At 72.4% G+C, this 40668-nt stretch carries 38 protein-coding genes (1 of these 38 running past the window's edge); 13 read left to right on the top strand and 25 right to left on the bottom strand.

Annotated elements, in window-relative coordinates:
• The coding region (locus tag Afe05nite_RS25875) for a cellulose binding domain-containing protein (RefSeq protein WP_203819793.1) at window positions 1–579 on the top strand (579 nt) is incomplete at its 5' end.
• 67 nt (window positions 580–646) lie between these two features.
• Here the strand turns inward: Afe05nite_RS25875 and Afe05nite_RS25870 are convergent.
• The 15 genes from Afe05nite_RS25870 to Afe05nite_RS25800 all read right to left on the bottom strand — a co-directional run bounded on the left by Afe05nite_RS25870 (window position 647) and on the right by Afe05nite_RS25800 (window position 13496).
• Window positions 647–940 carry a DUF1330 domain-containing protein gene (locus Afe05nite_RS25870; RefSeq protein WP_203819792.1) on the bottom strand — a complete coding sequence of 98 codons (294 nt, stop codon included), beginning with the start codon at window positions 938–940 and terminating at the stop codon, window positions 647–649.
• Between the two features lie 106 nt (window positions 941–1046).
• The gene (locus tag Afe05nite_RS25865; RefSeq protein ID WP_203819791.1) at window positions 1047–1874 is read right to left on the bottom strand and encodes an LLM class flavin-dependent oxidoreductase; all 828 of its coding nucleotides are present in this window, start codon (window positions 1872–1874) and stop codon (window positions 1047–1049) included.
• Between the two features lie 156 nt (window positions 1875–2030).
• Window positions 2031–3593 carry a methyl-accepting chemotaxis protein gene (locus Afe05nite_RS25860; protein ID WP_203819790.1) on the bottom strand — a complete coding sequence of 521 codons (1563 nt, stop codon included), beginning with the start codon at window positions 3591–3593 and terminating at the stop codon, window positions 2031–2033.
• A 182-nt stretch (window positions 3594–3775) separates the two neighbouring features.
• Window positions 3776–4201 (bottom strand): winged helix-turn-helix transcriptional regulator, encoded by a 426-nt coding sequence (locus tag Afe05nite_RS25855; RefSeq protein WP_239118189.1) that lies wholly within the window; start codon window positions 4199–4201, stop codon window positions 3776–3778.
• Between the two features lie 30 nt (window positions 4202–4231).
• Window positions 4232–4405, bottom strand: a complete 174-nt coding sequence (locus tag Afe05nite_RS25850) for an SDR family oxidoreductase (RefSeq protein WP_203819789.1) — start codon at window positions 4403–4405, stop codon at window positions 4232–4234.
• 266 nt (window positions 4406–4671) lie between these two features.
• Window positions 4672–5739 (bottom strand): M20/M25/M40 family metallo-hydrolase, encoded by a 1068-nt coding sequence (locus Afe05nite_RS25845; RefSeq protein WP_203819788.1) that lies wholly within the window; start codon window positions 5737–5739, stop codon window positions 4672–4674.
• Window positions 5736–6617, bottom strand: coding sequence for a [LysW]-aminoadipate kinase (locus Afe05nite_RS25840; RefSeq protein ID WP_203819787.1), 882 nt, complete (start codon window positions 6615–6617; stop codon window positions 5736–5738). The genes Afe05nite_RS25845 and Afe05nite_RS25840 overlap by 4 nt, the downstream gene beginning before the upstream one ends.
• A 63-nt stretch (window positions 6618–6680) precedes the next feature.
• Complete coding sequence (gene argC, locus Afe05nite_RS25835; RefSeq protein WP_203819786.1) at window positions 6681–7706, bottom strand: N-acetyl-gamma-glutamyl-phosphate reductase; 1026 nt, start codon at window positions 7704–7706, stop codon at window positions 6681–6683.
• The gene (locus tag Afe05nite_RS25830; protein WP_239118191.1) at window positions 7703–8572 is read right to left on the bottom strand and encodes a RimK family alpha-L-glutamate ligase; all 870 of its coding nucleotides are present in this window, start codon (window positions 8570–8572) and stop codon (window positions 7703–7705) included. The genes argC and Afe05nite_RS25830 overlap by 4 nt, the downstream gene beginning before the upstream one ends.
• A 2-nt stretch (window positions 8573–8574) precedes the next feature.
• Window positions 8575–8742, bottom strand: a complete 168-nt coding sequence (lysW, locus tag Afe05nite_RS25825) for a lysine biosynthesis protein LysW (RefSeq protein ID WP_239118188.1) — start codon at window positions 8740–8742, stop codon at window positions 8575–8577.
• Complete coding sequence (locus tag Afe05nite_RS25820) at window positions 8739–9692, bottom strand: transketolase family protein (protein ID WP_203819784.1); 954 nt, start codon at window positions 9690–9692, stop codon at window positions 8739–8741. Before Afe05nite_RS25820 ends, lysW begins: the two co-directional genes overlap by 4 nt.
• Window positions 9685–10539 (bottom strand): transketolase, encoded by an 855-nt coding sequence (locus Afe05nite_RS25815; RefSeq protein ID WP_203819783.1) that lies wholly within the window; start codon window positions 10537–10539, stop codon window positions 9685–9687. Before Afe05nite_RS25815 ends, Afe05nite_RS25820 begins: the two co-directional genes overlap by 8 nt.
• On the bottom strand, window positions 10536–11828 hold the full coding sequence (locus Afe05nite_RS25810) for a DegT/DnrJ/EryC1/StrS family aminotransferase (protein WP_203819782.1): 1293 nt from the start codon (window positions 11826–11828) through the stop codon (window positions 10536–10538). Before Afe05nite_RS25810 ends, Afe05nite_RS25815 begins: the two co-directional genes overlap by 4 nt.
• Window positions 11829–11841: 13 nt before the next feature.
• On the bottom strand, window positions 11842–12918 hold the full coding sequence (locus Afe05nite_RS25805) for a BtrH N-terminal domain-containing protein (protein WP_203819781.1): 1077 nt from the start codon (window positions 12916–12918) through the stop codon (window positions 11842–11844).
• On the bottom strand, window positions 12915–13496 hold the full coding sequence (locus tag Afe05nite_RS25800) for a beta-sandwich domain-containing protein (RefSeq protein ID WP_498371345.1): 582 nt from the start codon (window positions 13494–13496) through the stop codon (window positions 12915–12917). Before Afe05nite_RS25800 ends, Afe05nite_RS25805 begins: the two co-directional genes overlap by 4 nt.
• A gap of 212 nt (window positions 13497–13708) precedes the next feature.
• Here Afe05nite_RS25800 and Afe05nite_RS25795 point away from each other — a divergent pair, with 212 nt between their 5' ends.
• Window positions 13709–14437 carry a sulfotransferase-like domain-containing protein gene (locus tag Afe05nite_RS25795; protein ID WP_203819779.1) on the top strand — a complete coding sequence of 243 codons (729 nt, stop codon included), beginning with the start codon at window positions 13709–13711 and terminating at the stop codon, window positions 14435–14437.
• Window positions 14438–14470: 33 nt separating this feature from the next.
• On the opposite strand, the gene Afe05nite_RS25790 is transcribed toward Afe05nite_RS25795, so the two are convergent.
• Window positions 14471–15739 carry an MFS transporter gene (locus Afe05nite_RS25790; protein ID WP_203819778.1) on the bottom strand — a complete coding sequence of 423 codons (1269 nt, stop codon included), beginning with the start codon at window positions 15737–15739 and terminating at the stop codon, window positions 14471–14473.
• Between the two features lie 215 nt (window positions 15740–15954).
• Here Afe05nite_RS25790 and Afe05nite_RS25785 point away from each other — a divergent pair, with 215 nt between their 5' ends.
• From Afe05nite_RS25785 to Afe05nite_RS25760, 6 genes are read left to right on the top strand one after another with little or no spacing between them, the layout of a single operon-like run.
• Complete coding sequence (locus Afe05nite_RS25785; protein WP_203819777.1) at window positions 15955–20010, top strand: non-ribosomal peptide synthetase; 4056 nt, start codon at window positions 15955–15957, stop codon at window positions 20008–20010.
• 53 nt (window positions 20011–20063) lie between these two features.
• On the top strand, window positions 20064–23375 hold the full coding sequence (locus Afe05nite_RS25780) for a non-ribosomal peptide synthetase (protein WP_203819776.1): 3312 nt from the start codon (window positions 20064–20066) through the stop codon (window positions 23373–23375).
• Window positions 23376–23385: 10 nt separating this feature from the next.
• The gene (locus Afe05nite_RS25775; RefSeq protein ID WP_203819775.1) at window positions 23386–24540 is read left to right on the top strand and encodes an acyl-CoA dehydrogenase family protein; all 1155 of its coding nucleotides are present in this window, start codon (window positions 23386–23388) and stop codon (window positions 24538–24540) included.
• Window positions 24537–25631 (top strand): acyl-CoA dehydrogenase family protein, encoded by a 1095-nt coding sequence (locus Afe05nite_RS25770; RefSeq protein WP_203819774.1) that lies wholly within the window; start codon window positions 24537–24539, stop codon window positions 25629–25631. The genes Afe05nite_RS25775 and Afe05nite_RS25770 overlap by 4 nt, the downstream gene beginning before the upstream one ends.
• 7 nt (window positions 25632–25638) lie before the next feature.
• Window positions 25639–26550 carry a sulfate adenylyltransferase subunit CysD gene (cysD, locus tag Afe05nite_RS25765; RefSeq protein WP_203819773.1) on the top strand — a complete coding sequence of 304 codons (912 nt, stop codon included), beginning with the start codon at window positions 25639–25641 and terminating at the stop codon, window positions 26548–26550.
• The gene (locus Afe05nite_RS25760) at window positions 26550–27794 is read left to right on the top strand and encodes a sulfate adenylyltransferase subunit 1 (protein WP_203819772.1); all 1245 of its coding nucleotides are present in this window, start codon (window positions 26550–26552) and stop codon (window positions 27792–27794) included. The genes cysD and Afe05nite_RS25760 overlap by 1 nt, the downstream gene beginning before the upstream one ends.
• A 75-nt stretch (window positions 27795–27869) precedes the next feature.
• Here Afe05nite_RS25760 and Afe05nite_RS25755 read toward each other — a convergent pair whose 3' ends face one another.
• Window positions 27870–28181, bottom strand: coding sequence for a phosphopantetheine-binding protein (locus Afe05nite_RS25755; RefSeq protein ID WP_203819771.1), 312 nt, complete (start codon window positions 28179–28181; stop codon window positions 27870–27872).
• A gap of 281 nt (window positions 28182–28462) precedes the next feature.
• On the opposite strand from Afe05nite_RS25755, the gene Afe05nite_RS25750 reads away from it, so the two are divergent.
• Window positions 28463–29131, top strand: coding sequence for a response regulator (locus tag Afe05nite_RS25750; RefSeq protein ID WP_203819770.1), 669 nt, complete (start codon window positions 28463–28465; stop codon window positions 29129–29131).
• A gap of 89 nt (window positions 29132–29220) precedes the next feature.
• A complete protein-coding gene (locus Afe05nite_RS25745; protein ID WP_203819769.1) occupies window positions 29221–31344 on the top strand; it encodes an amino acid adenylation domain-containing protein in 2124 nt (707 codons plus the stop codon).
• Window positions 31345–31374: 30 nt separating this feature from the next.
• Here the strand turns inward: Afe05nite_RS25745 and Afe05nite_RS25740 are convergent, their stop codons facing one another.
• A complete protein-coding gene (locus Afe05nite_RS25740) occupies window positions 31375–31749 on the bottom strand; it encodes an ArsR/SmtB family transcription factor (protein ID WP_203819768.1) in 375 nt (124 codons plus the stop codon).
• Between the two features lie 277 nt (window positions 31750–32026).
• Here Afe05nite_RS25740 and Afe05nite_RS25735 point away from each other — a divergent pair, with 277 nt between their 5' ends.
• Window positions 32027–33715, top strand: coding sequence for a SulP family inorganic anion transporter (locus Afe05nite_RS25735; protein ID WP_438868865.1), 1689 nt, complete (start codon window positions 32027–32029; stop codon window positions 33713–33715).
• An 8-nt stretch (window positions 33716–33723) separates the two neighbouring features.
• Here Afe05nite_RS25735 and Afe05nite_RS25730 read toward each other — a convergent pair whose 3' ends face one another.
• Window positions 33724–34422: an alpha/beta hydrolase gene (locus Afe05nite_RS25730; protein WP_203819767.1), complete on the bottom strand. Its 699-nt coding sequence runs from the start codon at window positions 34420–34422 to the stop codon at window positions 33724–33726.
• 68 nt (window positions 34423–34490) lie between these two features.
• On the opposite strand from Afe05nite_RS25730, the gene Afe05nite_RS25725 reads away from it, so the two are divergent.
• Window positions 34491–35075, top strand: a complete 585-nt coding sequence (locus Afe05nite_RS25725; protein ID WP_239118186.1) for a TetR/AcrR family transcriptional regulator — start codon at window positions 34491–34493, stop codon at window positions 35073–35075.
• 8 nt (window positions 35076–35083) lie between these two features.
• Here the strand turns inward: Afe05nite_RS25725 and Afe05nite_RS25720 are convergent, their stop codons facing one another.
• On the bottom strand, window positions 35084–36103 hold the full coding sequence (locus Afe05nite_RS25720) for a helix-turn-helix transcriptional regulator (RefSeq protein ID WP_203819805.1): 1020 nt from the start codon (window positions 36101–36103) through the stop codon (window positions 35084–35086).
• Between the two features lie 62 nt (window positions 36104–36165).
• Between Afe05nite_RS25720 and Afe05nite_RS25715 the strand changes: the two genes are divergently transcribed.
• Window positions 36166–36636, top strand: a complete 471-nt coding sequence (locus Afe05nite_RS25715; RefSeq protein ID WP_203819765.1) for a VOC family protein — start codon at window positions 36166–36168, stop codon at window positions 36634–36636.
• A 127-nt stretch (window positions 36637–36763) separates the two neighbouring features.
• On the opposite strand, the gene Afe05nite_RS25710 is transcribed toward Afe05nite_RS25715, so the two are convergent.
• The 5 genes from Afe05nite_RS25710 to Afe05nite_RS25690 all read right to left on the bottom strand — a co-directional run.
• Window positions 36764–37399 (bottom strand): class F sortase, encoded by a 636-nt coding sequence (locus tag Afe05nite_RS25710; protein WP_203819764.1) that lies wholly within the window; start codon window positions 37397–37399, stop codon window positions 36764–36766.
• Complete coding sequence (locus tag Afe05nite_RS25705; RefSeq protein WP_203819763.1) at window positions 37396–38199, bottom strand: GVDTG sorting domain-containing protein; 804 nt, start codon at window positions 38197–38199, stop codon at window positions 37396–37398. Before Afe05nite_RS25705 ends, Afe05nite_RS25710 begins: the two co-directional genes overlap by 4 nt.
• A 25-nt stretch (window positions 38200–38224) precedes the next feature.
• Complete coding sequence (locus tag Afe05nite_RS25700; RefSeq protein ID WP_203819762.1) at window positions 38225–39751, bottom strand: protein kinase domain-containing protein; 1527 nt, start codon at window positions 39749–39751, stop codon at window positions 38225–38227.
• An 88-nt stretch (window positions 39752–39839) separates the two neighbouring features.
• Window positions 39840–40580: an anti-sigma factor gene (locus Afe05nite_RS25695; RefSeq protein ID WP_203819761.1), complete on the bottom strand. Its 741-nt coding sequence runs from the start codon at window positions 40578–40580 to the stop codon at window positions 39840–39842.
• Window positions 40577–40668, bottom strand: the 3' end of a protein-coding gene (locus Afe05nite_RS25690; RefSeq protein WP_203819760.1) for a sigma-70 family RNA polymerase sigma factor. Its footprint extends 523 nt past the window's final position; 92 of the gene's 615 nt are visible here — the last part of the coding sequence; its start codon lies off the right edge, out of view — the gene reads right to left on this strand; it ends in the stop codon at window positions 40577–40579. The genes Afe05nite_RS25695 and Afe05nite_RS25690 overlap by 4 nt, the downstream gene beginning before the upstream one ends.

The following is a 40668-nucleotide window of genomic DNA, read 5'->3' as shown; positions in this document are numbered from 1 at the left end:
TCCGGCAGCACCCGGACCATCTCCACCACGGCCGCCGCCGCCGGTCTCAGCGGCAACGCGTTCACCCTGCTCGACGCCTGGACCGGAGCGAACAGCACCACCACCGGCGCGATCTCGGCCTCGGTGCCGGCCCACGGCACCGTCGTCTACCGGGTCTCCCGCTCCGGCGCCACCTCCAGTCCGAGTCCCACCCCGACGGTGAGCCTGAGCCTGAGTCCGAGCCCGACGTGGAGACCGACCTCACCGCCGACCGGCTCGGCGGCCTGCCAGGTCAGCTATCGGATCACCGGGCAGTGGACCGGTGGCTTCCAGGCCGACGTGAGCATCCGCAACACCGGAACCACGCCGATCGACGGCTGGAACCTGCGCTGGAACTTCACCGACGGTCAGCAGATCTCGCAGGCCTGGAACGCCACCGTCACCCAGACCGGCGATCAGGTGACCGCCACCAACGCGGCCTGGAACGCCGCCGTCGCCCCGGGTGCCACGGTCAGCCTCGGCTTCCTGGGCACGGCAACCGGGGCCAACACCAGCCCGGCCTCCTTCACCCTCGGCCAGACCGCCTGCACCACGGCCTGACCCGGGCTCACCCCGACGACGCCGGGCGCCGTGCAAGCGGCGTCCGGCGTCCGGCCTCGCGGCCCGGTCAGTCGGTGCCCTCGACGATGCGGAAGTCGCGGTCGACGCCGTCGGCGAGGGCGGCCAGCGCCTTCTGATAGGCCGCGCTCTCGTGCGCCGCGACGGCCTGCTCGAAGCTGTCGAACTCGACCAGGACGACGCGTTCGGCGATGCCGGCGTCGTGCGCCACGACCCGACCGCCACGCACGAAGGTCCGGCCGCCCGCGGCCTGGACCGCCGAGCGGGCCAGTTCGTTGTAGGCGGCCAGTTTCGCCGGGTCGGAAATGGTGCGGTAGACGCTGACCCAGTAGCCCTTGGGCATGGAACCTCCAGTTGTCAGTCAGGGAGTCATCGGCCGAGCAGACGTAGCGCAAGGCCTCGGTTTCCCCTCTTCGGTGTTCGTTGTCCGATGCCGTTCATGCGGCCGGTCAGGTGCGGCCGAGGACCCGGGCCAGGTGGTCCACCTGGGTGGGGTCGTCGGCGTAGCAGTAGAGGATCAGTTCGTCGGCGCCGAAGGCTCGGTAGGCGGCGACGGTGTCGACCAGTTCGGCCGGATCGGCGATCGGAACGCCCCAGTCGTCGCGGCCGTAATAGGCGGCGATGCTCGAGCGGGCCGGCCCGAAGGCGGTGCCGAGGGCGACGTTGATCTGGCAGACCAGCCGGGGCCGTCCGCTGCGTCCGGCGGCGGTCCACTCGTGCTGGACGGTGCTCACCAGCTTGTCGGCCCAGGGAAGCGGCGCGGCGCAGAGGAAACCGGCACCGTGGCGGGCGATCCGGCGCAGGGCGGCGGGGGCGAACGCGCCGATCAGGATCGGCGGCCCGGCCGGGGTGGCGGGCCGCGGGCCGACCACCGCGTCCTGGTACGGCTCGCCGCGCCAGATCCGGCGCAACTCGGTGAGCTGGGTTTCCAGGAGACGGCCCCGGGCGGTGACGGGCGTACCGGCGGCGGCGTGGTCGTCCTCGCGCCCGCCGACGCCGATGCCGAGGGTGAATCGGCCGCCGGACATGATGTCGAGGGTGGCCACCTGTTTGGCCAGCAGGGCGGTGGAGCGCAGCGGGCCGAGCAGCACCTCGGTCTGCAGCCGGATCCGGGACGTCGCTCCGGCCAGCACGGACAGCGCCACGAGCGGTTCCGGGTTGTGATAGGCGAGCCGGTCGAGCAGGGCCAGGGTGTCGAAGCCGGCCGACTCGCCGCGCCGCGCCCAGTCGGTGAGCAGGTGGGGGTCGGTGATGGGGAGGCCGAGGCCGATTCGCATGGAATTTCTCCTTGAAGAGGGCAGCGTGCAACAGCTGTCGCCCTCTCCTCCCACACGGGGGGTGGGTCCCTGGCCCTTCCTGCGACGCACTTCTTGAGCCGGGAGACGGAGTTCCGGTGAAGGAGATTACCGCTTCCCGCGACCGCGGGGGAGGTGTCAATACCGGAAGGTCTTGACCAGTACGTCGACCCGGGTGGCGAGGTCGCTGAGTTTGGCGGCGGACTCCTCGGTCACGCCCGCCCCTCGAGAGGTGGCACCGGCGGCCACGGCGACCTCACCGATGGTGCGGGCGATCTCGCCGGAGCCGTCGGCGATCTGGCCGACGTTGCGACCGATCTCCGAGGCGGTGGCCGACTGCTCCTCGACCGCGGCGGCGATGGTGGTCTGCAGTTCGTTGATCTGGTGGACGACCGACGCGATCCGGCCGATCGAGTCGGCGACGTCGCTCGTCGTGCTCTGGATCGCGGCGGTCTTGCGGGAGATGTCCTCGGTGGCCTTGGCGGTCTCCTGCGCGAGGTCCTTGACCTCCCCGGCGACCACGGCGAAGCCCTTGCCGGCCTCGCCGGCTCGGGCCGACTCGATGGTCGCGTTGAGCGCGAGCAGGTTCGTCTGTTCGGCGATCGCGTTGATCACCTTGAGGATGTCGCCGATCTCGGCACTCGCCTGCCCGAGCCGTTCCACCGCCTGGGAGGTCTCCTCGGCGGTCCGGACCGCGCCGGTGGCCACCCCGGCCGCGGTGGACGCGCTCTGCGCGATCTCGGTGATCGACGCCGTCATCTCCTCGGTCGCCGCGGACATCGTGGTCACGTTCGCCGCGACCTGCCGGGCGGTGGTCGAGACCGTGCCGGCCTGGGCGGTGGTCTCCTCGGCCGCCTGCCCCAGGTCGGCCGCCACCGCGGTCAGCTCGTCGGACGCACCGGCGAGCGCGGAGGAGGTGTCGCCGACGGTGGCGACGGCGCCGCGCATCGCGGTCAGGGCGGTGGCCAGGGCCGTCGCCATCTGGCCGATCTCGTCGTGGGTGGCCACGTCGACCTCCGTGGTCAGATCGCGGTCGGCGACCCGCGCGAGCGCGGCCACCATCCGGTGCAGCGGCCGAGTGATCGACCGGGCGACCAGCACGGAGATCGTGACCAGGATCGACAGGCCGAGCAGGAGGGCCAGGCCGATGATCATCTTCAGCTCGGTCATCGCGTGGTTCGAGGCGGTGAGTGCGGCGTCGACGTGCCGCTGGGCGAGCGCCCGGGTCGCGGTGATCTTCTCCTGCATCGCCTGGGCCCGGTCGCCTTCGGCTCGCAGCAGGACTCCCGCCTGAGGGCCGGCCGGGTCGGTGGCCAGGATGACAGGCAGCTGAGCGTCGACGCCGGTCAGGTAGGCGTCGTAGCCGGTGTGCAGGTCGTCGAGGCTCGTGCGGACCTCGGCGGGCACCGGCACGGACCGCAGCGCCGTCCAGTCGGCGGCGGCGGTCAGTCGGATCGCGGCGAGTTTGTCGGTGGCGGCCTTGCGGGCGGCGCCATTGGTGGCCAGCAGCGCGTCCCGTTCGGCGATCTGGATGTTGCTCTGCTGCATGTCCAGGTCGATCAGGATCGCGTTGGCCTGGTTGAGCAGGACCCGCTGCTGGCTGGACGAGCGGACGGTGCCGAGTCCGGCGAAGGTCGCGATGCCGATGGCCACCGAGACAAGCATCCCGGTGGCGCCCAGGATCGTGAGCTTGTGTCCCACGGTAAACCGCAGTAATGGGCCCATCGGGTCTCCGTTCGCGCTGCCGAGGTGCCCTTGACCTGGGATTCCGGCTGGCCTGACCGATCGACCCGAGCGTAGATCATCCGCGGTGCGCGGCAGCCCGTTCGCCGAAGTCGGCAGTTGTCGCTCGCCGCCGGACGGCCGAGGTGAGAATCGAAGCCCTACCCACGATCGGGCGCTGCGTCCGGCGCGAGATGGCGCCGGCCCCAGTCACCCAGCGGCTTCAGCGCCTGGTACAGGTCGATGCCCCGCGGGGTGAGCGAATACTCGACGCGCAAGCCGGTGCGGTCGTCGTACGCCTCGCGCCGGACGACCCGGTCCTGCTCCAGCTCGCGCAGCTGACGGGCCAGCACCTTCTCGCTGACCCCCGGCACCTGCCGTTTCAGTGCGCCGAACCGTTGTGGATCGTCGCGCAGGGCCCAGCGGATGAGCACCTTCCACTTGCCGCTGATGACCTCCATCGAAGCGTCGAGGCCACCGAACGGGGGTCTCGCGCGGACGCTCATGCCGTACCCCTCGTTGTCGCCGGACCGGGGCCGGCCCCGGATGGCGGTCCGCGAACTCGGCCACCACCGTGCCACGGCCACCGTCGGAGGTGAGTGTCCACCCCGCCGTGGTCACTGCGGGCGGGTGAGCCGCTGACCGAGACCACCGTCGACGTTGAGCTCCGCGCCGGTGGTGAAGGTGGCGTCGAAGGCGAGGAAGAGCACCGCGCGCGCGACCTCCTCGGCCGAACCGTGCCGGCGCATCGGGGTGATCGTGTCGCCGACCTTCTCGAACATGGCGAGCATCTCGGGGGATTCTTCCCGTCACGGCCGGTGACCACGACCTCGCCACCGCCGTCGACCAGGGCCTTCGCGGTGGCCAGACCGATGCCGATGGTGCCACCGGTGATCACCGCCTTCCCTTACAGGTCCGTACTTACCTGACGGGCTCTCCTCGAGGCGCTGCCGGTCTGGCCGCTCGCGGAGGAGGCCTGCGAGTGACGACTCCGGGAGCCCGCCGGAGCCCCGGTGCGCCGCGGACGAGGTCATCCGCGGCGCGCTGCCGGTGGGGATCAGGCCACGGCCGGTTCCACGGCGGCCGGGAGGGCGGACAGTTCGCCGAGGGCGACCCGGTAGACCTCGACCGCGTTCAGGAACTCCTCGATCACGATGTGCTCGTTCTCCGAATGGTCCAGCGAGCTGTCGCCGGGGCCGTACGTGGCCATCGGGATGCTCCAGACCTCGGCCAGGGTGTTCATGTCGGAGGTGGCCGTCTTCAGCTTGGGCTGCGGTGTCCCGCCGGCCCGCCGGATGCCGGCGGTGAGCGCGCGCACCACCGGGTCGTTGCGGACGGTGCGCACCGCCCCGACGGTGTTGAGCACCTCGATGATCCCGTCGCCCGCCACCTCACGCAGGCGCCGGACCAGCGCGTCGGAGTCGAAGCCCGGCGGGGTGCGGTAGCTCAGTTCGAGCCGGGCGTCGACGGTGTCGCCGACCAGCTCGCAGAGGGTCACGCCGGGCACGTTGAAGGCGGCGTGGCTGGTCTCCGGGCCGGCCGCGGCCACGGCCGCCGTCCAGAACGCGGCGGCGGCCTCGACCGCCTTCTCGACCGGGTTGCTCGGGTGGGTGGCCGGCCGGTGCACCCGGTACGCGATGTCGAGCTTGCCCTTGTAGCCCAGCACGATGCCGTTCCAGCCGCTGGGCTCGCCCACCACCAGCGCGTCCGGCGGTTCCCAGGACCGGCGTACGTGCATGGCGCCCATCGAGCCCGGCGTCTCCTCCTCGACCACCCCCGCGACGACGAGCGTGCCGGGGAAGTCGGGGCCGGCGTTCACCGCCGCGGCGATCATCGCGGCCAGCGGGCCCTTGGCGTCGACCGCGCCCCGGCCGTACAGCCGGCTCTCGGTCCGCCGGGCGGTGATCGGGTCGTCCACCGTGTCCATGTGCCCGATCAGCGCGATCGTCGGGCCTTGCCCGGTGCCGATCTCGCCTATCGCGTTGCCCGCCTCGTCGATCCGCGAACTCATGCCGAGCCGGGCCATCGTGCCGGCCAGGAAGTCGGCGAGGTCCTGTTCCCGGCCGGACGGTGACGGGATCTCGATCATGCGGTGCAGCAGGTCCACCGCGTCGTGGCTGTTCATGCCGCGCGCCGGGCCGCGCGCCGTTCCGCCCGCCGTTCCGAGCGAGCGATCTTGACCTGGGTGCCGGAGCCGTCGAGCGCCTCACGGACCGGCTTGCTGCCGCGGCCGTTCGCCACGATCACCCGCCGGACCCCGCCGGTGAGCGCCTCGCGGGCGGCCACCAGCTTCAGCGCCATCCCGCCCCGGGCCCAGCGCGGCGGCGGACCCTCCGGCTCCACCTCCACCTCGGACAGCACACTGGACGGGTCGTCCGGCACCGCCTGCACGCCGTCCGCGCCGGTGAGCAGGACGAGTTCGTCGGCACCGACGGCGGCGGCCACCGCGGCGGCGGCCCGGTCGGCGTCGACGTTGAGCGCCTCGCCGTCCAGGGTCATCGCGGGCGGCGAGATCACCGGGACGATGCCCTGGGCCATCGCCAGGTGCAGAATGCCGGTCTCGACGTGCTCGATGGTGCCGGCCAGGTTGTCCCGCACCAGCACGGTGCGGCCGTCCACGACGGCGCGCTGGGCCTTCTTGCGCCGGGCCTGGATCAGGTGCCCGTCCATGCCGGTCATGCCCATGGCGCGGATGCCGCGCCGGGCCAGGGCCCGGATCAGCTTCGGCTTCACCGAGCCGGCCAGGGCCAGGGTCACCACCTCCATGGTCTTCTCATCGGTACGCCGGGAGGTGACGCCGTCCGGGGCGACGTGCTTGGTCTGCGGCACCCCCATCTGGTCGGCGAGCCGCTCGATCTCCGCGGAGCCGCCGTGCACGATCACCACGCGCCGGCCCTCCTCGACGAGCTGCGCCACGTCGTCGCAGATGCCTTCGGCGTCGACCGCCGCGTTGCCACCGATCTTGACGACGGTGACCGGCTCCTTCTCTTCGCTGGCATGCATAGCGGTTGTCCTCTTTCGATGGGGGTGAGACGGGGAAGCGGACCGGCACGGGGGTGGCCGGGATCAGACCGGATGCAGGCCGGGGAATTCCAGGCCGAGTCGTTCCGGCCAGCCCATCCGGATGTTCAGCGACTGCACGGCGTTGCCGGCCCCGCCCTTGACCAGGTTGTCCAGGGCGGCCACGGCGAGGACCTGGCGGGCCTCGGGCCGGACCGCGAAACCGACGTCGCAGTAGTTCGAGCCGCTGAGCACCTTCGGCTCGGGCAGCCGGTACATCCCGCGGCGTTGCGCCACCACCCGGACGAACGGCTCGTCGGCGTAGTGCCGCCGGTACGCCCGCCGGACAGCGGTCTCGTCGACGCCGTCGCGCAGGGTCGCCCGGCACAGCACCTGGACCCCGCGCACCGCCTCGACACCGGTCGCGGTCATCGTCGGGCGTACCCCGCAGGACTGCGCGATCTCCGCCTCGTGCCGGTGACCGGCCGGGGCGAACACCCGCATCGCGCCGCTGCGTTCGGCGTGCGTGTTGGCCGGCCCGGCGGTGGCACCCGAGCCGCTCGACCCGGTCCGCGCGTCGACCGTCACGTCCGGTTCGATGAGCTGTTCGGCGGCGAGCGGGCGCAACGCCAGGATCGCGGCGGTCGCCATGCAGCCCGGCACCGCGATCCGGTCCGCCCCGCGCAGGGCTTCGCGGGCCAGTTCCGGTGCGCCCGGCACGAAGTCGCCGAGCAGTTCCGGGGCGGTGTGCGGGAGGCCGTAGTAGGCCTCGTACACCGCCGGGTCGGTCAGGCGGAAGTCGCCGGACAGGTCGATGAGGGTCTTGGCGTGCCCGGCCAGCCGGGGGAGCAGCTCCATGGTGGCTCCGTGCCCGGCGGCGAGCAGCAGCACGTCGTACTGTTCGAGTTCCTCCTCGGCGCAGAACGTCAGGTCGGTGAGCCCGCGCAGGTTGGGATGCGTACTGTCGATCCGTTTGCCGCCGAGCCGGCTGGAGACCGCCGCGGCCAGTTCCACCTCGGGGTGGCCCAGCAGCAACCGCAGCAGTTCGCCGCCGATGTAGCCGGCCCCGCCGAGCACCGCCGCCCGGATCATGCCGGCACCTCCGTCGTCATCTCGCCGGCCCGGGCCAGGGTCAGGTCGGCTATCGCGCCGGGCACGTCGCAGCCTTCACCGAGCGCCCGCTGCAGGCCGGTGAACTCGACGCCGCTGTTGACCTCGAGGACCAGCAGCCGGCCGTCGACGTCCTCGACCACGTCCACCCCGGCGATGTCCGCGCCGACCGCCCGGGCCGCGCTCAGCGCCACGTCGGCGAGGTCGCCGTGCAGGTCGCACATCGTCGTGGTGGCACCCCGGGCGACGTTGGTGCGCCAGGTGTCGGCGTTGCGGTACACCGCGCCGACCGCCCGGTCGCCGACGACCACGACCCGGATGTCGCGGCCCGGCTTCTCCACGTACGCCTGGAGGTAGATCAGGTGGGCCTGCGGCGCCGGCAGCGCCGCACAGTGCTCGAGGACCGCCTCGGCCGCGTCCGGGTCCCGGATCAGCGAGACCCGCTTGCCCCACGAGGAGCTCAGCGGCTTGAGTACGACCGGGTAACCCATCGCGGCGATCTCGTCGAGCGCCGCCTCCGGGGTGAGCGCCAGCGCCGCCTTGGGGGTCGGCACGCCGGCCCGTTGCAGGGCCAGCGAGGTCTGCCACTTGTCGCCGCAGATCTCACCGGCGCGGGCCGAGTTGAGGGTGCTGATCCCGGCCGCCTCGAGGCTGACCGCCGCGTAGCGGGCGCGGGTGCCGGAGATCTCCCGGTTGAGGATCACCTGCCACGGCGGCGAGGCGTCGCCGAGGCCGAACCGCAGGGTACGGGAGTCGATCACGTCGACCTCCGCCCCGCGGTGCGCGAACGCATCGAGGAGACGTTTCTCCTCGGTGCGCACGCGCGACGCGAGCAGACCGATGCGCATGCTCACTCGCCCCAGTCCTCTTCGGCCTCGGGCGCGATGACCAGCAGCGGCGGCTCGATCGAGACGACTTCGAGCTCACTGCGGCAGTCGGGGCACTCCACGACTTCGCTGAGCCGGGTGCTGTCGGGCAGGTCGAGCTTGCGCTCGCATTCGGGACAGGCGGCGATCACGGCTGGGTCCTCTTTCCGGTGCTGGTGTGTCGCAGGACGGTTTGCACCACGGCGTCGGCGGTGATGCCGTAGTGGTCGAGCAGGTCCTCCTGGGAACCGACGTGGCCGGCGAAGGTGTCCGGCATGCCGATCCGGGCGATCCGGACCGGTGCGTGCTCGCTGAGCGTCTCGGTGACCGCGGCGCCGAGACCGCCGGAGCGCCAGTGCTCCTCGACGGTGACGACCAGGCGGGTGCCGGCCGCGGCGTCGATCAGGCCGGCCTCGTCGAACGGTTTGATCGTGTGCATGTTCAGCACGCCCGCCTCGATGCCCTGCCCGGCCAGCGCGGTGGCGGCGTCCAGGGCGGCCAGGACCGGGTACGGGCCGGTCGCGACCAGCAGCACCTCGCCGCCGGCCCGCAGGCGCTGGGCCGTACCGATCACCGGTGGCTCGACGCCGGCCGGCAGGGCCGGGGTGGCCTTGCGTCCCAGCCGGGCGTAGAGCGGGCCGGGCAGCTCGATCGCCGCGTCCACCAGCGCCTCGGTGGCGGCCGCGTCGGCCGGCACCACCACTGTCATGTTGGGCAGGGCCCGCATCACGGCGAGATCCTCGAGGCACTGGTGGGTGGGGCCGAGATGGCCGGCGGAGAGGCCGCCGTGGGTGGCCATGATCCGCACCGGCATCGCGTTGTAGGCGATATCGATCTTGATGGCCTCGACCGCCCGGGAGGTCGCGAACGCCGCCATCGTGTTGACGAACGGCGTCCAGCCGCTGGCCGCCAGACCGGCCGCCATCCCCATCAGGTTGTGCTCGGCGATACCGATGTTGACGTACCGCGCCGCCGCCGTGCCGAAGTCGACGCCGGTGAACAGCCCGGTGTCGGTGTCCAGGCAGATCAGCCGGTCGTGCTCGGGCAGCAGACCGGCGAGCCGGTTCCGGTACGCCTGGCGGGCCGGCAGGGTGTCAGCCATGGTGGGCCTCCCCGGGGGCGGCCCGGCGCAGCGCGATCCGGGCGCGGGCCTGCTGGCGCTCGCTGAAGTTGACGTAGTGGCTCTTCGGGTTGCCGGCCACGAACGGGACCCCGGCGCCCTTGGTGGTGCGGGCGATCAGCACGCTCGGCCGGCCCGGCATCCAGGGCGCACCGGCGAGCGCGTCGCGGACCGCCTCGATGTTCTGCCCGTCCACCTCGCGGACGGCCCAGCCGAAGCTGCGCCAGCGGTCGCCGAGCGGCTCCAGCGGGCAGATGTCCTCGGTGGACCCGGTGAGCTGCAGGCCGTTGCGGTCGACGACGGCGATCAGGTTGTCCAGGCCGAGCCCGGCGGCGCCCATCGCCGCCTCCCACACCGAGCCCTCCTGCAGCTCGCCGTCGCCCAGAGCGACGAAGACCCGGCGCCGGCTGCCGGACAGCTTGGCGGCCAGCGCGAACCCGATGGCCAGGGCCGGGCCGTGGCCCAGCGAGCCGGTCGGCATCTCGACGCCCGGGATCGAGCGGACCGGGTGGGCCATGAACCGGCTGCCGGTGGTGCCGTAACCGGCCAGCTCGGCCGGGTCGACGAACCCCCGCTCGGCGAGCGTGCTGTACAGCCCGATCGCGGCGTGGCCCTTGCTCAGCAGGAAGATGTCGCGGTGCGGGTCGTCGGGGTGGGCGGGGTCGATCCGCAGGACGTCGAAGTAGAGCGCGGTGAGCACCTCGACGAGGGAGAGCGAGCCGCCGAGGTGGCCGCCCTCCGGGTTCGAGCAGACGTCGACGATGCGTTCCCGGATGTTCAGCGCGTGCGCCCGCAGCAGGTCGGTGCGGTTCTCGGTGAGGACGGTCATCGCTCGGCCCTCGCCAGCGTGGTGAGCATGTCGCGGTTGCTCCAGACCTTCTCGAAGGCGTCGGCGTAGCGCTGGAGCAGGTCGCCGGTGTCCGGGTTGAGATGCCGCTTCTGCAGGGTCAGCGAGTCCTCGATGACCGCCTCGGCGACCGGGTGCCCGGCGTCGGGCGGGGTCTCGCCGTCGAGCGCGGCCCACGGGTAGCCGTTGCCGAAACCGGTCCGCTCCTGGAAGACCTTCTGCCGCGGCAGCGTCATCAGCTGGTACTGCGACAGCGGGACGCCCTCGGCGCGCAGGACCCGGCGCAGCGCGCCGCGCAGCGCGGCCGGCGGCACCCCGGGCAGGCCCATCGCCGCCGGGTCGAACCGCAAGCGCAGGATGTGCCAGGCGTGCGTGCAACCTTCGCGGGCGGCCGGCACCTGGATGCCGGGCAGCGGGCGGAGCCGGTCGAGGAACGCGGTGATGTTGGCCTGGCGCCGCGCCTCGTAGTCGTCGAAGCGGCCGAGCTGGCTGGCGGCGAACGCCGCCTGGATCGGGTTGAGCTTGGAGTTCCAGCCCAGCGTGTACGACACGTAGTCGCGCGGCTTGCCGGCCTCGATGACCTCGCCGAACTGGCGGATCATGCGGATCTTGCCGGCCAGCGCCTCGTCGTTGGTGGTGAGCAGCCCGCCCTCGCCACAGGTCGGCAGGTTCTTGGTGACCTGCAGGCTGAACGCCGCGGCGTCACCCAGCGCCCCGACCTGGGTGCCGTGGTAGCTCGCGCCGTGCGCCTGGGCGGCGTCCTCGACGATGACCAGCCCGTGCCGGTCGGCGAGCGCCCGCAGCGGGGCCATGTCGGCGGGCATGCCGTGCAGGTGCACCGGCAGGATCGCGGCGGTCCGCCCGGTGATCTTGCGGGCCACGTCGTCCGGGTCGAGCGTGAAGGTCACCGGGTCGATGTCGGCGAAGACCGGCACGGCCATCTGATGCAGCGGGGCGAGGCCGGAGGCGATGAAGCTCAACGCCGGCACGATCACCTCGTCGCCCGGTCCGACGCCGAGCGCGGCCAGGGCGATCTGCAGGGCGGTGGTCCCGTTGGACAGACCCACGCACCGGGCCACGCCCACCCGCTCGGCGAACCGCGCCTCCAGGTCGTCGACCGCGGTCGGGGTGTCGCTGTTGGAGACCAGCTCGCCGCTGTCGATGACGGCGAGGACGGCCTTGCGGTCCTCCTCGGTGATGATCGGCCAGGCGACGGAGCGCTGGTCGCGGGGTACTGCCGGGGCGCCCCCGAGTACGGCGAGCTTGTCCACGTCGATGTCCTCCTCAGACCGTCAGGTCGTTGAGCGCGCGGGCCGCCCGGTCCACGGCGGTTGCCGCGGCCTCGTAGCGGCGGTGCAGGCGGGTGCCATGGCGGTGCAGGTCGGCGGCGGCCGCGGCGGGGTCCGGCCAGCCGTGCGCCGCGGTGACCCGCAGGCCGGTCCAGGCGTGGGCGGCGGACTCGACCGCACGGCCGGCCTCGCGCAGGGCGGGTACCGCCCACCGGTGGCCGCGGGTCCGCAGGTATTCGCCGTGCAGGCTGCACATCGCCTGCTGGCTCCAGCCGAACGTGTAGAGCGCCTTTAGCGGGTCGGCCTCGCCGCCACGGGCGGCCGCCACCACGTGGTCGACGTAGCGGCGCAGCCCGGCCAGCCCGGTCCAGTGCGCGGCGTCGGCCGGCAGGTCGGCGGTGAGGTCGCCGGCGTTGGCCCGGACGGCGCTCAGCAGCGTGGCCGGGTCGTCGGCCGGCCACGGCGTACCGACCTCGACGGTCAGGTAGCGCCGGCCGATGCCCGCGTTGCTGAAGAAGGCGTCCTGGTGGTCGGCCGGGTTGGCCGAGCCCCAGGCGTTCAGGAAGTCCTCGGCGCGGATCGGCCCGGCGAACTCCGGCGGCATGGTGTCCGAGACCAGCACCAGGCCCCGCTCGCGGTCGACGCCGAAGACCAGCACCAGGTGCGCGGCGTGCACGTCGTGGTAGGCGGGCCGGAACGGCAGATGGTAGTTGTCGACCGCGGCGATCGGCAGCACCCCGGAGTCGATGAGCGCGGCCAGCTCGGCGAGCGGCTCGTCGGACGTCGGCACCGACCAGGCGGAGTGCACCGGGTGGTACGGCATCATGCTGCCGGCCGTGTCGTCCGGCGTACGCCCGGGGAAGTAGAACTCCTCCGAGCGTACGTCGCCGGGGATGTGCCGGAACTCCCAGCGGGCGCCGAGCGCGGCGACCGGGTCGTGCCCGGCGTCCAGCAGCAGCGCGCCGAAGATCGACTGCAGGCAGCTCACCGGGTCGCGGTAGAAGGTCGGTGGCCGGTGCCCGGCCTGGCTCGGCGCGGTCGTGACCGGGGTGAGGGTCTCGGTGGCGGTCATCGGGTCACCTCGAGGGCTGCGGGCCGGGCCGCGGCCGGCTGGAGAGTCGCCGCGAAGATGTGCAGGGCCACGTTGTGCGGCAGGCCGATCCCGGTGAGCGGCGCCCGCCGGGTCACCGGGACCCGCTGGCACCAGATCGTCGCCGGCACCCCGAACTGGGTGTGGATCGGATAGTGCATGAGGGTGGCGAAGGCTTTGGTCTCGCCGAACGCGGGCGGCGCGGCCCAGAAGTCGGAGACGCGTACCGGTTCGAAGTCCACCGAGCCGTCGGCGAAGTGCAGCGCGATCTCGTCCTCGACCCGCCGCTCGCCGGCGGCGAGCAGGTACAGCCAGTCGGCGAGGTCGGCCTGCGGGCCCAGGTCGAGGTACTGGCCGGCGCAGCGCACGTTGTCCGGGGCGCCGGTGCCGGTCGGCGGCATCGTGAAGGTCACGGCGTCGACGACCACGCCGGTGCCCCCGGCGGGCAGGTCCTCCGCGGCGAAGGAATTGCCCCACACGTTGAACCGACCGGAGCTGGTATTGCTCACGGCCGATGTCCCGACATTGTCGAGATGAACTGAGAGGTCGATGATTCGCACCCCTGAATTAGAGACCGGTGCGGTCCGGGCGCGATTCCGCCTCAGGCTGAAACTCGACGGTGGTTCGGCGTACAAAAAGCGGGTTGTCGTTTACCCCGGCGTGTCGGATCCGCGGTCGCGGTAAGCGGATCGCTGACTTATCGCCGCAGCGCGGGAGAAACGTCGGGGGGCTGGGTACGTTGGCGCTTCCCGACGCCCGAAAGGAATTGATCATGGTCGATGACGATGGCCGGCTGACGCTCGCGCTGTGGAGCGCACCGCGCAGCCGGTCCACCGCGTTCGAGCGGATGATGATGCAACGCGGCGACTTCAACGTCGTGCACGAGCCTTTCTCGCACGTCGCCGACTTCGGCACGGCGGACGTCGACGGCACGACCGTCACCAGCGAGCAGGAACTGATCGAGACCCTGCTGAAGCTGCCCGGGAAGGTCTTCTTCAAGGACACGACCGACTTCCACTACCCCGGGCTGCTCGCGGACGAGAACTTCCTGCGGACCGCGGTGCACACGTTCATCATCCGGGAACCGGCCGAGGTGATCGCCTCGCACGTGGCACTCAACCCGCAGGTGACCAGCGCCGAGATCGGGATCGCCCGGCTCTGGGAGATCTACGAGCGGGTGCAGGCGGCCACCGGTGCCGAGCCCGTCGTGATCGACTCGGACGACCTGCTGGACCGGCCGGAGGCGACCGTGCGGGCGTACTGCGAGCGGATCGGGCTGGGTTTCCGGGCCGACGCGCTGCAGTGGGCCGCGGGGGTGCCGGCCCAGTGGCAGCGCACCGAGCGCTGGCACCGGGACGCGAGCAACAGCCAGGGCTTCGCGCGTAAGCAGAAGCCGGACGGTGCGGTCGACAGCGTGGCGGGCGACCCGGTGCTCGGCGAGTTCTACCGGCACCACCTGCCGTACTACGAGAAGCTGCGCGAGCGCCGGCTGGCGATCTGAACCGCGGTCACCGGCGAGCCGGCCGATCTCCCGTCAGCGGGGGACGGCCGGCTCTTGCAGGTCCTCCTGCTGCGGGGCGGTGGACATCCGGGGGATCGGCGAGAACACGATCCACAGTGCCGACAGCGCCAGCCCGACCGCACCGATGATCATGCCGGTGCGGTTGCCGTAGGTGCCGGCCAGCACGCCGCCGAGCCCGGCGCCGAGGGGGATGACACCCCAGGAGATCAACCGGTACGACGCGTTGACCCGGCCCTGCAGGCGGGTCGGCACCGCGGTCTGGCGCAGTGTCACGTTGTGCACGTTGGCCAGCGCCGTGCCGAAGCCCTGCACCAGGAAAGCGGTCGCGAGCAGGGCGATGGTGCCGGCGCCGCCGCCCCGCGCGAAGATCACGACGAGGGCCACGGCGTTGCCCACGATGATGGTGGCGAGCATCGTCCGGCCGAAGCCGTAGCGGAGGGACAGCCGCTCGCCGAAGGACGCGCCGACGAACGCGCCGACCGCGCCGAGGCTCAGCAGGATGCCGATCACGAAGGCGGACAGGTCGAGGTCGCGAGCGGTCCAGACGAAGAACCCGACGAGGAAGATCTCGTGCGCGAAGTTGAACGTGGCGGCCTCGCCGACCAGGGCGCGCATGATCCGGCTGCGCAGCACGAAGGCCAGCCCCTCCCGGATCTCCGGGCCGAGCCGGCGGTCGGCCGGCACCTCGGGCGGCTCCTCGCGGTGCGGGATGCCGGCCACCAGCAGACCCGAGATCAGATAGCTGAACGCGTCCACGAGGACCGCGAACGGCGCGGTCAGCCAGGACACCAGCAGGCCGCCGATGCCCTGGCCGCCCAGTTGCGCGGCGGACTGGGCCGCACCGATCTTGCTGTTGGCCGACATCAGCGAGTCCCGGTCGAGCAGGCTCGGCAGATAGGCGGTGTCCGCGATCTGATGCACCACGGTCAGGGTGCCGGCGATGAAGACCAGGATCAGCATCGGCCAGATGTGCTCGGCGCCGAGCCAGATCAGCAGCGGGATGGCGCCGATCGCGACGAACCGGCCGAAGTCCGCGGTGATCATCAGCGGCCGCCGGCGCACCCGGTCGACCAGGATGCCGGCGTGCAGGGTGAGCAGCAGGAACGGCGCGAACTGCACGGCCCGCAACAGGCCCACTTCGGCCGAGGTGGCGTGCAGGACACCGATCGCCAGCAGCGGCACCGCCAGTTCACTGATCTCGCTGCCGAACGACGAGATGGTCGAACCGGCGTACAGCCGCCGGAATCCGCGGTGTCGCCAGACGGACGTGGTTCCGGGCACGAAAAGGCCCCTTCCGATCGAAGAGCGAGAACGACATATAACACCCCACCGCCGTACGCGCCCGTCGAACTACCCGGGCCGGCCGAATGTAAGCGCCACGTTCACGACGGCCTACCCGGATCGGGTAGTTCAGCCGTACCCCACCCTGTTTCCTGACGGCCGGTAATCATCCTGGCAGGACTGACTGATCGCGGTCGCCTTCCTAGCGTGGGGGCATGACCGAAGCAGACGTCTCGGCCGGCCTCCGGGACCGCGGCACCGAACTCTCCGACGTGAAGCGGGCGCTGCTGGAACGGCACCTGCGCCGGCAGCGGGCCGCGGTCGAGCAACCGTTGTCGAGAGTGTCCCGCGACGAGCCGCTGCTGCCGTCGTTCCAGCAGGAGGGGATGTTCTTCCTCGACCGTCTGAACGACGACTCGGTGGTCTACCAGCTGGTCTTCCCGATCGGGCTGACCGGTCGGCTGGACCGGGACCGGCTCACCTCGGCACTGCGGGCGCTGATCGCCCGGCACGAGTCGCTGCGGACCCGCTTCACGCTGCTCGACGGCGTCCCGCACCAGCTGATCGAGCCGGCCGGCGAGCCGGATCTGCCGGTCGTCGACCTGTCCGGCGAGGACGACCCGCGGGCCGCCGCGACCGCGCTGATCGACGCCGAGACCGAGCGGCCCTTCGACCTGCAGGCCGGCCCGCTGCTGCGGACGGCCCTGCTGCGGCTCGCCGCCGAGGAACACGTCCTGCTCCTGTCCGTGCACCACATCGTCCTGGACGGCTGGTCGTACGGCGTCCTGCACGACGAGCTCGCGACGCTCTACGCCGACCCCGCCGCCGTCCTGCCCGCTCTTGCGTTGCAACCGGCCGACGTGGCCGCCTGGCAGCGCCGCCGACTGTCCGGCGCCACGCTGGACCGCGAGCTCGGCTACTGGCGCGACCGGCTGGCCGGACTGTCCACCCTGGACTTCCCGGCCGATCGGCCCCGGCCCGCCCGGCGCACCTGGGCCGGCGCCACCTTCCAGACCGAGCTGCCCGCCGCGCTCGGCGAGCGGGCCCGCCGGTTCGCCACCGACCGCCGGGTGTCCTTCCTGGCCACTCTCTCGGCGGCGCTGGTCGTGGTGCTCGCCCGCTACACCCGGCAGGACGACGTGGCGATCGGCTCGGTGTTCTCCGGCCGCAGCCGGCCCGAGTTCGAGCCCCTCGTCGGCTATTTCGCGAACACCGTGGTGCTGCGCTTCGACGCCGCCGGCGACCCGTCCTTCGGAGAGCTGGTGAGCCGGGCCAACGACGTGGTGCTGGGCGCCACCGAACACCAGGACGTGCCGTTCAGCATGGTGGTCGACGCGCTGCGCCCGCCCCGCGACCCGGGCACCACCCCGCTGTTCCAGGTGAGCATGTCGTTGCAGCCGGCCGCGGTGGCGGACGTCGGCGGGGCGCTCGGCGACCTCAGGACCACGATGCTTCCCACCACCGCCGCGGACCGGGCTCGTTTCGACGTGAGCGTCACCCTCGCGGAGCAGCCGGGCGGGGCGATCGGGGTCACCGTCGAGTACGCCACCGAACTGTTCGACGCCGGCCGGATGCACCAGCTCGTCGAGCACCTGACCGGGATCCTCGAGCACGGCGTCACCGACCCGGACCGCCCGGTGGCCGAGTTCCCGCTGGTCCTCGACGAGCAGCGGGCGGCGCTGCTGAGCCGCTACGACGGGCCGGTCCGCGAGGTGCCGGCGACCACGATCCCGGCGCTGTTCGCCGCGCAGGTGGCCGCCCGTGGCGACGAGGTCGCCCTGGTCGCGGGGGACGAGGAGATCACGTACGCGGAACTCGACAGGCGCAGCAACCGGATCGCCCGCCTGCTGCACGCCCAGGGGGCCGGGCCGGGCCGGTTCGCCGGGCTGTGCCTGCCCCGCGGCGTGGACCTGGTGGCCGCGATCCTCGGCGTCCTCAAGTCCGGTGCCGCCTTCCTGGTGCTCGACCCGCAGCACCCGCCGATGCGGCTGGCCGGCATCGTGGCCGACGCCGAGCCGGTCGCCCTGCTCGTGCACTCCGGCACGGCGGAACTGTTCGAGGCGGCCGCGCCCCCCGCGTACGCCCTCGACGACCCGGCCGTGCTCGCCGAGTTCCCCGGCCGGCCGGTCGAGTCGACCGCCGGCCCGGCCGATCTGGCCTACGTGCTCTACACCTCGGGGAGCACCGGCACCCCCAAGGGCGTCCTGATCGAGCACCGCCACGTCGTCAACTTCATCGACTCGGTACGGGAGCTGTTCGAGCTGACCCCGGCCGACCGGGTGCTCGGCTTCGCGTCGTTCACCTTCGACGTGTCGGTGTTCGAGACCTTCTCCGCCCTGCTCACCGGGGCCCGCCTCTGTCTGGCGCTGGACGACGAGCGCACCGACCCGGCCCGGCTGCAGCGGCTGCTCGAGTCGCGCGCCGTCACCGTCACCGACCTGCCCCCGTCGGTCATGGCCCTGCTCGACCCGGACCGGCTGCCCGCGCTGCGGATCGTCTTCGTCGGCGGCGAGGCCTTCGACGGTGAGCTGGTCAACCGGTGGAACCCGGGCCGCCGGCTGTTCAACGGCTACGGGCCGACCGAATGCACGGTCACCATGATCGTGCAGGAGTGCGCGGGCCGGTGGACGGGTCAGCCGCCGATCGGGCTGCCGATGGCGAACCACGTCGCGCACGTGCTGGACGGCCACGGCAACCTGGTGCCGCCCGGGGTGCCCGGCGAGCTGGTGATCGGCGGTGCCGGGCTGGCCCGCGGCTATCTGAGGCGGCCCGAGCTGACCGCCGAGAAGTTCGTCCCGGATCCGTTCGGCACGGCCCCCGACGGTCGCCTCTATCACACCGGTGACCTGGTGAAACGGCTGCCGGACGGGGCGCTGATGTTCCTCGGCCGGATCGACGCGCAGGTCAAGCTGCGGGGTCTGCGCATCGAACTCGGCGAGATCGAGCACGCCCTGCTCTCGCATCCGGCGATCGCCCAGGCCAGCGTGGGCGTGCTCGACCCGGGCACCGGCGGGGCGCGGCTGGTGGCCTGGATCGCCCCGCGCGGGGGTGCCGCACCGCCCGAGCACGAGCTGCGCGAGCACCTGGTCGAGCGGCTGCCGCTGCACATGATCCCGAGCGCCTTCGCGGTGCTCGCCGAGTTGCCGCTGACCAGCAGCGGCAAGGTGGACCGCCGGGCGCTGCCGGATCCCGGCGCCGCCGCCGGCCGGGGCCGACCGCCGGCCACCACCACCGAACACCGGCTGGCGGAGATCTGGGCCGAGCTGTTGCCGGACGCCGGCGAAGCGGACCGGGTCGACGCCGAGGAGAGCTTCTTCGCCGCGGGCGGGAACTCGCTGCACCTGATGCGCCTGATCGTGCTGGTCCAGCAGCGCTTCGGGGTGGATCTGCACCTGCGGCAGCTCTACACCAGCAGCACCCTCGCCGGGATCGCCGCGACGATCGACCGCGGCGGCGCCGGCGACCCCACCGGGTCCGACCCCACCGGACCCGACCCCACCGGGCCCGCCGCGACCGGGTCCGACCCGCTGATCCCGCTCAACGGCACCGGCTCCGGCGAGCCGCTGTTCCTGGTCCACGCGGTCGGCGGCACCGTGGTGCCGTACCTCCAACTGGCCGACCGGCTGGCCGGGCAGCGCGACGTGTACGGCCTCGAAGCGCCCGGCCTGGACGGCTCGCGGCCGCCGCTGACGACCGTCGACGAGATGGCCGCCACCTATCTCGAGCATCTGCGGCGGGTCCGGCCCACCGGCCGGGTCCGGGTCGGCGGCTGGTCGATCGGCGGGATCATCGCGCACGAGATGGCGGTCCGGCTGCGCGCCGAGGGCGCCGACGTCGAGCTCTACCTGCTGGACACCCCGGCGCCGGCCGGCGAGGCGCCGCTGCCGGACGACGGTGAACTGCTGGCCGCGTTCGTCGCCGACGTCTGCGCGCTGCAGGACATCCCGGCGCCCGACCTGACCGGGCGCCCGCCGGCGGACCCGGACGCGGTCGCCGCCGTCCTCGAACGGATCGGTGCCCTGCCGGCCGGGTTACGCGACCACCTGGCCGCGCGGATCGCCGTCTTCGTGGCCGACTCGCTCGCCTACCGCAGCCACCGGGCCGGGGTCTTCGACGGGCCGGCGACGCTGATCACCGCGACCGCCTCCGACCCGGCCGACGCCGCCCGCTGGCACGAGCTCCTGCCGTCGGCCCACCAGGAAACCGTGGACGGCACCCACTACACGTTCCTCAGCCGCGCCGACACGGTCGCGGCGGCACTGCGCAAATGAGCGGACCGGAAGACGAATCGATACCGGATGGTGTCTCGGATGGGAGTACGGGCGTGAGTGACATCATGAAGCGGCTGGCCAAGCTACCCGCCGACAAGCGCAGCGAGATCCTTGCGCTGCTGCTCGGCGACTCCGACGACGAGGGCGCCGGTGAGCTGGTCCCGCGCGCGCCCGGGGCCCGGACCCCGCTGTCGTTCGCCCAGCAGACGCTGTGGTTCCTCGACCGGCTCGCGCCCGGTCAGCAGACCTACAACGTGCCGCTGTGCTTCGAGATCGGCGGCCCGCTCGACGTGCCGGCGCTGGAACGCGCGCTGGGCGCGGTGATCGCCCGGCACGAGGCGCTGCGGACCCACCTCGACGAGGACGCCGAGGGACCGGTCCAGGTGATCGACGACCGGCTTCCGCTCGAGCTGCCGGTGCTCGACGTGGCCGCCACCGACGTACCGGACGAGGTGGCCCGGCTCGCGGCCCGACCGTTCGACCTGCAGCGGGCCCCGCTGTGGCGGGCGCACCTGCTGCGCAGCGGCGCCGAGCGGCACCACCTGCTCTTCACCGTGCACCACGTGGTCTTCGACGGCTGGTCGCTCGGGGTCTTCGCGGAGGACCTGGGCGCGCTGTACGCCGCCGAATGCTCCGGCACCGGGTCCCCGCTCGAACCGCTCGCCGCCCAGTACGCCGACTACGCGATCTGGCAGCGCGACCGGCTGGCCGGCGACGAGCTGGACACCCTGCAGACCTTCTGGCGCGAGCGGCTGACCGGCGCGGCGACCCTGGAGTTCCCCACCGACCGGCCGCGCCCGGCCGAGATGACCTACACCGGCCGGCTGCTGCGCCGGACCCTGCGCGGTGCGCCCCACGACAAACTGGTCGAGCTGGCCCGATCGGCCGGCACCACGCCGTACACGGTCTATCTGGCCGCCTTCTTCGCCCTGCTGCAGCGCTACACCAATCAGGACGACCTGGTGATCGGCTCGCCGTCGGCCAACCGGGACCGGCCGGAGATCGAGCAGACCGTCGGTTTCTTCGTCACCATGCTGCCGTTGCGGGTGGACGCGGGCGGCGACCCGACGTTGCGCGAGATGGTCGAGCGGGTCCGCACCGTGGTGCAGGAGTCGATCGGGCACGGCGGCCTGCCGTTCGACCGGCTGGTCGAAGCGGTCCGCCCGGTCCGCGACCCGTCCCGGTCGCCGATCTTCCAGGTCGCCTTCACCTTCCAGAACGCCGGCCGCGACCTGACCCTGCCGGATCTGGACGTCCACCGGGTGCCGGTCGACCCGGGCTCGTCGCGGTTCGACATGAGCTGGAACGTGCTCGAGGGCCCGGACGGCATCCACCTCGAGGTCGAGTTCAACACCGACCTGTTCGACGCCGAGACGATCGACGCGCTGATCGCCGACTACGGCGTCCTGCTCGCCGCGACGGTGTCCGCCGCGGACACCAAGGTCGCCGCGGTCGACCTGCTGGACGACGCCGAGCGGGACGCGTTGCTGCACCGGTGGAACGGCCCGCGCCGGGAGGTGCCGGACACCACGGTGCCGCGGATGTTCGCCGACCGGGTGGCGGCGGACCCGGACGCGGTCGCGCTCGTGGTCGGCACCGACGAGATCAGCTACGCCGAGCTGGACCGCCGGTCGAACCGGCTGGCCCGGATGCTGAGCGCGAGCGGCGCCCGGCCGGGCGAACTGGTCGCGCTGAGCCTGCCGCGCGGCGCCGACCTGGTCGTGTCGATCCTGGCCGTCCTCAAGGCCGGGGCCGCCTATCTGCCGCTCGACCCGAAGAACCCGGCGGCCCGGCTCGCGGCCATCCTGGACGACGCCCGTCCGGTGGTCACGCTGGCCACCGGGGAGACTGCCGGGAACCTGCCGGTGGACGGGTCCGGTGTGCTGCTGCTCGACGACGACACGCTGCTCGGCGAGCTCGCCGGGATGCCGGACAGCCCGCCGGACTGCCCGGCCACGGCCGCCGACCTGGCCTACGTGATCTACACCTCCGGCAGCACCGGCGTACCCAAAGGGGTGTTGCTCGAGCACCGGAACGTCGTCAACTTCATCGGGTCGGTCCAGGAGCTGTTCGAGCTGACCCCGGCCGACCGGGTGCTGGGCTTCGCCGCGCACACCTTCGACGTCTCGGTGTTCGAGACCTTCGCCGCCCTGCTCACCGGCGCCCGGCTGCACCTCGCCACCGGCGACGACCGGCTGGACATCGAACGCCTGCAGGGCCTGCTGGAGCGGGACGGGATCACCGTGGTCGACCTGCCGCCCTCGATGATGGCGCTGCTCGACCCGGACCGCCTGCCGCGGCTGCGGATCGTGTTCGTCGGCGGCGAGGCGTTCCCCGGCGACCTGGTCAACCGGTGGTCGCCGGGCCGGCGCTTCTTCAACGGGTACGGCCCGACCGAGTGCACGGTCACCATGATCGTGCAGGAGTGCGCCGGGCACTGGGACACGTCCCCGCCGATCGGGCTGCCGATGGCCAACCACGTGGCGCACGTGCTCGACCCGGCCGGCAACCTGGTGCCGCTGGGCGTGCCGGGGGAGCTCGTGATCGGCGGCGCCGGGCTGGCCCGCGGCTACCTCAAGCGGACCGAGCTGACCGCCGAGAAGTTCGTCCCCGACCCGTTCGGCACCGCCCCGGGCGGGCGGCTCTATCACACCGGCGACCTGGTCAAGCGGGACCGCGACGGGGCCCTGGTCTTCCTCGGCCGGATCGACCAGCAGGTCAAGATCCGGGGACTGCGCATCGAGCTGGGCGAGATCGAGGCGCAGCTCGACCGGCTCGACGAGGTGGTGCAGAGCGTGGTGCAGCCGTGGACCGACGACCGGGGGGAGAAGCAGCTCGTCGGCTACGTCACCGCGGCCAAGCCGGGCATCGACCCGGCGGCGATCCGGGCCGCCCTCGCCGAGCATCTGCCGTCCTACATGGTGCCGGCGCACGTCCTGGTGCTCACCGAACTCCCGTTGACCACCAGCGGCAAGGTCAACCGGGCCGCGCTGCCGGCGCCGCAGGTGAGCACCGACACCGCCGAACGCCCGGTGCGGTACGCCGACGAGATCGAGCGGACCATCGCCGAGGACATCTTCGCGCCGGTCCTCGGCGTCCCGCGGGTCGACCCGTTCGGCAACTTCTTCGAGCTCGGCGGGCACAGCCTCGGTGCCGCGCAGGCGGTGTCCCGGCTGCGCCGGGCCTACCCGGTGGAGATCAGTCTGGCCGACTTCTTCCGCGCCCCGCACGTGCACGCGCTGGCCGAGCTCACCCGGGCCCAGCTGGCCGCCAAACCGAGCGAGGACGACCTGCTGCAGATGATCGAGTCGATGACCGACGAGGAGGCGGCCCGGCTGCTGGCCGCCGACGGCGACGAGCGCTGAGGAGCACGCCATGGAATTCGGTTTCACCGCGGACCAGACCCGGTTCCGGACGCGGGTGCGGTGCCGCTTCGCCGACGACCGGGTCCGCGACGCCCTGCGGCGCGTCCGGGCCCAGGGGGTACGCGAGCCGGACACCCGCCCGCTCTATCGGGTGCTCGGCGATCTGGGGTTGCTGGCGGTGGGCTGGCCCGCGGAGTACGGCGGGGGCGGCCGGGACCCGATCGAGACCGCGATCGCCATCGAGGAACTGGTCCGGGCCGGCATCCCGGACACGATGCACGTCAACACCATCCAGATCGTCGGGCTGTTCCTGCTGCTCGCCGGCACCGAGGAGCAGAAGCGGGCGCACCTGCCCGCGATGGCCCGCGGCGAGAAGTTCGCCAGCGTGCTCTACACCGAACCGGAGTCGGGTTCCGACCTCGGGTCGTTGCGGACCACCGCGACCCCCGACGGGGACGGCTGGCGGCTGCACGGGGAGAAGGTGTTCAGCCTCAAGAGCGACGTGACCGACCTCGGGCTGTGCGCCGCGCGGACCGGGCCGGGCACCTACGACGGCATCTCGCTGTTCCTGGTCGACCTGCACGCCGACGGGGTGCGGGTCGAGCCGATCGCGAGCATCGCCGACGAGGACTTCCACCGGATCCGGCTGGACGGCGTCCGGGTCGGGGCCGGTGATCTGCTGGGCGAGACCGGCGGTGGCTGGCCGCTGCTCACCCGGGCCCTCGCCGTCGAGCGGACCGGCCTGGACTACACCCTCAAGGCCGAACGCTGGCTGCGGGCGGTCCGCGACGGCATGCCGGATCCGGACGACCTGTTCCTGGCCGGGCTGGGCCGCAACGCGGCCCGGCTGGAGGCGAGCCGGTTGCTGAGCTGGCGGGTGCTGACCGGCGGCCCGGACGTCGACGAGGTGGCGGCCGCCGTGGCCAAGCTCTACAGCAGCGAGCTGGCTCAGGAGGTGGCCGGCTGGGCCGCCGAGGTGTACGGGTTCGGCTACGGCCGGGCCTGGCTGGACAACGAGCGCGTCGACCTGCTGGAGGCGGCGTACCGGGAGGCACCCGGTCTCACCCTGTCGGCGGGCACGTCGGAGGTGATGCTCCAGATCATCGGCAGCGTCGGCCTGGACGCTTACCTCCCGGCGGGCAAGTCGGATGGAGGAAAACGGTGAACGTCGACATCGATCCCGTCCAGCAGCGGCTCGGGCAGGTGGTGTCCGCCCGGTTGAGCACCGCCGGTCTGGACGAGGCCGTGCTGCGTGCCCCCGACGCGGTCCCACGCGGTCCGGCCGACCGCAACTGGACCGCGCTGCGGGACATCGACGCGCCGACGTTCGACGCACCGCTCGAGGCCGGCGGGGTCGAACTGGGGCTGTCCGCGAGCACCCTGATCGCCGAACGGCTGGGCCGGGCCGGCGTCGCCTCGCCCTATCTGGCCGTCGCCCTGGCGATCGACGCGGCGGCGGCCGGCGAGGCGGAGATGCTCGCCAGCCTGGTCGCCGGGAACATCGCGGTGGCGGCCGCCGGCTTCGAGTCGGTGACGTTCGAGTCGGCCCCGTCCGCCGCCGTGGCCGACCGCCTCGGCTGGTACGTCGAGGGTTCGCTGCCGGTCGAACCCAGCGCGGCGGACGCCGTGCTGCTGCCGGTCTGGCTGGACGGCCGCGACGACCTCGGGCTGATCCTGCTCGGCTACGACACCCTCAAGTGGACGGCGCTGCCCGCGGCGCCCGGCGGCACCGGCACCGCCAAGCTGTCCGGGGCGTTGTGCGAGCCGTCCGCGCTGCTCTGCCGGCTCGCGCCGGAGACCGGGTGCGCCGAGGGGCCGCTGGGCCGGGCCCGGGTCCGCCAGGCCGCCTACCTGGTCGGGCTGGCGCACGGCGCGCTGGCCGCCACGGTGGAGCACGCCGAGCGGCGGCGGCAGTTCGACCGGCCGCTGCGGGACTTCTCCTCGGTGCGGTTCCGGCTCGGCCAGGCCCACGCCGAGATCGAGGCGGCCCGCCTGCTGACCGCCCGGGCCGCGTGGCTGGCCGACTCGGGGCGGCCGTTCGCGGTGGCCTCGACCGAGGTCCTGGCGCTGGCCGCCGAGGTGGCCCGCGACACCGGCCGGCTGGCCATGCAGGTCGGCGGGGCGCGCAGCCTGACCGCCCTGCTGCCGCTGCACCGCTTCTACCTGCGTATCCGGCTCGAGGTGACCCGCTTCGGCCGGCCGGACCAGTTGTGGACGACCGCCGGGAGGCGCCGGATGACCGACGAGGAGACGTGAGCGGGCGATGACCAACCCGACCCTGCGACTTTCGCACCTGCTGGCCCTGGAGGCCGAGGCGGTGCACATCATGCGTGAGGTGGTGGCGGAGACCGAGAATCCGGCGCTGCTGTTCTCCGGCGGCAAGGACTCGGTCGTGCTGCTGCACCTCGCGAAGCTGGCGTTCTGGCCGGCCCGGGTGCCGTTCCCGGTGGTGCACATCGACACCGGGCACAACTTTCCCGAGGTGCTGACGTTCCGCGACGAGTACGTGGCGACCGTCGGCGTCCGGCTGATCGTCGGGTCGGTACCGGAGGCGATCGCGGCCGGCACCGTCCGGGAGGCCCCGGGCGTCGAGTCGCGCAACTCGGCGCAGACCCCGGTGCTGCTGGAAACGGTGCAGAAGCACCGGTTCGACGCGCTCTTCGGCGGGGCCCGCCGCGACGAGGAGAAGGCCCGGGCCAAGGAGCGGGTCTTCTCGGTACGCGACGAGTTCGGCCAGTGGGATCCGAAGAACCAGCGCCCGGAGCTGTGGGACCTCTACAACGGTCAGCTCCAGCCGGGCGGTCATCTGCGGGTGTTCCCGCTGTCCAACTGGACCGAGACCGACGTGTGGCAGTACATCGCGGACCGCGACATCGCCCTCCCGCCGCTGTACTACGCGCACGAGCGGACGGTGTTCGAACGCGACGGGATGCTGTTCGCCGACAACGAGTTCCTGACCCGCCGCGCCGGTGAGCAGACCCGTACCGAGAAGGTGCGGTTCCGCACCGTCGGCGACATGACCTGCACCGGCGCCGTGCGCTCGACTGCCTCCAGCAACGCCGACGTGCTGGCCGAGATCGCCGCGAGCCGGCTCACCGAGCGCGGTGCCACCCGCGCGGACGACCGGGCCAACGAGACCGCCATGGAAGACCGCAAGCGGGAGGGCTACTTCTGATGGACATCCTGCGACTGGCCACGGCGGGTTCCGTGGACGACGGGAAGAGCACGCTGATCGGCCGGCTGCTCTACGACACGCACGCCGCGCAGCAGGACCAGATCGAGGCGGTGGGCCGGGCCAGCCGGCGGATGGGCGGGGAGGACCTCAACCTGGCGCTGCTCACCGACGGACTCAAGGCCGAACGGGAGCAGGGCATCACCATCGACGTGGCGTACCGCTACTTCGCGACCGCCCGGCGCAAGTTCATCATCGCCGACACCCCGGGGCACGTGCAGTACACCCGGAACATGGTCACCGGGGCGTCGACCGCGGAACTGGCCGTCGTGCTGGTCGACGCGCGCCACGGGATGACCGAGCAGAGCCGCCGGCATGCGCTGATCTGCTCGCTGCTGGGCGTGCCGCACCTGGTGCTGGCGGTCAACAAGATGGACCTGGTCGATTACGACCAGGCGGCGTTCCAGCGGATCGACGAGGAGTTCACCCGGTTCTCCGCCCGGCTGCGGATCCCGGACCTGAGCGTCATCCCGATCTCCGCGCTGCAGGGCGACAACGTCGTCCGGCGTACGACCCGGATGCCCTGGTACGAGGGTTCGTCGCTGCTGCACCACCTGGAGCAGGTGCACGTGGCGGCCGACCAGAACCTGATCGACCTGCGGTTCCCGGTGCAGTACGTGATCCGGCCGTACCGCGACGAGTACCACGACTACCGCGGCTACGCCGGCAAGATCGCCGCCGGTGTGCTCCGGGTCGGTGACGAGGTGATCGCCCTGCCCAGCGGGATGACCAGCACGGTGACCGCGATCGACACCCCGGCCGGGGAGGCGGCGGAGGCGTTCGCCGGCATGTCGGTCACCGTCCGGCTGGCCGACGACATCGACCTGTCCCGCGGCGACGTGCTCACCCGGCTCAACAACCAGCCGCGGACCACGCAGGACGTCGACGCGATGCTCTGCTGGATGTCCCGCGAGGAGCTGCGCCCGGGGATGCGGGTGCTGGTCAAGCACACCACCCGGACCGTTCCCGCGGTGGTCAAGCAGGTGCGGTACCGGATGGACGTGAACACGCTGCACCGGACCGAGGCGGACGCGCTGGGCTTCAACGAGATCGGCCGGGTGCGGCTGCGGACCACCCAGCCGATCATGTGCGACGACTATCAGCGCAGCCGGGCGACGGGTGGCTTCATCCTGATCGAACCGGCCACCAAGCTGACTCTGGCCGGCGGGATGATCCGGCTGGACTGACTCGGCCGGACCGACCCGCTGGGCCCACGACGACGGTCCCGCCGCCTCGGCCGAGGCGGCGGGACCGTCGTGCTCTCAGGACGAGGGGATGTCGGTCAGTACCCGAACCGCCACGGCGGCCCGGCGCCGGATCCGCGCACCGGCGGGGCCGGCGGTGATCGCCGCGCAGAAACCTTCGATAGTCGGGTGGGCGAAAAAGGGCCCGGTCTCCAGATGTACGCCGAAGATGTCCTGCAATCTGCCCCTACATCGGGCGACCAGCAGGGAATGCGCCCCGAGCGTGAAAATACTTTTCGTGACATCCGTGACGGGCTCGTCGAGGAATTCGGTCCAGGTCAGCGCGACGACGCGTTCGACGTCGTCGCCGGGCGGTCGGCCGGTGCTCATTGCCGCAGCCTAGGAGGCCTGGTGGAGCGCCACGTCAGCGTCATGTGGACCCCCGCGTGCACGTCGTGTGGACGTCGCGGTCATCCGGGTCATCGACCATCGTACTGGGCGTACGAGCGGTCCCGTAAAGGGCGCGACCATCCGCTAACCGGCGTAATCGGAAATTACCTATCCACATCGTCCAATACGAATATGCAACCGATTACGTACACCCAGGGTTACCTGCCAACGACCCAGGGTAGCTCCAACCGTGAAGTCGATATTGGACAAGGGAGGTCGGCATGCCCTTGCGGGTATTGCTGTGTGACGACCGGCCGCTGGTTCTGGACGGGCTCAGTTCGCTGCTCGGGCAGGAGGAGGACATCGAGGTCATCGGCACCACCAGCAGCGGGATGCAAGCGATCATGCTGATCCGCGAGCATCTCCCGCAGGTGGTGGTCACCGGGCTCAGCCTGCAGCAGATCCAGGGCATCGACCTCATCCGCAAGATTCGCTCCGAGGACCTCGACCCGGCGCCGCGGATCATCGTCTTCGCCATCAACGACATCGACGACGGCGTCGCCGAGGCGATGCACGCCGGGGCCAGCGGCCTGCTCGCCGACGACGCCAGCCGGGAGGAGATGGCGATGGCGATCCGTGCCGTCGCCCGGGGCCAGGCCATGCTCGGCCCGCGGATCGCCCAGCGGCTGATGGAGTGGTTCCGCGAGCACGACGTGCAGTCCAAGATCAAGGCCGACATGCCCGTCGGTACCGTCCTCACCCCCCGGGAGAAGGAGATCCTCATGCTGACCGCGCACGGGATGTCCACCGAGGACATCGCCACCGAACTGTTCATCGGGCCCGCGACCGTGCGCACCCATCTCTACCGGCTGCGGGTGAAGCTCCAGCTCAAGGACCGCGCCCAGCTCGTGTCGTTCGCGTTCCGGGCCGGCATCGTCGACCCGATGTGACGAACACCCCGGCCGGTAAACGCCAGGCTTACCCCGAGGTTCAGCGTGACGCTGGCCGCTCCCGGTCCGGCTCTGCCTAGCCTGAGGTCATGGCGGACCTCGACTCCCGTGCCCTTGCCCCCGAGACCGGCGGCGTGGTCGTCGACTTCGGCGACGACCGCAGCGTGCCCGAGCGGATCACCGCCCAGGCCGCTGCCACCCCGAACGCGATCGCGCTGCGCGCCGGCGACCGGGACGTCACGTACGCCGAACTGGAGCGCCGCGGCAACCAGGTCGCGCACCGTCTGCTCGCCCTGGGCGTCGGCGCCGACGACATCGTGGCGGTCCTCGCCGAACGCGGCATCGACATGGTCGTCAGCCTGGTGGGCATCGAGAAGGCCGGCGCGGCGTACCTGCCGCTGGACTGCGACCATCCGCCGCAGCGGCTGACCTTCCTGCTCGCGGACACCGACGCGAAGGCCGTCCTCACCCACGCCGATGCCGCCGACCGGCTGCCGCCCACCGATCGGCCGGTCATCCGGGTCGACACCGACGAGGAACTGACCCGGCAGCCGGGCACCGATCCGGGGGTGCGGCCGGGCGCGGACGACCTGGCCTACGTCATCTACACCTCGGGCTCCACCGGGAACCCCAAGGGCGTCATGGTCGGGCACGCGGCGATCCGCAACCGGCTGCAGTGGATGCAGAGCGAATACCCGATCGGGCCGGGCAACACCGTGCTGCAGAAGACGCCGTACACGTTCGACGTGTCGGTCTGGGAGTTCTTCTGGCCGCTGATGACCGGCGCCCGGATGGTGCTGGCCCGGCCCGGCGGGCACCGCGACAACCCGTACCTGATCTCGCTGATCGAGGCGGAACGGGTGGACACGCTGCACTTCGTGCCGTCCATGCTGCGGTACTTCCTGAACACCGAGGGAGCCGCCGGGGTCACCGCGCCGGCCCGGGTGTTCTGCAGCGGTGAGGCGCTCCCGGCCGACCTGCGGGACCGCTTCTTCGCCGTGCTGCCCGGCACCGAGCTGCACAACCTCTACGGTCCGACCGAGGCGGCCGTCGACGTCACCTACTGGCAGTGCCGGCCCGCCGACACCGACCGCACCGTGCCGATCGGCCGGCCGATCGCCAACATGCGGTGCTACATCCTCGGCCCGGACGACCGGCCGGTGCCGCCGGGCGCCGAGGGCGAGCTGCATCTGGCCGGCATCGGGCTGGCCCGTGGCTACCTCGACCGGCCCGAGCTCACCGCCGAGAAGTTCCCGCCCGACCCGCTGGGCGGCGGCCGGATGTACCGCACCGGCGACATCGCCCGGTGGCGGCCGGACGGCACCATCGAATACCTCGGCCGCACCGACGGGCAGGTCAAACTCAACGGCCAGCGGATCGAGACCGGCGAGATCGAATCGGCCCTGCTCGGCTGCCCCGGCGTCACCGGCGCCGCGGTGACGCTCGACCGGAGCGACGACACCGCCCGGCTCGTCGGCTATGTCACCGGACCCGACCCGGCCGACCCGGCCGCCGGCAAAACCCTGGTGGGACTGCTCGCCGACCGGCTGCCGCCGGCCCTGGTGCCCGCCGTCCTGCTGGTGATCCCCGAATTCCCGATGACCAGCAGCGGCAAGCTGGACCGCAAGCGGCTGCCCGCCCCCGCGGACGCCGAGACCGGCCCGGCGGGCTGCCTGGTGCCGCTCACCCCGCCGGCCGGCGGCCCGGCCTGGTTCTGGATCCATCCCACCGACGGCGAGGTCGGGCGGTACGCCACGCTCACCGCCGGCCGGACCGCGTACGGCCTGGAGGCGTACGGGCTGGACGAGGGTGAACCGCTCGACACGGTGCCCGCGATCGCCGCCCGGCACCTCGCCGAGATCCGCTCGGTCCAGCCGGCCGGGCCGTACCGCCTGGGTGGCTGGCAGGCGGGCGCGCTCATCGCGTACGAGATCGCGGTGCGCCTGCGGGCCGCCGGAGCCGAGGTCGCCGCGCTCGTGCTGCTGGCCCCCGAGGCCGCGGGCGCCGCCGACGACTCGCCCGTCGAGGTCGCCACCGCCCGAGCCGTCGCCGGCTACCGGCCGCCCGCCTTCGACGGCCCGGTCACCCTGGTCCGCACCGGCCCGGCCCGCTGGACGCCCCCGGCCCTCCTCGACGACCACGTGGTCGACACCGGCGAGCGCACCCTGCTCGAATCGCCCGTCGTGGCCCGGCTGGTGGCCGGCCTTCACTAGCTCGACAGCACGGCCGGCCCTGGCGACAGGTCATCGCGAGCCGGACACGTCCCGCTGAGCTTCCCCGTGCTCGACGCCGATCCGGGCCTGCAGTTCGGTGAGAAGGTCGTCGCGGTCGGCGAGGAGCTCGCTCAGGATCCGCCGCGCGGCGGCCAGCAGATCGAGCACGGCCGGCGTGCTGAGTGCGTACATGACCGATCCGCCGTCGCGGTAGGACACCACGATGCCGGCCCGGCGCAGCACGGCCAGCTGCTGCGAGAGGCTGGACGGCTCGATGTCGATCTCGGTCAGCAGATCACGGACCGACAGCGGGCCCGGCTGCAGCAACTCCAGGACCCGGATGCGGACCGGGTGCCCGAGAGTGCGGAACAGCTCGGCCTTCGCCTGGTACAGCGGCACCGACACGAGCGTCCCCCAACGTGATCAACCGCCGCATCCACAGGCGGGTTCAGCGCCGCCGACACTCACCCGGGGCGGTGCGTAGCAGTCCCGCCAGGTTACACCGCGGCGCGGCGGAACCCGGTCGGGTGACGAGCCGGGGGTGGCCCTCGACTCACCCAGTAGTTGAAAAGTTTTGCAATTGATAAAGTCTGCGTCAGTTCTGGTGAAGACGGGAGAGGGGCGGTGCGGCGTGGCGGTTCCGCCTCCCGGGCGACGGCTGTGGTCCCGCCGCCCGACGACCTTGCTGCGGCTGGTCAACACCGCCGGCCGGGCCGGCGCGGCGCGGGCCGGTGGCCTGCTGCCGCAGCGCTCGGACTGGCTGGCCGCGCGGCGTTCGCACCGCACCGACGTGGTCGCCGGCCTGACCGTGGCGGTGGTCGCGTTGCCGCTGGCACTGGCCTTCGGCGTCGCTTCCGGGCTGGGCGCGCGGGCCGGTCTGGTGACCGCGGTGCTGGCGGGCGCGATCGCCGCCATCTTCGGCGGCTCCAGCCTGCAGGTCTCCGGCCCGACCGGGGCGATGACCGTCGTGCTGCTGCCGATCCTGGCGAAGTTCGGGACGTCCGGTGTGCTGATGGTCGGGATGATGGCCGGCGTCGTGCTGATCCTCACCGCGTTCGCCGGACTCGGCCGCTACGTGCGCTACCTGCCCACACCGGTGATCGAGGGGTTCACCGCCGGCATCGCCGTGGTGATCGCGCTGCAGCAGGTTCCGGCCGCACTCGGCGTCACCGGCGCCCACGGGGCCAAGACCTGGGCGGTCGCCGCCGACGCGGTACGCCGGTTCGCCGCCGACCCGCACCCCGTACCCGTGCTGGTCGCCGCCGGGGTGGCCGCGACCATGCTGCTCGGCTCGCGGTGGCGTCCCGGGCTGCCGTTCTCCCTGATCGCGGTGGCCGCCGCGACGATCGCGGCGCAGGCGACCCCGTCCGGTCTGGCCGTCATCGGCAAGCTGCCGCCCGGTCTGCCCGCCCCGTCGCCGGCCTTCCTCGACCCGCACGCGGTCACCATGCTGCTGCCCTCGGCCCTGGCGGTCGCGGCGCTGGCCGGGCTGGAGAGCCTGCTGTCGGCGACGGTCGCCGACGCGATGAGCGTCGGCGAGCGTCACGACCCCGACCGCGAGCTGTTCGGTCAGGGACTGGCCAACCTCGTGGTCCCCCTGTTCGGCGGCATGCCGGCGACCGCGGCGATCGCCCGGACCGCGGTCAACGTCCGGGCCGGTGCCGGTTCGAAACTCGCGGCGCTCACCCACGCGATCGTGCTGGCCCTGATCGTGCTCGTCGGTGCACCGCTGGTCGCGCACATCCCGCTGGCCGCCCTCGCCGGTGTGCTCCTGGCGACCACGATCCGGATGGTCGAGGCCGGTTCGCTGCTCGCGGTCGCCCGCTCCACCCGGCGGGACGCCCTGGTCCTGGCCCTGACGTTCGTCGTCACGGTGGCCGTGGACCTGGTCACCGCGGTCGCGGTCGGTCTCGGCGTGGCGGTGGTCCTCGCCCTGCGGGCGGTCGCCCGCTCCGCGCGCCTGCAGCGGGTCGAGCTGGACCCGGGCGACCACTCGGCCGAGGAACAGCGGCTGCTCGCCGAGCACATCGTCGCGTACCGGCTCGACGGGCCTCTGTTCTTCGCCGCCGCCCACCACTTCCTGCTGGAACTGTCCGAGGTCGCCGACGTACGCGTGGCGATCCTGCGGATGTCCCGCGTCACCACGGTCGACGCGACCGGGGCGCACGTCCTCGGCGACGCGATCAGCCGGCTGCAACGACGAGGCATCACCGTGCTGCTGTCCGGCATCTCCGACGGCCACCAGCGAATCCTCGACACCCTCGGCGTGGCCGAGCGGCTACGCCGGGACGGCCACGTCTTCCCGGACACCCCGTCGGCCATCGCGCACGCCCGTACCCATGTCGAATCCCAGGCGGCAACCCCGGGGTGACCGCCCGGTCACCGCAGTCCGGCCAGGATGTCGGCGACGGCCTGCGGCCGCGACAGGAACGGGTGGTGGCCGGTGGGCAGCTCGACGACCTTGTCGGCGCGCCGGGCGAACTCGCGCTGGGCCGCCACCGGGGTACCGCGATCGTCGGTGCACACCACGTACGTCGTCGGCAGGTCGGGCCACGCCACCTGCCGCACCGGCTGCTGGGTGACGGCGATCGTCTGCCGGGCCAGGCGGTCCGCCCCCGCCCGGACGAGGTCCGGCGGGCAGTCCTGCACGAACGTCTCGGCGAACAGCCGCGGTACCGCGCCGAACGTGCCCCCCTCGGGGTCGAAGTCGAGGAACGGCGGCGGTTCCGCGGCGCCGAAGGTCGACAGCGACTCGCCCGGCTCGGGCAGGTAGCTCGACACGAAAACCAGGTGCCGCACCGACTTGACGCCCACCGCGGCCTCGGCCGCGACGATCCCGCCGTAGCTGTGTCCCACGACCACGGTCGGCTCGTCGCTGCCGGCCAGCACCGCCCGTACCGCCGCGACGTCCTCGGGCAGACCGGGACCGTCCGTCCCGGCGGGCCGGTCGCCCTCCCCGCAGCTCGGCAGCAGGGGCGCGACGCTGCCGATGCCACGCTCGCGCAACGCCTCGGCGGCCGGGTGCCACCACCAGTCGCCGTCTCGGACACACGCGCCGTGCACGAACACCACTCGCATAGCTGACCCCTTTTTCCGCTCTGCGATCAACGTTAGACGTATCGCGAGTTACGTGAAAAAGTGAGGTGGTGGGCCGCCGCAGACAACCCGAGATCCGCGACCGCATCCTCGAGGCCTGCGTCGATCACGCGCTCGCCCACGGCCTGCCCGACCGCCTCGAACCGTTCGTGACGGCGTCCGGCTCCTCGACCCGCATGCTGATCTACCACTTCGGCACCCGGGACGCGCTGCTGCGGGAAACCCTGCGCCGGGCGCGGCAACGGCAGCGCGACTTCTACGGCGAGCTGTTGTGCCCCAGACCCGGCGAGCCCTACCTGACGACGCTGCGCCGCACGTGGCAGGCCATGACCGGGGCCGAGGGCCGCCCCTACCTCAGCATGTTCGGCAAGCTCCGCGAGGACTCCGAACAGCGGTTGTGGCCCGACTTCCGGCGCGAGGCCACCACCGACTGGCTGCAGCCCCTCGAGGACGGCATGCGTACGCTCGGCCGCCCCGAGCTCGCCACCCTCGTGCTGGCGGTCATCCGCGGCCTGATCATGGACATCGAGGCCACCGCCGACACCGGGCGAGCCGACCAGGCCTTCGACGACTTCCTGGCCGCACTCGCCCTCCTCGCCACCCCCGGCGAAGCCGACCCGGTCGGGCCGCTGTGACAGCAGGGCTACTGCGTGCTCGTTCGACGTGCGGAGTCCTCGATGAGGCGGCGTCCGAGTTCGTGAACCACGTCATGCAGTTCCGGGGGCTGCTCGATGACAAAGGGCCGGTCCAGGGCGGCCAGTGTGGTGGCGACCCAGTCGAGGCGTTCGGCCCGCAGGAACACCCTCAGCCAGCCGTCGCCTCCGGTGGCGTCGGAGGCCGGCGTCACCGAGGCCAGGGTGTCCGGTATCCGCGTCTGCACGTATTCCGGATCCGCGTTGATGAGCACCGACACCTCGTGCCGCCACGGGGCCGCCGTCAGCGGTCCGACGACCTGCGCGACCGGGTCCAGGTCGCCCGGCGCGGCGAAGGTGACCGACCGCACCTGCAGACCAGTCATCCGGTCCAGGCGAAAGGTGCGCAGCGCGCGGCGGTCGACGTCGAAGCCGGTCAGGTAGAGCAGACCGCGATGCGCCACCACCCCATGCGGCTGCACCTGCCGCTGTCCCGAGCGACCCTGCCGAGGCTGGTAATCGAATGCCACGAGCCGCCGGTCTCGTGCCGCCTCGGCCAGGTCGAGCAGCGTCCGGGCATCCCGGGGGCCGCGTGCGGTCACGCCCTCGTCGTTCCGGCCGCCGGCGCCCGGTACGCCGGTGAAATCCACCGTGTCCAATACCGCGTCGATCCGCCGTGCGAGCGTGTCCGGTAACACCCTGCGCACCTTGGCCATCGCGTTGTCCACCGCGAGCGATGATGCCGGGCCGGCGTGGGAACGCCGGTCGAACAGCAGCGCCCAGACGACGGCCAGGGCCTCTTCGTCGGTCAGCATCAGCGGCGGCATGCGGTAATGCCGGGCCAGACGGTAGCCGCCGTACCGGCCCCGAACCGCGTCCACCGGAATGTCCAGCTCGCGCAGATGCTCGACATAACGGCGAACGGTACGGTCGTCCACCCCGAGACGCTCGGCAAGATCAGCGACCGTGTGGGTCCCGCCGGCCTGCAGCAACTCGAGGAGAGCCAGCACTCGTGCGGTCGGTCGCGCCATGCCCGCAATGTTGCCCACAATACCGGGCGGAAACTGACCCCTATCCCCTCTACCGTCGTCGCATGACTTCACCCACTACCGTTCAGCTCGCCTCCGTACGCGTCATCACCGAGGACCTTCCCCGCCTCGTTCGGTTCTACCAAGTCCTCACCGGCGCCACACCGCAGTACCTGACCGACGACTTCGTCGAGCTGGTGACACCATCCGCGACCTTTGCGGTCAGCAGCCCCGAGCGCGTGGCATTCATCACCACGAACACTCCCCGAGGAGGTGCCAACAACAGCGCCATCGTCGAGTTCCTCGTCGACGACACCGAAGCCCTGTACCAGAGACTCGTCGCCGAGTTCGGGAACGACCTCGACGTGGTTCAACCTCCCACGATGATGCCCTGGGGCAACCTGTCGGCCCTGATCCGCGACCCGGACGGGGCGCTGATCAACCTCTACACGCCGATCACACCGCAAGGACAGCAGCTCCAGCGGAACCGCACCCCCCGGGAGCTGGGCCAGGGACCCGTTCGGACACTGCAGTAAAAGTGCTACCAATTGCCCGATCAGCTGATTGATCTCACCCGTCTCCATCGCCTCTACCAAGGCCATCCAGCACGCGTAACTCCAGCTCAGGAACCGGTCACCGAACTACGCAACCACCCTGTGCCGGCTATTCGGTCGAGCGGAGTTCGGCGTAGGCGACGATGTTGTCGGTGTAGTGACCGGTGCGGGTGTCGAAGTCGCCGCCGCAGGTGATCAGGCGTAGTCCGGCGTGGTCGATGGCGCCGTAGACCGCAGTGGCGGGGAACCTGTCTTTGGCGTAGCGGTCCACGTCGGTGACGGTGAAGACGGCGGTGATGCCGTCCTGCCGGGTCACCTCCACCTGATCGCCGGGGTGCAGGGTGGACAGCCGGGCGAACGTGCCGTCGGCGCCCTTGTAGTTGACGTGGCCGGCGAGCACGGCGGGTCCGAGCGCGCCGGGCGTGGGGGCCCCGGTGTACCAGCCGACGGTGTGCGCGTCGGTGGGCACCTGCATGCTGCCGTCCGGGTTCTGGCCGAGGCCGGTCACCGCTTCGTCGACGCGCAGCGCGGGAATCCGTACCCGGGTCGGCGGGGACGTGGGCAGCAGATCGCCGCGGGTGAGCGCGGAAGCAGCGGCAGCGGAGGAGGCGGCGGAGCGGGCGACGGCGGGGGAGGAGGGCATCGACCGCGGCGGCTCGGCGGCCGGCCGGTAGTGGTGGCCGACGGCGATCGCCGCCACCCCGGCGACCACCAGGACCGCGGCGAGCACCCGGGCGCGGATCATCGCTGGTTGCGGCTCGGCACGTAGGAACGGCGGCGGGTGACCACGACGATGCCGAGGGCCGCGAGCAGTGCCAGACCGCCGGTGCCGTACCAGACCGCGGCCCGGTCGCGGGTGCTGCCGTCGCCGGTGGCCACGCCGCCGACCGGCACCGATCCGGCGGCGGCACCGGAGACCATGCCGCACAGGGCCGGGTCGGTGGCCTCCTCGGGGATGCCGGTGAGCCCGGCCGACTTGGCGAGGGTCGATTCGCCGAGCCCGGCCATGTCGTACTTTCCGTTGCCGTCGGCGTCCACGCCGTGCTGGACGATGTGCAGGTCCTTGAGATGCTCGACGGTGCCCGGGGGCAGGTCGGCGGCGGCGATGGTCCGGTCGTACCGCAGATTGCCGGAGGCGTCGGCGACCGGCATCCGGTCGACGGCGAGGCCGCTGGCCTTGGCGGTGTCACCCGCGGTGGTCAGCGAGACGAAGATGTCGCCGTAGACCGGCATGCCCTCCTCGGTGCTGACGTAGCCGTTGCCGTCGCGGTCGGCGCTCATGTCGGGGCAGTGGAAGTCCATCCCGGCGGTCGAGCCGTGCAGGTGCTGGGCATGCGGTGAGTTCGGCACGAGGCCCCTCGATCGGATGCTGATCCGCAGGTCGCCGCGGTCGGTGGCGGTGAGCGTGGCGGTGCCGCTCGCCCCGGAGTGGTTGAGCTCGAGCAGTTTGACCTGCACGCTCTCGTCGGCGAGCGCGGCGGTCGGGGTGGCCAGCAGCAGCGTGGCCACGACCGGGGCGGTGAGCAGGGCACGGCGGAACGTCATGGCGTCTTCTTTCCGGGCTCGACGATCAGGGGGCGGAGGCGAACAGATCCACAAGCTGCTTCTGTACGGGCAGGGCCGGCGTCCAGCCCGCGTCGGCGACGCTCCAGCGCAACAGGAAGGAGCGCTCGTCGGTGGTGGCGACCAGGACCCGGCGTACGTGCAGCGTGGTGTCGGAGTCCGGCCGCCAGGTGTACTCCCAGTCGGCACCGCCGCGTTTGAGCAGCAGGACGCCCATGCTGACGCGCCGGTAGCCGGGTATCCCGCCGTCCTTCTCGCGGGCCTGCCAGTAGGCGAGCGGCTGCTGGGTGCGCACCGGCGACTGGTTGACGGTGAACGCCCGCAGCCCGGCCGGGTCGCTGAAGCAGACCTCGTTGCCGCTGGTGGAGCGCTGCCAGCCGGTGGGCAGGGCGAGCGCGAATCCGGCCGGGTCGCGAAACCAGATCCAGCGCGCCGGCAGTCCGGCCGGCACCCGGGTGGTCGCCGCGGCGACGGGCTGCCGGGCGCCGCCGGTGCCGCACAGATCACCGGCCGGGACCGGGGGCGTCGCGGCGGGAGCGGCCGATTCCAGCGTGGCGGGCCGGGCCGGCTCGGCGTGCCGTGCCCGGGCGGCGTACGCGCCACCCCCGGTGACCAGCAGGGTCGTCGAGAGAGCGGCGACCACCAGCCCGCGGCGGTGGCGCCTCGGCGGGCTGACCGTGGCCCGGCCCCGGGCCACCGGGACGGGTGCCGTGCCGACCGCCGGTAACCGGGGATCGGCGATCCGCGCGCCGGCGGCGATCGCCGCCAGCCAGGCCGAGGTCTGTTCGGCGTCGGGCCGCCGGTCCGGTTCCTTGTCGAGCAGGGCCAGCAGCACGGGGGCCAGGGGCCCGGCCCGCAGCGGCGGGTCGGGGTCGTCGGCGAGCAGCGCGCGCAGGGAGGCCTGGACGTCCTCGCGGGCGAACGGGGCCCGGCCCTCGACCGCGGCGTAGAGGGTGGCGCCCAGGGACCAGAGATCGGCCGGTACGCCCGCGTCCTCGGCGCGCAGCCGTTCCGGGGCCACGTAGTACGGCGTACCCAGCTGCGGGTCCGGCCCGCCGCCCGACCGATCGCTGATGGTCGCCAGGCCGAAGTCGGTGAGCATGATCCGCCCGTCGGCGGCGAGCAGGATGTTTCCCGGTTTGACGTCGCGGTGCAGGACTCCGGCGGCGTGGGCGCTGCGCAGGGCGGAAAGCACCCGGGCGCCGACCCGGGCGGCGGCCTCGGGGGCCAGCGGCCCCTCGCCGCCGATCACCTGTTGCAGGGAACGGGCCTCGACGTACTCCATCACCAGCCACGAGCGGTCCTGTTGCCAGACGACGTCGTAGACGGTGATCACGCCGGGGTGGTCGAGCCGGGCGGCGGCCCGGGCCTCGCGCATGGTCTGGGTCGCCGCCAGGGCGGTGGACGCCACGGTGATCTCCTTGACCGCCACGACCCGCTGGAGGAGTTGGTCCTCGGCGCGCCAGACCCGGCCCATCCCGCCCGAGCCGACCAGTTCGAGCAGCCGGTACCGGCCGCCCACCAGGTCGTTCATCACCGTCTCCGATCCGTCGCGTGGGAGGGATTCGGAACCGTCGGTGGGGCGGATGGGTCACGATCGGGCCGGCGAGCCGGGAGGCACCTCAGGCGAGCTCCACGAGCGCGTCCAGTGGCGTCGTCGGAGTTGCCGAACCGGGCGCGGGCTCGACCGTGACGCCCACCTCCGACGAGCCCGGCAGGCCGTCGACGATCTGCACGATCACCGACTGACCGATGGCCAGCACCCCGGCCGACGACGGCTTACCGGCGCGGATCGTCCAGAGCTGGTAGACCCGGCCGGGGGCCGGCGCGCCGGTCGCGGCCAGCATGATCACACCGGCGTCGCTGAGCCGGGAGCTGGCCACCGTGACCCGGCCACCGCTGTTCAGCCGCTGTTCGCGTACCACCAGATCGGGCGCGGCGAGGACGGCCCGGACCCGCGCCTCGCCGGCCCTGGCGGCCTCGGCGACCTGGCGCTCCCGGCTGATCCGATGCTCCTGCACCGCGTAGACCGGCACGCCGACGGCGGCCGCCGCGGCCAGCACCGCCGCCGCGGCGACCAGCCGCATCCGGCGTGGCGGCCGGGCCGCGGTGACCGGGGCCACCGGTTCGGCCGGCGGAAGCTGGCGGGTGTGCGCGATGGCGGTCATGACGCTGTCGCGCAGTCCGGGCGGCGGCACCGACCAGGCTCCGTCGGCCAGCCGGGCGGCGATCTCGCGCAGTTCGGCGGTCTCGCTCCGGCAGTCCTCGCACTCGCTCAGGTGCCGTTCGAACGCGGCCCTCTCGAGGTCGTCGACCGCGTCCAGCGCATAGGCGCCGATCAGGGAGTGCACGTGGGCGCTCATGCCGCCACCCCCACCGAGAGGCAGTCACGCAGCCGGGTCAGCCCGTCACGCATCCTCGATTTGATCGTCGGGAGCGGCACGCCGAGCA

Source organism: Paractinoplanes ferrugineus (assembly GCF_016862195.1).
GTDB classification, from domain to species: Bacteria; Actinomycetota; Actinomycetes; order Mycobacteriales; family Micromonosporaceae; genus Actinoplanes; species Actinoplanes ferrugineus.
This window is presented reverse-complemented; position numbering and strand designations above follow the sequence as displayed.

What these genes read in the sequence shown, in the direction of transcription:
- Afe05nite_RS25870 (WP_203819792.1), bottom strand. Translation starts at nt 940, where the DNA reads ATGCCCAAGGGCTACTGGGTCAGCGTCTACCGCACCATTTCCGACCCG.
- Afe05nite_RS25775 (WP_203819775.1), top strand. Translation starts at nt 23,386, where the DNA reads ATGGAATTCGGTTTCACCGCGGACCAGACCCGGTTCCGGACGCGGGTG.
- Afe05nite_RS25830 (WP_239118191.1), bottom strand. Translation starts at nt 8,572, where the DNA reads ATGCGCATCGGTCTGCTCGCGTCGCGCGTGCGCACCGAGGAGAAACGT.
- Afe05nite_RS25710 (WP_203819764.1), bottom strand. Translation starts at nt 37,399, where the DNA reads ATGATCCGCGCCCGGGTGCTCGCCGCGGTCCTGGTGGTCGCCGGGGTG.
- Afe05nite_RS25730 (WP_203819767.1), bottom strand. Translation starts at nt 34,422, where the DNA reads ATGCGAGTGGTGTTCGTGCACGGCGCGTGTGTCCGAGACGGCGACTGG.
- Afe05nite_RS25715 (WP_203819765.1), top strand. Translation starts at nt 36,166, where the DNA reads ATGACTTCACCCACTACCGTTCAGCTCGCCTCCGTACGCGTCATCACC.
- Afe05nite_RS25785 (WP_203819777.1), top strand. Translation starts at nt 15,955, where the DNA reads ATGACCGAAGCAGACGTCTCGGCCGGCCTCCGGGACCGCGGCACCGAA.
- Afe05nite_RS25805 (WP_203819781.1), bottom strand. Translation starts at nt 12,918, where the DNA reads ATGACCGCCACCGAGACCCTCACCCCGGTCACGACCGCGCCGAGCCAG.
- Afe05nite_RS25795 (WP_203819779.1), top strand. Translation starts at nt 13,709, where the DNA reads ATGGTCGATGACGATGGCCGGCTGACGCTCGCGCTGTGGAGCGCACCG.
- Afe05nite_RS25720 (WP_203819805.1), bottom strand. Translation starts at nt 36,103, where the DNA reads ATGGCGCGACCGACCGCACGAGTGCTGGCTCTCCTCGAGTTGCTGCAG.
- Afe05nite_RS25760 (WP_203819772.1), top strand. Translation starts at nt 26,550, where the DNA reads ATGGACATCCTGCGACTGGCCACGGCGGGTTCCGTGGACGACGGGAAG.
- argC (WP_203819786.1), bottom strand. Translation starts at nt 7,706, where the DNA reads ATGATCCGGGCGGCGGTGCTCGGCGGGGCCGGCTACATCGGCGGCGAA.
- cysD (WP_203819773.1), top strand. Translation starts at nt 25,639, where the DNA reads ATGACCAACCCGACCCTGCGACTTTCGCACCTGCTGGCCCTGGAGGCC.
- Afe05nite_RS25700 (WP_203819762.1), bottom strand. Translation starts at nt 39,751, where the DNA reads ATGAACGACCTGGTGGGCGGCCGGTACCGGCTGCTCGAACTGGTCGGC.
- Afe05nite_RS25695 (WP_203819761.1), bottom strand. Translation starts at nt 40,580, where the DNA reads ATGAGCGCCCACGTGCACTCCCTGATCGGCGCCTATGCGCTGGACGCG.
- Afe05nite_RS25845 (WP_203819788.1), bottom strand. Translation starts at nt 5,739, where the DNA reads ATGAACAGCCACGACGCGGTGGACCTGCTGCACCGCATGATCGAGATC.
- Afe05nite_RS25755 (WP_203819771.1), bottom strand. Translation starts at nt 28,181, where the DNA reads ATGAGCACCGGCCGACCGCCCGGCGACGACGTCGAACGCGTCGTCGCG.
- Afe05nite_RS25820 (WP_203819784.1), bottom strand. Translation starts at nt 9,692, where the DNA reads ATGGCTGACACCCTGCCGGCCCGCCAGGCGTACCGGAACCGGCTCGCC.
- Afe05nite_RS25815 (WP_203819783.1), bottom strand. Translation starts at nt 10,539, where the DNA reads ATGACCGTCCTCACCGAGAACCGCACCGACCTGCTGCGGGCGCACGCG.
- Afe05nite_RS25705 (WP_203819763.1), bottom strand. Translation starts at nt 38,199, where the DNA reads ATGACGTTCCGCCGTGCCCTGCTCACCGCCCCGGTCGTGGCCACGCTG.
- Afe05nite_RS25745 (WP_203819769.1), top strand. Translation starts at nt 29,221, where the DNA reads ATGGCGGACCTCGACTCCCGTGCCCTTGCCCCCGAGACCGGCGGCGTG.
- Afe05nite_RS25850 (WP_203819789.1), bottom strand. Translation starts at nt 4,405, where the DNA reads ATGCTCGCCATGTTCGAGAAGGTCGGCGACACGATCACCCCGATGCGC.
- Afe05nite_RS25750 (WP_203819770.1), top strand. Translation starts at nt 28,463, where the DNA reads ATGCCCTTGCGGGTATTGCTGTGTGACGACCGGCCGCTGGTTCTGGAC.
- Afe05nite_RS25840 (WP_203819787.1), bottom strand. Translation starts at nt 6,617, where the DNA reads ATGCATGCCAGCGAAGAGAAGGAGCCGGTCACCGTCGTCAAGATCGGT.
- Afe05nite_RS25865 (WP_203819791.1), bottom strand. Translation starts at nt 1,874, where the DNA reads ATGCGAATCGGCCTCGGCCTCCCCATCACCGACCCCCACCTGCTCACC.